Origin of the sequence: Brevibacterium otitidis (assembly GCF_042429315.1) — a bacterium.
GTDB lineage: Bacteria > Actinomycetota > Actinomycetes > Actinomycetales > Brevibacteriaceae > Brevibacterium > Brevibacterium otitidis.
Genome location: NZ_JBHMAU010000075.1, coordinates 54,120 through 103,673 on the forward strand (window position 1 = coordinate 54,120; position 49,554 = coordinate 103,673).

Here is a 49,554-nt window from a genome sequence, read left to right on the forward strand (position 1 = left end):
GTCGAAGGCCGGGCACTGCCTCAATGATCTGCTCTTCCACACCGGCACCGGCGCACTGCCGATCGACATCGCCGCAGTCGCCGGCAACCACACCCTCCTCGCGCCGATGGCCGAGCATGCCGGGGTGCCCTTCCACCACATTCCGGTCACCGCGGAGACCAAAGCCGAGGCGGAGGCGGCCCTGCTGGCCCTCGTCGAGGAGTACGACATCGAGCTCGTCGTCCTCGCCCGCTATATGCAGGTCCTCTCCCCTGCCCTGTGCGAGCGGATGGCCGGGCGCATCATCAACATCCACCATTCCTTCCTGCCGAGCTTCAAGGGTGCCCGCCCCTACCATCAGGCCCATGACCGCGGCGTCAAGATCATCGGCGCGACCGCCCACTATGTCACCGATGACCTCGATGAGGGCCCGATCATCGAACAGGACGTCGTGCGCGTCGAGCACCGCCACTCCCCTGCCCAGTTCATCCGCTTCGGCCAGGACGTCGAGGCCGCGGTGCTCTCCCGGGCCGTCGGCTGGCATGCCGAGGGGCGGGTGCTGCTCGACGGGAACCGCACCGTCGTCTTCGACTGACGCCACCACCTCGGGCGCGGCAGGGCGATGTTGCCGAACGGCAACATCGAGCGGGTACCGCCCGACCCTCGCATGCCCTTAGAATGGCGGTATGAGCTCCATCGACGATGCAGGCGGCCTGCGGAAGCCGCGGATCAGACGAGGACCGGTGAATCTCGCTCGGCAGGCGCTGCTGCGGCTCACGAACGTCGGGCTCACGACGGCCTATGCCGCCTACCGGGTGCATCCGGCGCTGTGGCGGCTGACAGCGCGCAACTATCGACCCGGGCTGGAGCGCTTCGCGAAGCTGAATGCGTGGATGATCTGCCAGCAGGCGAGCCTCGATGTGCCGGCCTATCAGGACCATCTCGTCGCACATGACTACGAGTTCCGGTGGTGGGACCTCGACAGCTATCCGCAGACCTCGAAAGCCGGCTATGTCAGCGCCTACTCCGAGGAGGACCGCTGCTGGAACGGCCGCATCGACATGGTCGGCACCGTCGTCGATGAGTCCTCCGGGTCCTCGGGCACGCCGTTCAACTGGATGCGCTCGAAGCGGGAGCTGGCGACCGTGCACAAGAACGTCGCCGGCTATGTCACGTTCCTGTTCGGCGCTGAGAACCTCTTCTGCATCAACGCCTTCTCGATGGGCGCCTGGGCGACCGGCACGAACACCGGCCTGGCGATGGCGAAGGTCGCGATGGTGAAGAACACCGGCCCGGACCTGGAGAAGATCCTCGACACGCTGCGCCATTTCGGCCCAAACCACACCTACCTCATCAGCGCCTATCCCCCGTTCCTCAAGCACCTCGTCGACCGGATGGATGCGGAGGACCCCGAGTACTGGGACCAGTTCGAGCTCAACGGCTTCGTCGGCGGGGAGGCGATGACCGAGGCGCTGCGCGACTATGTGCAGAAGCGCTTCGGCCGCGTCTACTCCGGCTATGGCGCCTCGGATCTGACGATCGGGATGGCCGGTGAGACCGATGTGTCCGTCGAGATCCGCCGGGAGCTCACCCGCAATGACGACTTCCGCGCCGCACTGCTGGGCTCCGCTGAGGACCGCACCCCGATGATCTTCCAGTACAACCCGCTGGAGACCTTCCTGGAGACCACCGCGGACGGTGAGCTCGTCGTCACCATCAACTCCGCTGCGGTCATGAGTCCGCGGCTGCGCTACAACATCGGCGATGAGGCCCGGCTGCTCGACTTCCGGGAGATGGTCGCCATCACCCGGCAGTTCCCGCAGCTGTCCGCGCGGCTCTCGCGCGCCTTCCGCCGGCAGGGGATGCGGCTGCCGTTCGTGCTGCTGTTCGGGCGGGCGGATTCGACGATCTCCTATATGGGCGCCAACATCTATCCGCTCGACGTGGAGAACGGCCTGTACCGCGATGAGCGCTTCGCCGGGCTCATCGAGTCCTTCCGCATCGAGCTGCGCGATCACGGCGAACTGGAGGTCCGTCCGGCGCTGCATGTGCAGCTGCGCGACACCGCCGAGGCGCAGGCGCTCACCGCAGATGAGCGCACGGAGATGACGCAGGCGCTCACGCAGGGGGTGCTCGCCCACCTCGCCGAGGTGTCCCGGGACTTCCGGCAGTCCCTGGAGGAGGACGCTTCGGCCGCGGAGATCCAGCTGGAGCTGCACGACCACGGCACCGGCCCGTTCGCCGGCGGCCCCCAGAAGATCAAGAACGTGTACCTCATGAGGACCGAGGAGGCCTGATCCATGCGCACGACCGACTTCTCCGCCACCCCGCCTCAGGGCCGGGCCGGCTCGGTGTTCCTCGGCTGCAATGAGTACCGCTCGCCGTGGGCGATGGTCGAGCAGCTGCGCCGCTGGCCCAAGCTCGCCCGCGCGCTCAAGCGCGCGCCGGGCTATCTGTGGCATCGCAGCTACTATGAGTTCCCCAAGCGGATCGGGCTCATCGTCGTCTTCGAGTCCCAGGACGATCTCATGCGCTTCGCCCGCACGCATGAGCACCACGAGATCATGCACTGGCTGGTGGGCCGCGGCGATGAGTCCCCGGCCCGCGGCGGCTTCATCCGCATCCTCACCGCCGAGGAGTGGGGCTACACGAACGGGATCTTCCGCGCCGAGGACGGCCGCACCGGGATGATCGACCGGTTCACCCAGCTCGCAGGTGAGACCGACGCCGAGGCGCCGCCCACCTCGGGCACGGGCCGCGCGTCAGGCGCTGGACGCTGATGCCGGTCACCGTCACCGAGGTCTCCACGCGCGCGCAGCTGCGAGCCTTCCTCGATCTGCCGCAGCGGCTCGCTGCGGCGAGCGGCACCGCAGACCACTGGGTGCCGCTGCTGCGCTCGGACCTGCGGGCGTGGCACACCGGCCGGTCGTGGTTCCCCGACGCGGTCACCCTCCTCATCGCCGTCGATGATGACGGGCAGGTCGTCGGGCGCACGAGCGCTCACCGGTACCCCGCCCTCGATGCGAAGCTCTCCGGGCGGCTGCGCCGCCGGCTCACCCCTGCCGAGGTGCATGCCGGGGTCGTCGATGACTGGCAGCACCGGCAGGTGCGCGCCCAGCTGTTCGGTGCCGCCGAGTTCGCCAGCGCGGAAGCCGCGCAGGCGCTGTTCGCTGCGCTGGAGGATCGTGCCCGGCAGGCCGGGTGCACGCATCTGTTCGGGCCGACGTCCCTGCTGCCGAATGAGACCGGAGGGGTGGTCGTCGGCGGATATGAGCATCCCGGGTTCTTCGACACCGCCTGGAACACACCGGCGACCACTGCGATCTATGAGGCAGCCGGGTTCCACCGCTGGGGCGGTGGGCGCACATGGTCGGTCGAGCTCGCCGCGGTGCCGGCGGCACGGGCGACAGCCCCGAGCGAGGCCGAATGCGCCGCCGCCGGGGTGCGGATCAGCACGCCTTCCCGGCTGGGGCTGCGGCGCGCACTCAGGCAGATCCGCCCGACCCTCAATGCGGCCTTCGGGGCGCTGCCGTACTACACACAGATCTCCGACGCTCAGTTCGCCTCCCAGACCGCGGGACTGGCGCTGCTCATGGAGCCCGGTCTCATCGTCACCGCCCATGGTCTCGATGCCGCGCCCGAGGATCCGGCGGCGGCCTTCATCCTCACGGTGCCCGACCCGGTGCACGTGCTGCGGGCCACCGGCGGCAGGCTCAATACCCGGGCGGCAGGGATGCTGCTGCGCGAGCAGCTCACCGGGCGCACCGCCTCGGGCGCGGGACGCGATGCGGTGCTCATCATCCAGGCTGCGCACCCGGATGCGCAGCGGCGCGGACTCGTGTCGCTGCTGGCACGGAAGATGTACTCTGAACTCGTCCGCAGAGGCTACCGGCGGCTGCGCGTCACCGTCGTCGGCGATGACAATCCGGGGTCGTCGTCGGTGCCGGCCAAGGCCGGCGGGCATTGGCTCCACGAACTCCGCTACTTCTTCCGCGAGGTGCATCCATGACCCGACCGCTGAATGCTGCGATGATCGAGGGGCTCTTCGACATCGCCTCCCGCGCCCCGAGCGCGCACAACACGCAGCCGTGGCTGCCGCGCCTGGTCGACATCAGTGAGGAGGGTGCGCGGATCCGAGTGCGCACCGATGCTGAACGCACCCTGCCGGTGACCGACCCTCACGGCGCGGATCTGGGGCTGTCCCTGGGCTGCTGGGTGGAGACCTGTGCGATCGCCGCTGCCGCCGAGGGCCTGCAGCTGCGCGAGCTGCGCATCACCGGCGGGCGGCAGGATGTGACGATCGAGTTCGTGCTCGCCCCGAAGAGCGCGGCGGGTGCCGGCTCTGGTGCGGACCCCTCCGATGGGACGGTCTCGGCGCAGTTCTCCGTCGCCGAGGTGTTGGCCCGGCAGGTGGATCGCGGACGCCTGCGCCGGGACACCGCTGCCGTCGAAGCAGCGGTGGCGGAGTACCGGCAGCTGCGCCCCTATGCCATCTACGACCGCACCGTCCAGGGGAAGACCCACAGCCTTGCCGCAGCCGTGCAGCCTGCCGGAGATGAGCAGCCCGCCGCAGACGCGCAACCTGCCGGGCAGGAGTCGCCGGTGCCGGGCATCGCGATCGCCCAGGTGCCCGAGGCGGTCTGGGTCAAGGCCGCACGCTATGCACAGTCCGCTCCCTTCGAACCGCGGGAGGCCTTCGATGAGACGCTGCGCTGGCTGCGGCTGGACGACCGGGATCCCCGCTATCAGGAAGACGGTCTGACGGCCGCGACCCTGCGGCTGCCGAAGGCCGCTGCACGGCTCGCGGCCCGGATGCTCGGCGGTGATGAGGCCCCGGATGCCGCACGCGACCGCCTGCGCGACATGCTCGTGACCGCCGGCGCATGGTCGACGATGCTGCCGACCTTCATCGCCGGGAAGGCTCCCGACCGGCTGGCCCTGGCGATCGAAGCCCGTCATCCGAGCGCTGTGAGCGCCCAGCAGTGGGTGCTGCTGGGCCGCGAGCTCATGCGACTGTGGCTCATCTTCGCCCGCCATGGGCTGCGGGTCGCAGTCGAATCGCAGCTCAAAGACGTGCAGCTGCCGACCGCGATGCTCGCCGATGTGCTGCGCCGCACCGCCCCACCCCGCCACGGCGACAAGCCGGTCTACCAACCCTTCGCGGCATTCTCGGTGGGGCATTCGACCGGCCCCGTGCCGCGCTCACCGCGCCTGCGCTGAATGCGCTGCAGGCCCGGAACCTCAGCGGTTCCGGGCCTGCGATGCTCAGCGTGATGCTGCAGCAGCGTCAGCGACTCACGTGTCGTCGTCGGCCTGCTCGGCAGCTTCCTGCGCTTCGTCGTCCTGCGCACCGGAGGTGACGTCGGCCTCGACCTCGGGGGTCTCGTCCTCAGCGGTCTCCTCAGCAGCATCCTCAGCCGCGGTGTCCGCAGCAGCAGCCTGGGCGGCCTGCTCGGCTTCCTTCACCGTGGCCTGCTTGGGCGAGTAGGCCTCCAGCACCAGCTCGATGACGGCCATCGGAGCGTTGTCGCCCTTGCGCGGACCGATCTTGGTGATGCGGGTGTAGCCGCCCGGACGCTCGGCGACAGCCGGAGCGATCGAGGTGAACAGCTCGTGGACGACGGACTTGTCGCCGATCTGCTGCATGACGCGGCGGCGCGCAGCGAGGTCACCGCGCTTGGCGAAGGTGATGAGGCGCTCGGCGACCGGCCGCAGACGCTTGGCCTTCGTCACCGTCGTGGTGATGGACTTGTTCTCGAAGAGCTGGGACGCCATGTTGTTCAGCATCGCCCGCTCGTGCGCCGGGGAGCCGCCGAGGCGGTTGCCCTTGGTAGGCGTAGGCATTGTTTATCTCCTTGAAATCTCTGTTCGGTCAGCCGCTCAGTACTGCTCGTCGTCGACGTAGCTCATCTCGTCGCCAGCATCGCCGTAGCCGTTGGCGCTGTCTTTAAGGCTGAGTCCGAGCTCGTTGAGCTTGGCCTTGACTTCGTCGATGGACTTCGAACCGAAGTTGCGGATGTCCATGAGGTCTGCTTCGCTGCGGGCGACCAGTTCACCGACCGTGTGGATGCCTTCGCGCTTGAGGCAGTTGTAGGACCGCACCGTGAGGTCGAGGTCCTCGATCGCCAGAGCGAGATCGGCAGCCAGGGCGGCGTCGACCGGCGAGGGGCCGATGTCGATGCCCTCAGCTTCGACATTGAGCTCGCGGGCCAGGCCGAAGAGCTCGACGAGGGTCTTGCCGGCCGAAGCGACGGCATCGCGCGGGGCGATCGACGGCTTCGTCTCGACATCGACGATGAGACGGTCGAAGTCGGTGCGCTGCTCGACGCGGGTGGCTTCGACCTTGTAGGTGACCTTGAGCACCGGCGAGTAGATCGAGTCGACCGGGATCCGGCCGATCTCAGCGTCGGCGTTCTTGTTCTGCGCGGCAGAGACGTAGCCGCGGCCGCGCTCGATGGTGAGCTCCAGATCGAGGCGGCCGTCTTCGTTGAGCGTGGCGATGTAGAGCTCCGGGTTGTGGATCTCCACACCAGCCGGTGCCGAGATGTCCTCAGCGGTGACCGTGCCCGGTCCCTGCTTGCGCAGGTAGGCCACGACCGGCTCGTCGAACTCCGAGGAGACGACGAGGGACTTGAGGTTGAGGATGAACTCAGTGACATCCTCCTTGACTCCCGGAACCGTGGTGAACTCGTGCAGCACGCCGTCGACCCGGATGCTCGTCACCGAGGCACCGGGGATGGACGAGAGCAGGGTCCGACGCAGCGAGTTGCCGAGGGTGTATCCGAAACCAGGCTCGAGCGGCTCGATGACGAAGCGCGATCGATTGGCTGATACAGCCTCTTCCGTGAGCGTGGGGCGCTGTGCAATGAGCACGTGGGCTTCCTTTCAGCGAGCATCCGCTATATGACGCTCGCATGCACTAGTTGAGTAAGTCAGTACTCGTAAACGCTTGCGGGTGGTGGACAGAGGTTCGGTCCCCGTGCCCGAGGCGGGTCTCACCTGCCAGCAGGCGACCCGCCTCGGGGGCGGGAACCGGAAAGGCTCAGCCGCGGCGGCGCTTCGGCGGGCGGCAGCCGTTGTGCGGCGTCGGGGTGACGTCCTGGATGGTGCCCAGCTCAAGGCCGGCGGCCTGGAGCGAGCGGATCGCGGTCTCGCGGCCCGAGCCCGGGCCCTTGACGAAGACGTCGACCTTCTTCAGGCCCATCTCCATTGCCCGGCGGGCGGCGGACTCAGCGGCCATCTGTGCGGCGTACGGGGTCGACTTGCGCGAGCCCTTGAAACCGACCTCACCGGCGGAAGCCCAGGAGATCACAGCTCCTGTGGGATCGGTGATCGAGACGATCGTGTTGTTGAAGGTGGACTTGATGTGCGCCTGGCCGTTGACGATGTTCTTCTTATCGCGACGACGCGGCTTGCGCATTGCTCCTGCGCGTGACTTGGGAGGCATAGATCAAAAACTCCTGATCGAGGGTGTTCGGTGAAAGCTGAAAGGGCCGGATTACTTCTTCTTACCGGCGACCGTGCGCTTCGGGCCCTTGCGGGTGCGCGCATTGGTCTTGGTGCGCTGGCCGCGCACCGGCAGGCCGCGACGGTGGCGCAGGCCTGCGTAGCAGCCGATCTCAACCTTGCGGCGGATGTCAGCGGCGACCTCGCGGCGCAGGTCGCCTTCCACCTTGAACGTTCCCTCGATGTAGTCGCGCAGCTGCACGAGCTCATCATCAGTGAGGTCCTTGACGCGGGTGTCGGGGCTGATCCCGGTCTCGGTCAGGGTCTGGCTCGCACGAGTGCGGCCCACACCATAGATGTATGTCAGGGCGACTTCCACGCGCTTCTCACGCGGGAGGTCGACTCCGGCAAGACGTGCCATAAGTTCTTACTCCGTGTATTCGTTGTCGAAGGTGCTTGCTCAGACCTGTCCCGAGGTATCCCGGGTCCCCGGCCTTCGAACCGGGGGTATCGTCCTGCGGCTGCTGCCGGCGCTGGGCCGGACAGCTGCAGGGGGCGAGGCCTGCTTGGGTGTGGTGCTCGCAGCTGCTCAGGGGCAGGCGCGAACGGGAGTCTGCTGGAAGTGTGCGATCAGCCCTGGCGCTGCTTGTGACGCGGATTGTCGCAGATCACCATGACCCGGCTGTGACGCCGGATGACCTTGCACTTCTCGCAGACCTTCTTGACGCTGGGGTGAACCTTCATCGTGAGTCCTTCTTGCTGACTGCGAAAACCCCAGGGAGATCCCCCGGGGGACGCAGTGCAGCGGTCGAAAAGATCTGTTACTTGTACCGGTACACGATGCGACCACGGGACAGGTCGTAGGGAGAGAGCTCCACCACGACGCGGTCCTCGGGAAGAATGCGGATGTAGTGCTGACGCATCTTTCCGGAGATGTGCGCCAGAACCTTGTGGCCGTTGGTCAGCTCCACCCGGAACGAGGCGTTCGGGAGTGCTTCGACAACGGTTCCTTCGATCTCAATGACCCCTTCTTTTTTGGCCATATCGTTCGTCAACCCCATTTTCCCGCAGCAGTGCTGCGTTCGTTCGTGTCTCAGACCCTCTTCGGCTACCCGGGTGGGGCCTGATTCGACCGGCAGTCCTGACCCGGAGTGTCCGGTTCCGCATGTTCGCCAGATGGGCTAAGCTACCCGGAGAAAGACGGAACTGGCATGTCCAGAGGTCACAGACCAATCCACCACTCTACACGAAACAGCGTGTGCATGCCACCCATTTCTGCGCATCCAGCTGCGTCGCTGCTCACGTCCGCCGATGCCGGAGCTCTCAATGCCGCACTGCGCGGCGAACCGGATTCCCGCTTCCATCTCCTCCCCCGGCTGCTGCGCCGCGCCGGCTTCTATCAGCACCGCGCCGCCCGCGCGATCGAGGCACTCCTGCCCGCCTCCGCGCCCGAGGTGTCCCGCACCCTGGCAGCACTGCCCGCCCTGGAGCCCCAGCCCCGCGGCCGACAGCTCCTCGACGTGCCGGTGCCAGCCGCGGCGCCGAGCGCCGGGGTCGAGGTGCGGCAGGGACACCTCGGCGACTGCTGGTTCATCGCCGCGCTGGCTGCCTGTGAGCACGCTCGGCCCGGTTTCATCTCCTCCCGCATCCGCTGGCTTCCGAACGGACTCGCGCAGGTGCAGCTGCACACGGGACTGCGGCCGCGCTGGGTGACGATCTCTGCGTTCGTCCCGGCCCGGCACCGTGCCGGTGACGCCCGCGGCCGGGCGAACTGGGCCAGCCTTGTCGAGAAGGCCGCTGCTGTGAGCTTCGGCCGCGGCAGCTACACCGGTCTGCAGCACGGCTTCGCCGGCAATGCCTTCTATCTGCTCACCGGCAGGCTGACGCCGGCCCGCCCGGTGCCCGGTCTGCAGCAGATCCGCGCGTGGCTGAATGCGGGCAGGCCGGTGGTGGCCTCGACTCTGACGCGGCGCCGCAGTGTGCGGCTCATCGCCCGTGAGGACGATCCCAGCCGGCACATCGCCGTCATGAACGGCCACGTCTATGTGGTCTGCGGCGTCGCCGTCGTCGATGAGGACGGGCGGCAGCGGCACGACGGGCAACCGCGCATAGACAGGCAGCCGAGTGCGGACGCTGTGCCGCCGGAGCGTCTGCGCATCCATGTGCGCAATCCGCTCGGCGGCCGCGATCCGCGACCGGGCACGCCGCATCCGCGGCGCACGGATCTGTTCCTGTCTGAAGCCCAGTTCCGGCGCATCTTCCTCAGCGTCAACGTTGGGCCGCCGCTGCGCTGAACAGCACCCGGCCACCGCCTCGGGGGCGGCAGGCGAGCACCACCTCGGGAACGGACCTTCGACCGGCACGCCGAAGGGGCGGCCTCCGCAGAGACCGCCCCTTCGTCAGGTGCGCTGCTCACCGTGAGCCCGTGGGCTCCGGTGACTGAGCACCGTGCTCAGCTGAGGACTCAGCCCTCAGTCGAGGTGCGACGCGACTTGTACAGCGCAGCTGCACCGCCGCCGATGAGGGCGAGGATGAGCAGCAGGTACGGCATGATCTCCGCACCGGTGCGCGGCAGCGGACCGCGGTCGTCGGCGTTGTCGTCCTTGCCGTTGTCCTTTCCGCCCTTGTCGTCGTCCTTGCCGCCTTCGTCGGTGTCGCCACCGCCGTTGGCATCGTCGTCGTCCTCGTTTTCCTTCGGATCGTCATCGCGCATGACTTCGAGGAAGTCGGTGGCGACGGCATCACCGGCGGCGTTGACGAAGGTGACCTCATAGGTGCCCGGCTTGGCATCCTCAGGCACGGTGAACTGACCGGAGGCGTTGCCGCCGTTGTCGGTCGTGCCCTTGGCGACGGTCTCTCCATCGAAGGCGACGGTGTAGTCGTCGACATCGTCCTGGTGCTCGGCGTTGTAGAGGACCTTCTCACCGGTGTGTGCCTTGTTCGTCGAGATCGCGAAGCCGGAGCCGCGGAAGGTCTCGACCTTGCACTGCGTCGTGAGGGTGACATCATTGCCGCGGTCGTCCTTGACGGTGTCGGGCTTGTCGAGCTTCTTGCCGTAGTCGCCGTCCTCAGGAACGTTGCCGTTGATGAGGAAGTCGTTTACGGTCTCGTCGACACAGGTGAGGTTCTCGTCACCCTTCATGTACGAGGTGTGCGAGGCGCCTGCAGCCGAAAGCAGGGTGCCGTCGATGACGCGGGCGAGCTTGACGCCGGCCGGGTACGGGGTGGCCGAGTCATGCGTGGTCGACACGACGAGGATGTTGGGCACCTTCGTCAGCTTCTCCGGCGCGGGCAGGGTGCCCTTGAACCGCCAGAAGTCGCAGTAGTCGTACTCACCCGGGGTCTTCGACGATGCCTGGAACGGCGCAGCCTCGTCGTAGCGCTCGGCGAACTCGCGCGCCTTCTCGATGTCCGGCATCTCGCCGTAGCTGTTGTTGTCAGCGCAGCGGATGTTCGTGAAGGCCTGCAGCATCGGAGCGTAGTGGCCCTTTTCGTCGCGGTCGTTGTAGGAGTCAGCCAGCTGCATGAGCATGCCGGCGGTCTTGCCTTCCTTCAGCTCAGCCAGACCGTAGGCCAGCTCCGGCCACATGGTCTCCGAGTACAGCGCCTGGAAGACACCGGTGCGGCCATCAGCGAAGGACACCATGCGGTTGTCGTTCGGCTGTCCGGTCGGCAGCGGCTTCTTCTCCAGGGTCTGCAGCAGCATGGCATTCGCCTTCGTCAGCTCATCGACGTCTTCGACGCCGTCGCCAAGTGCACAGCTGAAGGTCTCATCGGCGATCGGGGTGCCGCCGAACTTGTCCGGCCACAGTTCGCCCCAGGTCTTCTTCTGCGCGCCCTTGGCGGTGCAGTCCTTGGCGAACTGCTCGAAGGTGTTCTGGAATCCAGCGCCCTGCTTGATGGTCTTGTCCTCATCATCGGCAGGGTCGTCATCGGACTGCATGTAGTTCTTCGAGGCTTCATTGATCGCCTTCATCGCAGCCTGCTCGTCGATGCTGCCCGGATCCACGACACCGTCGAGGACGAGGCGGCCGACATTGGCCTGGAACTTCTGCGAGTACACGTAGCCGAGGCGGGTGCCGTAGGAGAAGCCGATGAAGTTGAGCTTCTCATCGCCGAACACCGAACGCATGACGTCCATATCGCCGACGGCATCCCAGGTGCCCAGGTGCTTCATGAGCTTCTCCTGGCCGTCCTCACCGAGGTTGAAGGCCTTGCCGGTGTTCTCGAAGCAGTCGTTGGCGAAGCGCTCGGTCTGGTCCTTGAGCATCTTCTCGACTTCTTCGCGGGTGTCCGCGCCGTGCGGGTTGGAGGCGCGGTCCTCGTCGATCTGCTCATCGGTCGAGCACTGCGAGAACGGCATCGAGGTGCCGGTGCCGCGCGGGTCGAAGCCGAGCATGTCGTACTCAGCGGCCAGGTCCGGTTCGAACAGCGCACCGGCCACCGACAGGGTCATGCCCGAGCCGCCCGGTCCGCCCGGGTTCCACAGCACGGTGCCGCGCGGCTTGGAGTTCTCCTTGAACTTTCCACCTTCGACAGTGCCGGCCTTGACCCGCATGACGGACACGGCGATGTTGCCGGCACTCGGATCCTCAGCGTCGATCGGCATGATGACGTAGCCGCACTCCGGGGTCCGGCCGATCCGATCGGTGTAGTCGGGCAGTCCGAGCTTCTCGCAGTTCTCTGCCGACATATCGACGGCCTGGCCGTAGTGCTCCTCCAGGCCCTTGGGTACGTTGCCGTGGCTCTTGCCGCCGGAAGCCGGTCCCGGGATCTCGTAGGTGCCGTCGCCATCGGCGTCGAAGAGCTCCTTGGCGAGCTCCGGGTAGTACTCATCGAGTCCGTCCGGACGGACGTTCGGATCCTCGGCACCCTCCTTCTCGGCACCCTCGGTCTCCTCGGCACCGTCGGCGCTGTCGCCGTCGACGGTGAAGGTCGTATCGGAGTTCATGAGATTGTCGTCGCCGCCGGTGACCGCATAGGTGCCCGGCGCGAGGTCCTCAACGGTGAGGGTCGCTTCTGCCGTCCCGTCTTCCCCGATCGTGACGTCAGTGTCGGTGCCGGGAACGATCTCATTGTTCTGGGCGTGCTTGAGCCGCAGGGTGAGGACGTCGCCGGCCTCTCCCTTGACGGTGACGGGAATCTCGAGGGTGGCAGCTGGCTCCAGCGTGGCGTCACCCTCATAGGTGATCGTCAGCTTGTCAACCAGATCGGTGGGGTTGGTCGTCGATTCGGGGGCCGTGCGAGGGGCAGTGTCTGCCGGCTGCGACGGTGCAGCCAGAGCAGCAGATCCGAATCCAAGGGTCATCGCCAGAGTCACTGTCGTAGCGACGCCGACCTGGCGCATTCTGCGCAGGGCCGGCGGATACTGTCTTGAATCAGTCATACCTGAGAGCCTATGACGAATGAGGCGCGTTTTGTGAGGTTCCTCTCATACTTTTTTGAGAACTTTTCATCGCCGCAGGTCAGCAGCTCAGACTACGACTAAAGTTGTAGTTGCCGAGCTGGGGCCTCTCGGCAGCTCGTCGCCGGTTGGCGGAGGCTGGGCCGGTGCCTCGGGCCGCCGCCGGCTCCCACACCTCGGCCCGGCTGATACCCTGCGCCGTTCCGGCGCCAGGGGCGCTAGGCTGGTGGCTGGCAAGGACGCCGACAAGGAGGACACCTGGTGAAGGACTACACGCCCGCCGAGCTCGTGGAGCGCGGATCAGTGAAATGGACGACGTTTCCCGGCACGCTCGGAGCGTTCATCGCCGAATCCGACTTCGGCACCGCCCCGTGTGTGCATGCAGCACTGGAGGAGCTCAGCGCCAAGGAGCTCTTCACCTACGCCCCGCCGGCGATGCATGCCGCAGCCCGGCAGGCCACCGCGGAGTTCCATGCCCGCCGCTACGGCTGGCAGATCGAGCCGGAGAACATCGACTTCGCCCCGGATGTGCTCTCCGCGCTGCTCGTCATGCTCGACCTGTTCTCGCCTCCGGAGGCTCCGGTCGTGCTGCTGACGCCGGCGTATATGCCGTTCTTCATCGCCCCGGCCACCCGGGATCGCACGATCCGCGAAGTGCCGCTCATCCGCACCGCCGACAGCTGGGAGATCGACGCCGAGGCGCTCGACGCCGCGCTCGAACCCGGTGCGGTGTTCATCCACTGCAATCCGCACAATCCGATCGGCAAGGTCTACACGCGCGCTGAGCACGAGCAGATCGCTGCGCTCGTGGAGAAGAACGGTGCACGCGTGTTCTCCGATGAGATCCACGCCCCGCTCGTCTTCGACGGCGCTGTCCACATCCCCTACGCCACGGTCAGCGAGGCCGCCGCCCGGCACACGCTCACCGCCACCTCGGGCTCGAAGGCCTTCAACACCCCGGGCCTCAAGTGCGCGCAGGTGCTGCTGACGAATCCGGCCGACCGCGAGGTGTACCGCGACCGGGCCCGGTTCGTCGCCGGGGCGGCCGCGAACCCGGGGCTCGTCGCTGCCACCGCCGCCTACCGTGAGGGCGATGCCTGGCTGGCGGAGTTCATCGAGGTCCTCGACGCCAACCGGAAGCTCATGGGCGAGCTCGTGGCCGAGCATCTGCCGCAGGCCGCCTACCTCATGCCGCAGGGCACGTACATCGCCTGGCTCGACCTGCGCGCCTACGACCTCGGCGAGGATGCCGCGGCCTATCTGCGCGAGCACGCCGAGGTGGCGCTCACCAACGGGCAGGACTGCGGCCAGGTGGGTGCCGGCAGCGTGCGGATCAATATGGCGACTCCGGCGGCGATCCTCACCGAGATCGTCGAGCGGATCGCCCGGGCCTGCGCCGCCCGCTGAGCGGGCCTCCGGTGCGCTCAGTCGAGGGGGACGGGCGTGACCCCATAGGGTGCGAGGCGCTCAGCGCCGCCGTCGGGCGCGGTCAGCACCCAGATGCCCGTGGCGTGCCGGGCGACGGCATGTTCCCAGTGCGAGGCGTGCGAGCCGTCGCGGGTGACGACCGTCCAGTCGTCGTCGAGCACCTCGGTGGCCGCTGAGCCAGCCGTGAGCATCGGTTCGATACACAGCACGAGACCGGGCTTGATCTTGGGACCGAGCTGCTTGGCCGCATAGTTGAGGACCTCGGGCTCCATGTGCATCTTGGTGCCGATGCCGTGGCCGGTGTACTCGGTGATGAGGCCGAAGCCGCGGGCGCGTTCGGTGCCCAGCGCAGCGCTGAGCGCGGCCGCGCTGCCGTTCTCATCGACGCTGGCTTCGATCGCCGCGCCGATCTCGCCAACGCGAGTGGCGGTGGCGAAGGCGGCGATCCCGGCCCACATCGATTCCTCGGTCACGCGCGAGAGCTCACGGTCCTCGGCGCTAGCGGACTCCTCACCGCCGACGAAGACGGTCAGCGCCGAATCGCCGTGGTAGCCGCCGACGATCGCACCGCCGTCGATCGAGACGATGTCGCCGTCTGCGAGCACCCGCTGGCCCGGGATGCCGTGGACGATCTCCTCGTTGACGGAGACGCACAGGGTGGCGGGGAAGCCGTGGTAGCCCTTGAAGTTCGACCGGGCACCGGCCTCGGCGATGACACGGGCGCCGGCGGCATCGACATCGGCAGTGGTCGCGCCGGGCACACATGCCGCACGGGCGGCCTCCAGGGCCGCCCGTGTGACGAGACCAGCTTTGCGCATGGTCGTGATCTGTGCCGGGGACTTGAGCTCCAGGCGCGGTCCGAACATCAGGCGCCGAGAGCCGCGATGATGCGTTCGGTGATCGCGTCGACTTTGCCGAGGCCGTCGACCTTGCGCAGCAGGCTGCGCTTGGCGTAGAGGTCGGTGAGCGGCTGGGTCTGCTCGGCGTAGACGTCGAGGCGGTGGCGGATGACGCTCTCATTGTCATCGCTGCGGCCCTGCAGCTGCGCGCGAGCCAGCAGGCGCTCGACGACCTCGTCGGTGTCAGCGGTCAGCTCGACGACGTGGTCGAGCTGCTCCCCCATCTCCTCGAGCATGCGGTCGAGTTCGGCGACCTGCGCCTCGGTGCGCGGGTATCCGTCGAGGAGGAAGCCGGCCTTCGCATCATCCTGAGCGAGGCGATCCTGGACCATTGAGTTGGTGACCTCGTCGGGCACATACTCGCCGGCGTCCATGTAGCGCTTGGCAGTCTTGCCGAGCTCAGTCTCCTCGGCGACATTGGCGCGGAAGATGTCACCGGTCGAGATCGCCGGGATGCCCAGCTTCTCACTCAGCTTCGCAGCCTGAGTGCCCTTGCCGGCGCCGGGCGGACCGATGAGGATGATGCGTTTGCTCATGTGCTTCCTTTCATGGGATCGTGCCCCCATTCTACGACCGGCGAAGCGGCCGCGGAGTGGGGGCAGGCACCCGGGCGTCCACCGCCTCGGGCGTGGCGGGGCGATACCGGCGCCGAGCGCCGGTGCGGGTCAGCGCAGGAGGCCCTCGTAGTGGCGCTGCTGCATCTGCGAGTCGATCTGCTTGACGGTCTCCAGGCCGACGCCGACGACGATGAGGATCGAGGTGCCGCCGAACGGGAAGTCCTGGTTGGCGCCGATGACCACGAGCGCGATGAGCGGGATCATCGCGATGACCGCGAGGTAGAGCGAGCCGGGGAAGGTGATGCGGGTGAGCACGAAGCTGAGGTAGCGCTCGGTGGGCTTGCCGGCGCGGATGCCGGGGATGAAGCCGCCGTACTTCTTCATATTGTCGGCGACCTCTTCGGGGTTGAAGGTGATCGCGACGTAGAAGTAGGCGAAGAAGATCGTCAGCAGGAAGTAGACCGCCATGTACAGCGGGTGGTCGCCGCTCTGCAGGTACTTGACGATCCACTGCACCCAGGCGGCCTCCGGGTCGCCGAACTGCGAGATGAGGGTCGGCAGGTAGAGGACCGAGGAGGCGAAGATCACCGGGATGACGCCGGCCTGGTTCACCTTGATCGGGATGTAGGTCGAGGTGCCGCCGAACATCCGGCGGCCGACCATGCGCTTGGCGTACTGCACCGGGATGCGGCGCTGGGACTGCTCGACGAACACGACGAGGGTGACGATCGCGAGGCCGACGACGAGGACGATGGCGAAGATGTCGATGCCCTGGGTGCGCAGGATGCCGCCGAAGGAGGCCGGGAAGCCAGCTGCCACGGCGGTGAAGATCATGAGCGACATGCCGTTGCCGACGCCGCGTTCGGTGATCTGCTCACCCATCCACATGATGAGGCCGGTGCCGGCGGTCAGCGTCAGCACGATGAGGCCCACACCCCACCAGCTGTCGTTGGCGATGAGGTTCTGGCAGGCTGCGACATCGCCGAACAGGGCGCCGGAGCGCACCGTCGTCACGAGCGTGGTGGCGTTGAGCAGGCCGAGGCCGATCGTCATGTAGCGGGTGTACTGCGTCAGCTTCGCCTGGCCGGAGGCGCCTTCCTTGTGGAGAGCCTCGAAGCGCGGGATCACGACGCGCAGCAGCTGGGTGATGATGCTCGCGGTGATGTACGGCATGATGCCGAGCGCGAAGATCGACAGCTGCAGCAGCGCGCCGCCGGAGAAGAGGTTGATGAGGCCGAATGCGCCCTGCGTCAGCTGAGGGGAGGCGACGCATTCCTGCACCTGCCCGTAGTCGATGCCGGGGGCTGGGATGAAGACGCCGATGCGGTAGAGCACAACGATGCCGAGAGTGAAGAGGAGTTTGTTCCTCAGATCGGGCGTTTTGAAAGCCCGCCCAATTGCGCCGAGCAAGCGTCCTCCTGGGGATCTTCACCTCGGGCAGGCGGGCAGCACTCCGGCTGCACACGGACCCGAGAAAACGTGTAAGTCAATTTAGTACCTGACCGACCTTATCAGGACTCCCCCGCCTGAGCGGAATCGAGAGACGAGATTTTCGGCCGGTTCTGCGGTGACCGCAGCGGTCACCGGGTGGTGGGCAGAGGGCTCACCGGCGCCCCGCCTCCGGCTGGAATGCCGCGCTGCCGGGCGCCGGCGGGCCCTGCCCGAGGTGTGGGGCAGATGAAGAGGGAGGCCCGCTTCCGCGGACCTCCCTCTGCGTCTCAGAGCTGCGCTCCGTTGCTGCTCAGCGCTGCGCTCCGAGCGGCGGTGCCTCTGACCGGCTGAGGGGTACTCCTCAGCGGGTGGTGGTCGTACCGCCGGCTGCTGCGATCTTCTCGGCTGCGGAGCCGGAGAACTTGTCAGCGGTGATGTTGATGGCCACGGAGATCTCTCCGGTGCCGAGCACCTTGACCGGCTGGTTGGCGCGCACAGCGCCCTTGGCCACGAGGTCGTCGACCGTCACATCTCCGCCCTCCGGGAAGAGGGACGAGAGCTTGTCGAGATTTACGACCTGGTAGTGAACCTTGTTCGGGTTCTTGAAGCCACGCAGCTTCGGCAGGCGCATATGCAGCGGGGTCTGTCCACCCTCGAAGCCGTGCGGAACCTGGTAGCGGGCCTTGGTGCCCTTGGTGCCGCGACCGGCGGTCTTGCCCTTCGATGCCTCACCGCGACCCACACGGGTCTTCGCGGTGTGGGCACCGGGAGCAGGACGCAGATGGTGGAGCTTGAGTGCCTTCTCATCTGCCATTTCAGTCCACCTCTTCACATGTGACCAGGTGGCGCACCACGTTGACCATGCCGCGGACGGCCGGGCTGTCTTCGCGAGTGACAGAATCGTTGATCCGCTTGAGACCGAGGGTCCGCAGCGTCTCACGCTGGTTCTGCTTGCCACCGATTGTCGATTTGATCTGGGTAATCTTCAGCTGTGCCATCAGGCCTTCGCCCCGCTTTCAGCTGCGGCCCGCAGCAGTGCGTGCGGGGCAACTTCGTCGACTGGGAGGCCGCGGCGGGCTGCCACTTCCTCAGGACGCTCGAGGCCCTTGAGGGCTGCGATGGCCGCGTGCACGATGTTGATCGCGTTGGCCGAGCCCAGGGACTTCGAGAGGATGTCGTGGATGCCAGCGCAGTCGAGGACCGCACGCACCGGACCGCCGGCGATCACACCGGTACCCGGTGCGGCCGGACGCAGGAGCACGACGCCGGCGGCGTCTTCGCCCTGCACGGGGTGCGGGATGGTCTTCTGGATGCGCGGGACGCGGAAGAAGTTCTTCTTCGCCTCCTCAACACCCTTGGCAATGGCAGCCGGAACTTCCTTCGCCTTGCCGTAGCCCATGCCGACCATGCCGTCACCATCGCCGACGACGACGAGAGCGGTGAACGAGAAACGACGTCCGCCCTTGACGACCTTCGACACACGGTTGATGGTCACGACGTGCTCGATGAACTGGTTCTTGTCGTCACGGTCTCCGCGACCGCCGCGACGTCCGCCACCCTCACCGCGTCCGCGGCCACGGCCGCGACCGCGCTGGTCGTCCTGCTTGGCGGCGTTGTCGGTGCTGGTGACCTGCTGGTCCTTGTTGTCTTCAGTGCTCACAGGGACAGTCCTCCTTCACGGGCACCTTCGGCGATCGCTGCCACGCGGCCGTGGTAGGCGTTGCCGCCACGGTCGAACACGACAGCCTCGATACCGGCTGCTTTCGCACGCTCGGCGACGAGTTCGCCGACCTTGCGAGCCTTTGCGGTCTTGTCGTCGCTCGATCCGCGCAGATCCGCTTCCATGGTCGAGGCCGAGGCGAGCGTCTTGCCGACGGTGTCGTCGACGACCTGGACGAACATGTGACGCGACGAACGGTTCACGACGAGGCGCGGACGTTCGGCGGTGCCGGAGATGTGCTTGCGCAGGCGAGCGTGGCGACGGGCACGAGCGGCAGCCTTGCCCTTGCCGTAGCTCTTCTTCATTCCGAAGGCCATGATTACTTACCAGCCTTTCCAACCTTGCGGCGAATCTGTTCGCCGGCGTAGCGCACGCCCTTGCCCTTGTAGGGTTCCGGCTTGCGCAGCTTGCGGATGTTCGCTGCGGTCTCTCCGACTAGCTGCTTGTCGATGCCGACAACGGTCACCTTGTTCGAGCCCTCGACCTTGAAGGTGATGCCCTCCGGCGGCTCGACGGTGATCGAGTGGCTGTAGCCCAGAGCGAACTCGAGGTTCTGGCCCTTGGCCTGCACACGGTAACCGGTGCCGACGATCTCGAGCTGCTTGGAGTAGCCCTCGGTGACGCCGATGATCTGGTTGTTCACCAGGGTGCGGGTCAGACCGTGCAGGGCACGAGACTCGCGCTCATCGTCGGGACGCTCGACGGTCAGCGTGCCGTCTTCGAGCTTCACCGTGATGGGCTCCGGGATGGTGACCGTCAGGTTTCCCTTGGGTCCCTTGACGTCGAGCTCAGGGCCGTTGATGTTGATCTCAACACCAGACGGGACGGAGATCGGCTGCTTGCCAATGCGTGACATTGCGTACTCCCCCTTCCCTTACCAGACGTAGGCGAGGACTTCTCCGCCCACGCCCTTCTTAGCGGCTTGCTTGTCAGTGAGCAGACCCGAGGAGGTCGACAGGATCGCGATGCCCAGACCACCGAGGACCTTCGGGAGGTTGGTGGACTTGGCGTAGACCCGCAGACCCGGCTTCGAGATGCGGCGCAGACCAGCGATCGAACGTTCGCGGTTCGGACCGAACTTCAGGTCGAGCATGAGCTTCTTGCCGACCTCGGCGTCTTCGACGCTCCAGTCTGCGATGAAGCCCTCTGCCTTGAGGATCTCGGCGATGCTGGACTTCAGCTTGCTGTACGGCATGCTGACGTCCTCGTGATACGCCGAGTTGGCGTTGCGCAGACGCGTAAGCATATCTGCGACGGGATCAGTCATTGTCATGTGGGCTTCTGCCCTTCCTCGTTGCGGTTTCCTGCCGGGTGGCCGGCCGGACCTGCAACGTAGTGCTTAGTTGGTCTTGAACGGGAAGCCGAGGTGGCGGAGCAGCGCACGGCCTTCGTCGTTGGTCTTGGCGGTCGTGACAACCGTGATGTCCATGCCGCGCACGCGGTCGATGGAGTCCTGGTTGATCTCGTGGAACATCGACTGCTCGGTCAGGCCGAACGTGTAATTGCCGTTGCCGTCGAACTGGCGGTCCGAGAGTCCGCGGAAGTCGCGGATGCGCGGCAGTGCCAGCGAGACGACGCGGTCGAGGAACTCCCACATACGGGCGCCGCGCATGGTGACGTGCGCGCCGATGGGCTGTCCTTCACGCAACTTGAACTGTGCGATCGACTTGCGGGCCTTCGTCACGACCGGCTTCTGGCCGGTGATGAGGGTCAGGTCGCGGACGGCGCCTTCGATGAGCTTCGAATCACGGGCGGCGTCGCCGATGCCCATGTTGACGACGACCTTGGTCAGGGTCGGAACCTGCATCGGGTTGGCGTAGCCGAACTCGTCCTGCAGCTTCGCCACGATCTCGTCGCGGTAGACCTGCTTGAGACGCGGCAGGGGACGGTTCTGCACGGTGGTGTCAGTCATCAGATGTCCTCCCCGGTCCGGCGCGAGACGCGGACCCGCACAGTGCGCTGGCGACCGTCGCGGTCAACGACCTCTTCGCGGTAGCCCACGCGAGTCGGCTTGTTGTCCTTCGGGTCGACGAGCATGACGTTGGAAATGTGGATCGGTGCTTCGTGGATCTCGATGCCGCCGGCGGTTGCGCCCGAGGCGGTCTGTCCGGCGCGCTTGTGCTTGGTCACACGGTTGACGCCTTCGACGAGCACGCGATTGCTCTCCGGGTACACGGCCAGGACCTTGCCCTGCTTGCCGCGGTCACCGCCGCGCTCCTGGCGGCCGCCCGAGATGACCTGGACGAGGTCGCCCTTCTTGATCTTGAGCTTGTTCGCCATACTCACAGCACCTCCGGAGCGAGCGAGATGATCTTCATGAACTTCTTGTCGCGCAGCTCGCGACCGACCGGTCCGAAGATGCGGGTTCCACGGGGCTCGCCGTCGGTCTTGAGGATGACAGCTGCGTTCTCGTCGAACGAAATGTACGAGCCGTCGTTGCGACGGCGTTCCTTGCGGGTGCGGACGATGACGGCCTTGACCACATCGCCCTTCTTGACGTTGCCACCGGGGATAGCGTCCTTGACGGTGGCGACGATCGTGTCGCCGATGCCGGCGTAGCGTCGACCTGATCCGCCGAGAATCCGGATGGCAAGGATCTCCTTGGCACCGGTGTTATCGGCGACTTTGAGTCGCGATTCCTGCTGGATCACTTGTTCTCTCCTGTCGTCGCGTCGGTTCTCACCGCTCTGATGAGCCTGACGGAACGTGTCATTTCTTCATGTCCGCCCCGCTCCGGTGGCCGCCGCGGAAGAGGCGGGACCGGATGGGCTGCGGGGCGTCAGCTGAGCTGGACACCCGCCGAGGCACCGGAGAATCCGGTGCCTCGACGAGCAAACCACACCATCTTACTTGGCGCGCTCGATGATTTCAACGAGACGCCAGCGCTTGGTGGCTGACAGCGGACGGGTCTCGGCAATCCGCACGAGGTCGCCGATGCCGGCGGTGTTGTCCTCGTCGTGTGCCTTGAGCTTGCTCGTCGTACGCATGATCTTGCCGTAGAGACGGTGCATCTTGCGGTCTTCGACCTCGACGACGATGGTCTTGTTCATCTTGTCCGAAACGACGTAGCCGCGTGCAGTCTTGCGGGATCCGCGCTCCGGAACGGCGTCAGCCGGTGTCGGCTGAGTCTTCTGCTCGGCCATTACTTATCCTCTTCCTTGGCAGCTGCCGGGTTGGAGCGGATCTCGAGTTCGCGCTCGCGAAGCACGGTGTAGATCCGTGCGATGTCGCGCCGGACGGCCTTGAGGCGTCCGTGGCTTTCGAGCTGACCAGTGGCGGACTGGAACCGGAGGTTGAACAGTTCGGCCTTGGCCTTCTTCAGCTCTTCGACAAGACGGTCATTGTCGAAGCCGTCGAGGGCGTCCATGTTGAGTTCCTTGGAACCGATCGCCATTGTCATTCACCACCTTCACGCGACACGATGCGGGCCTTGAGCGGAAGCTTGTGGATCGCCAGGCGCAGAGCCTCACGTGCCACCTCTTCCGAAACGCCGGCGATCTCAAACATGATGCGACCCGGCTTGACGTTGGCAACCCACCACTCCGGCGAGCCCTTACCGGAACCCATGCGGGTTTCGGCCGGCTTCTTGGTCAGCGGGCGGTCCGGGTAGATGTTGATCCAGACCTTGCCCCCGCGCTTGATGTAGCGGGTCATGGCGATACGCGCAGCCTCGATCTGGCGGTTGGTGATGTAGGCGGGCTCCAAAGCCTGGATGCCGTAGTCACCGAACGCGACGGTCGTGCCGCCGCTCGCCAGTCCCCGGCGCTTGGGGTGGTGCTGCTTGCGGTACTTCACTCGGCGAGGGATCAGCATAGATCAGCCCTCCGATCCGGCCTGTGCAGCCGGAGCTGCATCGGCAGTGTTGTCGTTCTTCTGCTGCTGGGCGTCACCGCGACGCTCGCCGCCGCGTCCGCGTCCGCCGCGTCCACCACGGCCTCCGCGTCCACCGCGACCTCCGCGCGGGCTCGGTTGCGCAGCTTCCTGTGCAGCGAGCTCCTTGTCGGTCATGTCGCCCTTGTAGATCCAGACCTTCACGCCGATGCGGCCGAAGGTGGTGTGCGCTTCGTACAGGCCGAAGTCGATGTTCGCGCGCAGGGTGTGCAGGGGCACACGGCCTTCGCGGTAGAACTCCGAGCGGCTCATCTCAGCGCCGCCGAGGCGGCCCGAGCACTGCACGCGGATGCCCTTGGCACCAGCGCGCTGAGCCGACTGGATCGCCTTGCGCATCGCACGGCGGAAAGCCACGCGGCTGGCGAGCTGCTCGGCAACACCCTGGGCGACGAGCTGCGCGTCGATCTCGGGGTTCTTGACCTCGAGGATGTTGAGCTGGATCTGCTTGCCGGTCAGCTTCTCGAGCTGGCCGCGGATGCGGTCGGCTTCCGCGCCGCGGCGCCCGATGACGATGCCCGGGCGAGCGGTGTGGATGTCGACGCGCACACGGTCGCGGGTGCGCTCGATGTTGACCTTGGAGATGCCGGCGCGCTCAAGCCCTTCGGAGAGCATCGCACGGATCTTGACGTCCTCACCGACGTAGTCCTTGTAGCGCTGACCCGGCTTGGTGGAGTCGGCGAACCACTTGGACTTGTGGTCGGTGGTGATTCCGAGACGGAATCCATTCGGATTGATCTTCTGACCCATCAGCGGTTTTCCTTCCGTCCGTCAGCGCCGGCAGCGTCATCACCGGATGCGAGCACCACGGTGATGTGGCTGGTGCGCTTGTTGATGCGACCGGCGCGCCCCTGGGCACGCGGGCGGAACCGCTTCATGGTCGGTCCTTCATCAACGAATGCTTCGGAGATGAACAGGTCGTCTTCGTTGAAGGCCTCACCGAGCTTGTCCGCCTTGACACGCGCATTGGCGATGCCGGAGGAGACCAGCTTGTAGATCGGTTCGGAGGCCGACTGCTCTGCAAACTTCAGCACCGCGAGGGCTTCGGTCGCCTGCTGACCACGAATGAGGTCAACGACGCGCCGAGCCTTCTGAGGCGTGACACGCAGGTAGCGTGCTTTCGCCGTGGCTTCCATCGTTTCCTTCTTTCTCTCTGCCGATCGTCAGGCAGCGCCTCAGCGGCGCTTGCCCTTCCGATCGTCCTTGTCGTGGCCGCGGAACGTCCGCGTCGGGGCGAATTCGCCGAGCTTGTGCCCGACCATGGATTCGGTGATGAACACCGGAACGTGCTTGCGTCCGTCGTGCACGGCGATCGTGTGGCCCAGGAAGTCCGGGATGATCATCGAGCGACGGGACCACGTCTTGATGACGTTCTTGGTGCCCTTTTCGTTCTGAGCATCAACCTTCTTGAAGAGGTGCTCGTCAACGAAGGGGCCCTTCTTAAGACTACGAGGCATGTTTCAGGCTCCCTATCAACGCTTCTTGCCGGTACGGCGGCGACGCACGATGAGCTTGTCGCTTTCCTTCTTGGGGCGGCGGGTGCGGCCTTCCGGCTGACCCCACGGACTGACCGGGTGACGGCCGCCGGAGGTCTTGCCCTCGCCACCGCCGTGCGGGTGGTCCACCGGGTTCATGACGACACCGCGGACGGTCGGGCGCTTGCCCTTCCACCGCATGCGGCCGGCCTTGCCCCAGCTGATGTTCGACTGCTCGGCGTTGCCGACCTCGCCGACCGTGGCACGGCAGCGGGCGTCGACGTTGCGGATCTCACCCGACGGCATACGCAGCTGGGCGTAGGGGCCGTACTTGGCGACGAGCTGAACCGATGCGCCGGCGGAGCGGGCGATCTTCGCGCCGCCGCCCGGGCGCAGCTCGACTGCGTGCACCACGGTGCCGACCGGGATGTTGCGCAGCGCGAGGTTGTTGCCGGGCTTGATGTCGGCAGTCGGTCCGGCTTCGATGCGATCGTTCTGCTTGAGCTTGTTCGGGGCGATGATGTAGCGCTTCTCCCCGTCGGCGTAGTGCAGCAGCGCGATGCGAGCCGTGCGGTTCGGATCGTATTCGATGTGCGCAACACGTGCCGGCACGCCGTCCTTGTCATGGCGACGGAAGTCGATGACACGGTACTGGCGCTTGTGGCCACCGCCCTGGTGACGGGTCGTGATGCGTCCCTGACTGTTGCGGCCGCCCTTCTTGGGCAGCGGACGCAGAAGCGACTTCTCCGGCGCAGACCGGGTCACTTCTACAAAGTCGGCGACCGAGGAGCCGCGGCGGCCCGGGGTCGTCGGCTTGTGCTTACGGATTCCCATGAGTCTCTATTCCTTCTTCAGGTCTGACCGCTCTCAGAGCGATCCGCCGAAAATGTCGATCGAACCTTCCTTGAGGGCGACGATGGCACGCTTGGTGTCATTGCGCTTACCCCAGCCGGTGCGGGTGCGGCGACGCTTGCCCTCGCGGTTGAGGGTGTTCACCGATGCCACCTTGACACCGAAGATCGATTCGATTGCGTACTTGATCTCAGTCTTGTTCGAACGCGGGTCCACCAGGAAGGTGTACTTGCCTTCGTCCATCAGCGCATAGGTCTTCTCAGACACGACAGGCGCGATGATGATGTCGCGTGGGTCCTTGAACGTGACGCTCATTTGGCTTCCTCCTCACCGGACTCAGCCGTGGTCTTCGCGGCGACGGACATGTCGAGGAAGCGCTGCAGAGCGGCTTCGGTGAAGACGATGTCGTCGGCCATGAGGACGTCGTAGGTGTTGAGCTGTTCAGCGGTGAGCACATGCACCTTGGGCAGGTTGCGCACGCTGAGCTCGGTGAGGTCGTCACCACGCTCGATCACCACGAGCTTGTTCGGCCGTGTCGAGATGTTCTCCAGGGCTGCGCGCGCCTGCTTCGTCGAGGGCTTGTCGCCGTCGATGAGAGCGCTGACCACGAAGATCTGGTCGAGGCGGGCGCGGTCGGACAGGGCGCCGCGCAGGGCAGCGGCCTTCATCTTCTTGGGGGTGCGCTGCGAGTAGTCACGCGGCACCGGGCCGTGAACGATGCCGCCGCCGGCGTACTGCGGTGCGCGGATCGAACCCTGGCGGGCGTTGCCGGTGCCCTTCTGGCGGTACGGCTTGCGGCCGCCGCCGCGCACTTCAGCGCGGGTCTTTGTCTTGTGCGTGCCCTGACGTGCAGCAGCCATCTGAGCCACCACAACCTGGTGGATGAGCGGCACATTGGTCTGGACACCGAAAACTGCCGAGGGCAGCTCCGCGGATCCGGACTTCTTGCCGGCGGCGTCGAGGACGTCGATGGTCTTGGTTTCAGTCATCTCTCTCAGGCCTCCTTCGCTGCGGAGCGAACGAGCACGACGGCTCCCTTGGGACCGGGGACGGCGCCCTTGATGAGGAGCAGGTTGTTGTCGGTGTCGACAGCGTGGATCGTCAGGTTCTGGGTGGTGCGGCGCACGTTGCCCATGCGACCGGCCATCCGCATGCCCTTGAAGACACGACCGGGAGTCGCGGCTCCGCCGATCGAGCCGGCCTTGCGGTGGTTGCGGTGCTGGCCGTGCGAGGCGCCGACGCCACCAAAGTTGTGGCGCTTCATGACACCGGCGGTGCCCTTGCCCTTGCTGGTGGCGGTCACGTCGACCTTGGCGCCGGCGTCGAACACGTCGATGCCCAGCTCCTGGCCGAGCTCGTAGTCGGCAGCGTCAGCGGTGCGCAGCTCCACGAGGTGGCGACGCGGTGCGACGCCGGCCTTCTCGAAGTGGCCCTTGGTCGGCTTGTCGACCTTGCGCGGATCGATCTCGCCGAAGCCGATCTGCACGGCGGAGTAGCCGTCGACGTCGTCGGTGCGGATCTGGGTGACGACATTGGCGTCAGCCTTGAGCACGGTGACCGGAACCAGATTGGCGTTCTCGTCCCACACCTGGGTCATGCCGAGCTTGGTGCCCATGAGGCCCTTGACGGCACGTGTGGTGGGGAGCGGCTGTGAACGGGTGTTTGCCATTACTCCCCCTTAGAGCTTGATCTCGATGTTGACGTCGTCGGCAAGGTCGAGGCGCATGAGCGAATCGACGGCCTTGGGCGTCGGGTCAACGATGTCGATGAGGCGCTTGTGTGTGCGCATCTCGAAGTGCTCGCGGCTGTCCTTGTACTTGTGCGGCGAACGGATGACGCAGTACACGTTCTTCTCCGTCGGCAGCGGCACCGGGCCCACAACCGTAGCTCCCGCGCGCGTCACAGTGTCCACGATCTTGCGTGCTGCACTGTCGATGACGGCGTGGTCGTACGACTTGAGCCGAATGCGGATCTTCTGTCCCGCCATGGCTTCGTCTCTTTCTGTTGGTCCTCCGGCCATCAACCATGGTCCTTGCGGATCGCATGATCTGCGCCGGCTTGCTGTGACCGACCCCCGAGGTCGGGCGTGTCGCGCTGGCCTTCCGGCCGAACGTACACGCATCATCAAATGGCTGCCCGGTATGAGCGAACCCGGATCATCCAGATTCTTCCGGTCGATTCTGGGCTGTTCGCGGCTCCAGGGCCGCAGTGCAGGGGTCGCCTGCCCAAAACGCAACTTGTCTATACTGTCACAGCCGCCGAGCCGGAGGCAAATCGGGCACCCTACCACACCGGCCGCACCGGCGTGAGCTTGCACACGAGGCGCGCCGCGCCTCGGCACCGGTCCCCCACCTCGGCACCGGTCCCCCACCTCGGCACCGGTCCCCCACCTCGGCACCGGTCCCCCGCCTCGGGAGCGGGAGCGCACAGCACAGCGCACCCGGCCCTGCGGGAACCGGGTGCGCTGGTGAGGAGAGATCAGCCGCTGACGATCGAGCCGTCTTCGGACTGCGCGCGCTCGAGTGCGCGCTTGCGCTGCTCTTCGACGCGCTCGCTGATCTGGCGGGCGCGCTCCTCATCGCGGGTGAGGTTCTGGCCGCTCTCCGGGTCGAAGATCATGATGTCGGCGGGGTCGAACCACAGCTCGATGTCATCGCCTTCGCGCACCTGGGAGGTCGGTTCGAGTGCGGCGACCACCTGCGGGCGCATGCCCTCGCCGTCGAGGTCACGGTCGAGCTCATCGAGCTTCTCCTGCACCTCGGGCTTGGGGTCGAAGGGCAGATAGGCGTAGATCTCGTTGCCGAGCCATTCGGTGACATCGACTTTGGCGGTGATGACGGTGCCGCGCTCGCGCTCCTCGGGATCCATGAGCGAGGCGTCGCGGAACGCCTCGGGCCGGATGCCGGCGATGAGGAGGTTCGGGGCGTCCTTGAGCTTCTGCGTGCGCTTCTCCGGCAGGTCGATGGGCCCGAACGGCGAGGTGAGCGTGCCGTCGACGTATTCGATGGGCAGGAAGTTCATCGACGGGGAGCCGATGAAGCCGGCGACGAACAGGTTGAGCGGCTCGCGGTAGAGCTCCTGCGGGCTGGCGTACTGCTGCAGGGCGCCGCGCTTGAGCACTGCGACCTTGTCGCCGAGCGTCATCGCCTCGGTCTGGTCGTGGGTGACGTAGACGGTGGTGACGCCGAGCTGGCGCTGCATGCGGGCGATTTCGGTGCGCATCTGCCCGCGCAGCTTGGCATCGAGGTTCGACAGCGGCTCATCGAACAGGAAGGCCTTGGCATCGCGCACGATCGCCCGGCCCATCGCCACGCGCTGGCGCTGACCGCCGGACAGGTTCGCTGGCTTGCGCTGCAGGTGCTCGCCGAGTTCGAGCATCTGCGCGGCGTTGTCGACGCGGCTTCTGATCTCGTCTTCTCCGTAGTGGTCCTTGTTGAGCCGCAGCGGGAAGGCGATGTTCTCGTACACGGTCAGGTGCGGGTAGAGGGCGTAGTTCTGGAACACCATCGACAGGTCGCGGTCGCGCGGCGGAATGTCGTTGACGCGCAGGCCGTCGATGAGCAGATCGCCTTCGGTGATGTCCTCCAGACCGACGATCATCCGCAGCAGCGTCGACTTGCCCGAGCCCGAAGGCCCGACGAGGATGACGAACTCGCCGTTGTCGATGCTGAGCGACACGTCGTTGACGGCCGGGAAGCCGTCGCCGTAGCGCTTGACGATGTTTTTGAGTTCGATTTCAGCCATCTTGATCTCCTGAATGGGGTGCCGAAGCTGTGCGTACCGGGGCTGTGCGTGCGGTGCGGGGGCGGCCCGCTGCCGAGGCGGTTGGCGTCATCCCTTCACCGCTCCCGAAGTCAGGCCGGAGACGATCTGGCGCTGGAACACGAGCACGATGACGATGACCGGGATGGTGACGACGATCGCAGCAGCGGCGATCGCGCCGGCCGGCTCCTCGAACTGGCTGGCGCCGGTGAAGAACGACAGCGCTGCCGGCACCGGGCGGGCGGCCGAGGTCGAGGTCAGCGAGATGCCGTAGAGGAAGTCGTTCCAGGCGATGAAGAACGCGATGATCGCGGTGGTGAAGACGCCCGGCGCGGCCAGCGGCACGATGACCTTGCGGAAGGCCTGGAAGGACTTCGCGCCGTCGACCTGCGCGGCCTGCTCGAGCTCCCACGGGATCTGCTGGAAGAACGAGGTGAGCGTCCAGATCGAGATCGGCAGGGTGAGCGACAGATACGGGATGATGAGGCCCAGCCAGGTGTCGTACAGGCCGATCGCCGACCACAGGTTGAACAGCGGGGTGACGAGCGAGATAACCGGGAACACCGTGACGGCCAGCGACATGTAAAGCACGAACCGCTTGCCGGGAAACTCCAGCCGGGCGATCGCGTAGGCGGCCAGCGTCGAGAGCACGACGGCGATGAGCGTGGCGATGAGGCACACGCCGATCGAGTTGCGCAGCGCCGGCAGGAACAGATCCCGCGCCGAACCGTTGATGATGAGGTCGTAGTTCTCCCAGCTGATCTCGGTGGGCCAGAACTGGCGGTTGGCGATGTCGGCTGGGCTCTTGAGCGACAGCGACAGCGTCCACACGACGGGGAACAGAGCCCACAGTCCGATGAGGATGAAGGCGGCGATCCACCCGAAGGCGGCCAGCGGCGACTTCTTGCCGGTATTCATGTCCTACTCCCTCTCTGCCCCGAGGTTGACGTTGAAGCCCTTGATGAACAGCAGGCAGATGAGGCCCACCGCGATGAACAGCAGCACGGAGACTGCTGAGCCGAGGCCGGTCTGCAGCTGCGAGATCGTCTGGTCATAGGCCAGCGATGACACGGTGGCGGTGCCGTTGGCGCCCTCGGTCATGACGAACACCGAGTCGAAGATCCGGAAGGCCTCCAGGGTGCGGAACATGAGCGCCACCATGATCGAGGCCTTCATATTCGGCAGGGTCACGCGCATGAGGCGCTGCCAGCGGCTGGCGCCGTCGACGGTCGCCGCTTCGAGCATGTCGCCGGGGATCTGCGCGAGGCCCGCGAGCATGAGCAGCGAGATGAACGGCGTGGTCTTCCAGATTTCGGCCAGGGCGATGACGGCGAAGGAGGACCAGAAGTTGCCGAACCAGTCGAAGCTCTCCAGCCCGAACCAGGTGCCGACGAAGCCGGTGCCGAGGTCGAAGGCGTACTTCCAGGAGAACGCGGCGACGACGGTGATGATGCCGTACGGGATGAGGATGATCGTGCGGATCGGCCCGCGCACCGCCTTCATCGCATTGAGCATGACGACGGCGAAGGCGAAGCCGAGCACGAGCTCGACGGCCACCGTGACGATCGTGATGAGCAGGGTGAAGCCGAGGGTCTGCCACCACAGCGGGTCGGTGAGCACCGTGATGTAGTTCGCGCCCCAGTTGAAGAACGCATTGTCCGGGTCGGTCAGCCGCTTGTTGAAGAACGACTGGTAGACCGCCTGCAGGATCGGGTAGCCGGTGACGAGCAGCAGCACGGCGCCGGCCGGCCACGCGAGCATGAACCCGAGGCGGGCCTCATCGCGAGCGCGCTGCGACTTGTGCGGCTTGGCCTTCTTCCCCGCTCCCGAGGTGCCGGTCGCCTGGGAGGCGTCCCGCGCCTCGGCGGCGGATACAGTGAGCAGATGGGTGTCGTCGTTGGTCACAGCAGCGCCTCTCCACGAAGGATCTCAAGGACGAGATCGGCTGAGGTCTTCGGTGTGCTCGCCGGGTCGACGCCGGCCGGCGGGTGCCAGGTGCGCTGGATGCCGCCGGTGATGCCGTTGTAGTACGGCGAGATGGGCCGGGACTTCGCGACTTCGAGCGAGTCGAGGATCGCATCGGAGTAGGGTGCCTCCTCCTGCACGGCCGGGTCGTCGAAGGCCGCGCGGGTGGCCGGCGGCAGGCCGTCAGTGATGTAGTACTCGGACTGCTTGGAGGTCTCGCGGATGCAGCTGATCGCTTCGAAGGCCTCGTCCGGGTGGTCGGAGAAGGCGCCGACGGCCAGCTTGCCGCCGCCCAGCGGCGCAGCCCCCGGGGTGCCCTCCTCGACCGAGGGGAACGGCGCCCAGCCGACGTCGTCGAAGACCTCCTGGTCGAGGCTGCCGTCTTCGACGGCGGCATGCATCGCCGGGTAGACGAACGGCCAGTTGACCATGAAGCCGCCCTTGTCGCTCTGGAAGCGCAGCATCGCGCCGTTTTCGTCGAGGTTGGAGAAGTTCGGTCCGCCCAGGCCCTGTTTGCCGATCTCGGAGACGATCTCGGCGGCCTTCTCCCCGGCCGGGCTGTCGAGCGCGAGCTCGGTGTCCTCGGGGTCGGCTTCCGGGTTCTTGAGGATCGATTCGCCCTGGGATTCGTAGAGTGCGTTGATCCACACGGTCAGCGACTCCGCGCGGATGCCCTGGGCGCCGATCTCCTTGTCCTGGGAGGCGGCGGCTTCGATGATCTGGTCCCAGGTGACCGGCTGCTCCATGTCGAGGCCGGCCGCCTCGGCGACGGACTTGCGGTACCACAGGATCTGGGTGTTGGCCTGCACCGGGGCGACGACGAGCTCGTCCTCCCACAGCGAGGACTCGACGGCGGCGTCGACGACATCGTCGGTGAATTCGTCGACGTACTCATCGGGCACCGGGGTGAGGAATCCGGCGTTGGCGAACTCCGGGACGTAGACGGTGTCGATGCTCATGAGGTCGATCGAGCTGTCCTGCGAGGCGAGACGGCGGATGAGCTGCTCGCGCTGTCCGGCGGCATCGCTCGGCAGCATCGAGGTCTGGATCGTGTAGGCGCCGCCGGAGGCCTCTGTGCACTCCTCGGCCATCTTCGCCTTGCCGCCGTTGTCGGGATCGATGTACCACGTCAGCGTCTTGGCGTCCTCCTGAGCGCCGCAGCCGCTGAGCGCCATGAGCGCTGCTGTCGCCATTGCAGCCCCGGCCAGGATCCGGGGCCTGCGGCGGCGGGATGGATCCGTCATCGGTGTTCCTCCGGCCTTCCGTCTCGCGGTTCTGTCGAACCTCGTCGTCGCCCTGCGAACCCTGTGCGGTGCTTCCGGGGATTCTGCAAGACACATCACATTGTTTTTCACCTTAGCGAAGAAATCGCGAGCGCGAGAGGACCACGCGGGGAAACGCGAAGTCAGACGCTATGTGAGACCAGCCGGCTTGCGCAGACCGGGGCCGCGCCCGAGGCGGTGGGCGCCTGTGAATGCACCGAGCCCCGGAAGCCGTGTGGCTTCCGGGGCTCGGTGTGCGTGATCGCGCCGATCACATCAGCTGATGAATGATCAGGCGATGATCTCGGTGACACGGCCGGCGCCGACGGTGCGGCCGCCCTCGCGGATGGCGAAGCGCAGGCCCTCTTCCATAGCGATCGGCTGGATGAGCTCAACGGTCATCTCAACGTTGTCGCCCGGCATGACCATCTCGGTGCCTTCCGGCAGCTCAATGACGCCGGTGACGTCGGTGGTGCGGAAGTAGAACTGCGGGCGGTAGTTGGAGTAGAACGGGTTGTGACGTCCGCCCTCTTCCTTCTGCAGGATGTAGACCTGACCCTTGAACTTCGTGTGCGGGGTGATCGAGCCGGGCTTGCAGATGACCTGGCCGCGCTCGACGTCCTCGCGCTTGGTGCCGCGGAGGAGGAGGCCGACGTTCTCACCGGCGCGAGCATCCGGCAGGGTCTTGCGGAACATCTCGATGGCGGTGACGGTGGTCTTCTGCGACTGCGGCCTGATGCCGACGATCTCGATCTCTTCGTTCGGCAGCAGCACGCCGCGCTCCACACGACCGGTCACAACGGTGCCGCGGCCGGTGATGGTGAAGACGTCCTCGACAGGCATGAGGAACGGCTTGTCGATGTCGCGCTCCGGTTCCGGAACGTTCTCGTCGACGGCGTCCATGAGGGCCTCGACGGTCTTGACCCACTCCGGGTCGCCTTCGAGGGCGCGGAGAGCCGAGACGCGGACGATCGGGGCGTCCTCGTCGAAGTCCTGCGAAGCGAGCAGCTCGCGGATCTCCATCTCGACGAGCTCGAGCATCTCGTCAGCGTCGTCGCCGTACTCAGCGAGGGCGGCGTCGGTCTTGTTGAGAGCGACGAGCAGGTACGGAACCGAGACCTGGCGGGCGAGCAGGACGTGCTCACGGGTCTGGGCCATGATGCCGTCGGTCGCAGCGATGACGAGGATCGCGCCGTCCATCTGAGCCGCACCGGTGATCATGTTCTTGATGTAGTCAGCGTGGCCCGGAGCGTCGACGTGTGCGTAGTGACGCTTCTCGGTCTCGTACTCAACGTGCGAGACATTGATGGTGATGCCGCGCTGCTTCTCTTCCGGCGCGTTGTCGACCTGGTCGAAGGCCTGAGCCTCGTTCAGGTCGGGGTACTTGTTTGCCAGAACGTTGGTGATAGCCGCGGTCAGAGTCGTCTTACCGTGGTCAACGTGACCAATGGTACCGATGTTGACGTGCGGCTTAGTCCTGTCGAAACTAGCCTTTGCCACTGGGTTCCTCCTCGTGGTTGGTTCGGGACATGCGGTTCATGCCCCGCGCCTTTCTGATGTGTTGACAGCTGCCGGCTGGCGCCAGCAGCAACGGGCGAGATTACTCTTCGCCGCGGGTCTTCTGGATGATCTCGTCGGCAACAGCCTTCGGGACCTCCGCGTAGCTATGGAACTGCATCGAGTACATAGCGCGGCCCTGGGTCTTCGACCGCAGGTCGCCGATGTAGCCGAACATCTCCGACAGCGGAACATGCGCACGGACAACCTTAACGCCTGTGGCATCTTCCATCGACTGGATCTGTCCGCGCCGCGCGTTCAGGTCGCCGATGACGTCACCCATGTACTCCTCAGGGGTGCGCACCTCGACTTCCATGAGCGGTTCGAGCAGAGCCGGGCTCGCCTTCTGGACGGCCTCCTTGAGGACCATCGAGCCGGCGATCTTGAACGCCATCTCCGAAGAGTCGACATCGTGGTACTGGCCGTCCACAAGGGTGGCCTTGATGCCGACCAGCGGGTAGCCGGCCAGCACGCCCATCTGCATGGCATCCTGGATGCCCTGGTCGACGCTCGGGATGTACTCGCGCGGCACGCGGCCGCCGGTGATGGCGTTCTCGAATTCGTAGATCTGGTCGCCGGTGACTTCCAGCGGCTCGATGGTGACCTGCACCTTGGCGAACTGGCCGGAGCCGCCAGTCTGCTTCTTGTGCGTGTAGTCGGCCTTCTCCACCTTGCGGCGGATGGTCTCGCGGTAGGCCACCTGCGGCTTGCCGATGTTGGCCTCGACCTTGAATTCGCGCTTCATGCGGTCGACGAACACGTCGAGGTGCAGCTCGCCCATGCCGCCGATCTCCGTCTGGCCCGTCTCCTCGTTGAGGTTGACGGTGAAGGTCGGGTCCTCCTTGACGAGCTTCTGGATCGCGGTCGAGAGCTTCTCCTGGTCGCCCTTGGTCTTCGGCTCGATGGAGACGAAGATGACCGGTTCCGGGAAGGACATCGACTCGAGCACGACCGGCTTCGCCGGGTCGCACAGGGTGTCACCGGTGGTGGTGTCCTTGAGGCCGATGACCGCGTAGATGTGTCCGGCGAATGCCTCCTCGACAGGATTCTCCTTGTTCGAGTGCATCTGGAACATCTTGCCGACGCGCTCCTTCTTGCCGCTGGTCGTGTTGAGCAGCTGCTCACCCGACTTGACGGTTCCGGAGTACACGCGGATGTAGGTCAGCGTACCGAAGAACGGGTGGCTGGCGACCTTGAAGGCCAGCGCAGCGAACGGTCCGTCCTTGCGCGGTTCGCGGGTGACGATCTCGTCCTCGTTGCCGGGGACGTAGCCTTCGACAGCCGGAACGTCGAGCGGGCTCGGCAGGTAGTCGACGACGGCGTTGAGCACGAGCTGGATGCCCTTGTTCTTGAACGCCGAACCGCACATGACCGGGAAGGCCTGCGAGCTGATGGTCAGCTCACGGATGCCGGACTTGAGCTCCGCGATGGTGAGTTCGCCCTCTTCGAGGTACTTCTCCATGAGCTCTTCATTGGCCTCGGCGACATCCTCGACGAGGGTGGCGCGCATCTCTTCGGCGCGGGCCTTGAGCTCCTCGGGGATCTCGATCTCGGTCATGTCCTGGCCCATCTTGCTCTCGTCGGGCCATTCCCAGGCCTTCATCTCAACGAGGTCGATGACAGCCTTGAAGTCGGACTCGGCACCGATCGGCATCTGGATGACGAGCGGCTTGGCGCCGAGACGCTCCTTGATGGTCTTGACGGTGAAGTCGAAGTCCGCACCGAGCTTGTCCATCTTGTTGACGAAGCACACACGCGGCACGTCGTACTTGTCAGCCTGACGCCACACGGTCTCGGACTGCGGCTCCACGCCCTCCTTGCCGTCGAACACGGCAACGGCGCCATCGAGCACGCGCAGCGAGCGCTCCACCTCGACGGTGAAGTCAACGTGACCGGGGGTGTCGATGATGTTGATCTGGTTGTCTTCCCAGTAGCAGGTGGTGGCAGCCGAGGTGATCGTGATGCCGCGCTCCTGCTCCTGCTCCATCCAGTCCATCGTCGAGGCACCGTCGTGGGTCTCGCCGAGCTTGTAGTTCACACCGGTGTAGAACAGGATGCGTTCGGTGGTTGTGGTCTTACCGGCATCGATGTGAGCCATGATGCCGATGTTGCGGACCTTCTTCAGGTCAGTCAGCACGTCGAGTGCCACGGTGTCTCTCTTCCGTCTCGTTGAGTTGGACAGCAGGCCGGACCGGCTGACGCCGGCCCGACCCTGTGTCGCTTACCAGCGGTAGTGGGCGAAGGCCTTGTTGGACTCGGCCATCTTGTGCATGTCCTCGCGGCGCTTCACAGCGGCGCCCAGACCATTGCTCGCATCCAGGATCTCGTTCTGGAGGCGCTCGGTCATGGTCTTCTCACGGCGCTGCCGGGCGAAGCCGACGAGCCACCGCAGAGCGAGGGTGGTCGCGCGCGTCGAACGCACCTCGACGGGCACCTGGTAGGTCGCACCGCCGACACGGCGCGAGCGGACCTCGAGCGCCGGGCGGATGTTGTCCAGGGCCTTCTTGAGCAGCGAAACCGCGTCGGTGTTGGCCTTCTCAGCGGCGGCTTCGAGGGAGCTGTAGACGATCCGCTCGGCAGTCGAACGCTTGCCGTCGAGCAGCACCTTGTTGATGAGCTGGGTGACCAGCGGCGAGTGGTAGACCGGGTCGATGCCGACCGGGCGCTTGGGTGCAGGTCCCTTACGTGGCATTACTTCTTCTCCCTCTTGGCTCCGTAGCGGCTGCGTGCCTGCTGGCGGCCCTTGACAGCCTGGGTGTCGAGCGAACCGCGGACGATCTTGTAGCGCACGCCGGGGAGGTCCTTCACACGGCCTCCGCGCACCAGCACGATCGAGTGCTCCTGCAGGTTGTGACCCTCACCCGGAATGTAGGCGGTCACCTCGATCTGGCTGGAGAGCTTGACACGAGCGACCTTGCGCAGTGCCGAGTTCGGCTTCTTGGGAGTGGTGGTGTACACACGGGTGCACACGCCGCGCCGCTGCGGGCTGCCCTTGAGGGCAGGCGTCGCGTTCTTCGCGGCCTTGTCGTGCCGGCCCTTGCGGACCAGCTGCTGGATTGTAGGCACTGAATATTCTCCATTGCTTCTCGATATACCTAAGTCCGATGGCGGTCACAGCTGTCGCTGCGCCGTCCGCACCCTCGGACATGTCCTGCTGGGAGCGGGTGAAGCTGCCTGCCCGTCCCCAGTCTCCGCATGGTCCCACCGCATCCGGCTCAGGCGGATGTGCCATGATGGCCGGGCACCCTACGCGGGCAGCCGAAGCAGCCAGTCAGGGAACCGATGGGGCCTTGCGGCCTGCATGTCACCGTACGCGGCTGCTCCTCGTCATCCGGTGCGGAGCGGATGACACAGCCTCGTGCGCGCATGCGGACACGATCTGATCACAATCAGTCACAGTACAGACTAAACCGTGCCGGCGCCGCCGGTCAAAACGACCTCAACGCCAGGTTCCGCGCGGGGATTCCACTTCCGGAGAGGCGGTGGGCTGCGCCACAGACACCTCAGCCACCGGCGTTACGCGCAGGTCACGCTCCGTTCGCCGGGCTTGGCTATGCTGGGCACATGTCCGACCTCGTACCCCGCGCCGGCGACAGCGACCGGCCCCGCAAGCTGCGCGCCAGTGATCAGGACCGCGACGCCGTCCTCGACGTCCTCTCCTCCGCCCACGCCTCCGGCCGGCTCGACCCCACAGAGCTCGATGAGCGGCAGGAGGCGACGATGGCAACGAAGTTCCTCGCTGAGCTCCCCGAGCTCATCGACGATCTTCCCGAAGGCGATGAGCTCGTCGCCCGGCTGCGCGCCGAGGCCGGAATCGATCCCGGGCCCTCTGCCTCGGGCACGGCGGTGGCGCACCGCCGCAAGCACATCCCGCCGGCCAAGCCCGGCACCGGCAAACCCGTCTACGACGTCGCGGTGCTCGGTGGCTCAGCGAAGACGATCGTCGCCGGCACCTCGAAGGTCGAGACGTATGCCCTCATGGGCGGCAGCGAGATCTACTTGCACGAGGTGATGGGCCCCGGTGTCGAACTCAAGCTCACAAACGTCGCGGTCATGGCCGGGCATGACATCTACGTGCCGGGTGGCGTCAGGATCATCGACAACACGGTCAACTTCCTCGCCGGCAACGACATCGCCCGCAACGCCCAGGGCGACGGCTCCAACGGCACCCTCATCCTCGACGGCTTCAACCTCATGGCCGGCCACGACGTCAAGCTCGACCCGAACTGGACTCCCGAAAACCGCTGAGCACACCCGGGAACTGATCTCTCCCCGAACCTGACACCGACCCGAGAGGACCCGCAGTGAATATCGGCATCCTGACCTCCGGCGGCGACTGCCCCGGCCTCAACGCAGTCATCCGCGGCGCGGTGCGCAAAGGCGTCCGCGAGTACGGCTACAGCTTCAGTGCGATCCGCGACGGCTGGCGCGGACTGCTCGAAGACGAGATCGAACCGCTGACGACGAGCGATGTGCGCGGCATCAGCGGCCGCGGCGGCACGATCCTCGGCACCTCCCGCACCCACCCCTACTCCGGCGGCGGGCCGGAGCGCATGAGCGAGGTGATGAAGGCCCGCGGCATCGATGCGGTCATCGCGATCGGCGGCGAGGGCACCCTGGCCGGGGCCTCGCGGCTGGCCGACGATGAGGGGCTGCCGGTCGTCGGCGTGCCCAAGACCATCGACAACGACCTCGACAACACCGACTACACCTTCGGCTTCGACACCGCCCAGGCGATCGCCACCGAGGCGATCGACCGGCTGCGCACGACGGCCGAGAGCCACCACCGCTGCATGGTGCTCGAGGTGATGGGCCGCAATGCCGGCTGGATCGCCCTGCAGGCCGGGATGGCCGGCGGCGCGCATGCGGTGCTGATCCCCGAGTTCCCGGTTGGCTATGAGCAGATCTGCGACTGGGTGCGCTCGGCCTGGGACCGCGGGCGCGCTCCGCTCATCGTCGTCGCCGAGGGCTTCGTGCCCGAGGATCTCGATGCGCAGGTCTCCGAGGCCGGCCTCGACAAGCACGGCCGGGTGCGGCTGGGCGGCATCGGCAACCACCTCGCTCCGATCATCGAGGAGCGCACCGGCCTGGAGACCCGCGCGGTGACGCTCGGCCATCTGCAGCGCGGCGGTTCGCCGACTGCATACGACCGGGTGCTCGCCACCCGGCTGGGCATGTCCGCCGTTGAGCTGTGCCATGACGGGGCGTGGGGTCAGATGTCGAGTCTGACCGGCGCCGATATCATCCGCGTGCCGATGTCGGAGGCCGTCGACAAGCTCAAGTACGTCCCGCAGCACCGCTGGGACGAGATCCAGGTGCTGCTGGGCTGATCTCCTCCGCCAGGGGGGTGCCGGACAGCTGTGCGGCGAGCCAGCCGCACAGCTGTCCGGCATCCGCACCCTGTCGCAGCCGGTGCAGCAGCTCCGCCGCTTCGATCCGGACGCACGCATAGTCTGCTGCCGCCAGCTCGGCTGCTGCTGGCAGCGTCGTGACCGGCAGAGGTCCGGCCGGCAGGGGTGTGGCCGGGAGCGTCGTAACCGGCAGTTCGGACCGCACCTCACTGCCGGGCAGCGGCTCCTCCCCTCCCCTGTCGACGTCGATGATGACGCGCAGGCGCGGGAACAGGAAGGACACCGCAGACTCCCCATCCGGCCCCGACCCACCGGGCACGACTGCGCCCGGCAGGGCGACATTCTGCCGGAAGCCGCCCAGCCCCAGCGCGCGCAGCAGCACCAGCAGCACGGACTCCGCTGCACTGCCGGACTCCCCGGTGGCGGTCGCGAGCACCATCCGCACCCGGGAGAAGCGGTTGCGGCGCTGCTGCGTCTCCGCGGCTGCATGCAGTTCGTTCTGCACGCGCTGCCGGTCATGGGCGCTGCGCAGCAGATGATCGGCTGCCAGCACGCCAGCGATAATCCCGAGGTCCCGGCTCAGATCGACGACGGTGCGCGCCGGAGTCGTGACTGTGAGCGCACCGAATGACAGGCGATCCGGCGGCAGCACGGGATTGCGCCACCGGTGCAGCTGCTCCGTGTCGCCGCCCTTGCGCGGGTGGGAGACATGCAGTTGCGCTGCGCTGCCGGGGGCGCCGGCGTCGGTGTCGATGACGGGCATGCCGTGCAGCCGGGCGGCGGTGACATGGGAGATGACGTCCGAGGGTGCGAGACCCGGCAGCGGGTCGGGCAGCACTGCGGTGCCGCTGCGGGTGACGGCGCTGAGCTGCCCGGCTGGTGGTGAGAGTGCAGTCGTATCCATGTGGATACCCTCGCTGCGGGGCTGCCGACATACCACCGCTCACCGGCTGACTGTGGATAACCCCAGCCTTGTCCACATCTGTGTTCACAGCTGTGCAGCAGGTTACCGGATCACGGCTACGGTGGCGTCGCACAGCCCTCTCTGCCTGCTCGTACATGGGCAGAGCGAAGGTTACCGAGCGGAAACCCGGCGCTGCGGCAGCTGGGCGGGAACACCTCGGGAACGGCTGGTTCAGGCCCGTGATGACGGGGCGCAGGGCCATTGTCCACAGCTGAATGCACAGCCGCGGGCGCCTGTGGGAAACCCGGGCGCAGACGACAGGGCGGGGACAGCATGTGCGGTCCCCGCCCTGCGGCTGTCAGACCGGCGCTTCACCGCCGGTCAGGTGCTCAGCTGAACGCGCCGAAGTCGTAGTCCTCCAGCGGAATGGCTGCTCCCTCTCCTGCCAGCGACGGGTAGAAGTCGTTGTAGGAGTTGGTGAACATATCCTGGCGGGCCTCTTCGGTCGGCTCGACGATCATGTCGCGGTACTTGTGCATACCGGTGCCGGCCGGGATGAGCTTACCGAGGATGACGTTCTCCTTCAGGCCGAGCAGCGGGTCGGTCTTGCCTTCCATCGCTGCTTCGGTGAGGACGCGGGTGGTCTCCTGGAAGGAGGCCGCCGACAGCCACGACTCGGTCGCCAGCGAGGCCTTCGTGATGCCCATGAGCTCGTCACGAGCCGAGGCCGGCGTGCCGCCTTCGGCGACGACACGACGGTTCTCCTCCTGGTAGCGGCCGCGGTCGACGAGCTCGCCGGGCAGCAGGTTCGTGTCCCCGGACTCGATGACGGTGACGCGCCGCAGCATCTGGCGGACGATGACCTCGATGTGCTTGTCGTGGATGCCCACGCCCTGCGAGCGGTAGACCTTCTGCACCTCGTCGACGAGGAAACGCTCAGCTTCCCGGCGACCGCGGATGCGCAGCACCTGCTTCGGGTCGATGGCGCCCTCGACGAGCTTCGCACCGGCTTCGACGCGCTGTCCGTCTTCGACGAGCAGCTGTGCACGGCGGCCGACCGGGTGCTCGATCTCATCCGAGCCGTCATCCGGGGTGATGACGACATAGCGCGTCTTGCGGCTGTCGTCGATCCTCACCTTGCCGGTCGCCTCGGCGATCGGGGCGAATCCCTTCGGCGTGCGGGCCTCGAAGAGCTCGGTGACACGCGGCAGACCCTGCGTGATGTCGCCTCCGCCGCCGGCGGCCACGCCGCCGGTGTGGAAGGTGCGCATCGTCAGCTGCGTGCCGGGCTCGCCGATCGACTGGGCTGCGACGGTGCCGATCGCCTCGCCGATGTCGACGAGCTTGCCGGTGGCCATCGAGCGGCCGTAGTGCATCGCCGAGATCTGCACGTCCGAATCGGCGGTGAGCACCGAGTGGACCTTGATCTCCTCGATGCCGGCAGCCACGAGGGTGTCGATGACATCGGGGCCGACGTCGGTCTTGGCCGGGACGATGACATTGCCGTCGGCATCGGTGATGTCGGCGACGTTCAGGCGGCCGTAGACGCTCGTCTCGGCGTACTCGTGCGGCTCCAGCTCGCCGTTGAGACCGCGCTGCGCGACCGGCAGCGTGATGCCCTTGGGCGAATCGGTCGACTCCGAGCGGATGATGACGTCCTGCGACACGTCGACGAGGCGACGGGTGAGGTAGCCGGAGTCTGCCGTGCGCAGAGCCGTATCGGCCAGGCCCTTGCGGGCGCCGTGGCTGGCGATGAAGTACTCGAGGACGGACAGGCCCTCGCGGTAGTTCGACTTGATCGGACGCGGGATGATCTCACCCTTGGGGTTCGTCACCAGACCGCGCATACCGGCCAGCTGACGGACCTGCGTCCAGTTGCCCGAGGCGCCGGAGTTGACGAGGCGGACGACGGAGTTCTCGTCCGGGAAGTTCTTCTGCATCGCCTCAGCGACCTGGTCCGAGGTGTCCGACCAGATCTTGACGAGCTCGCTGCGGCGCTCATCGTCGGTGAGCGCACCGAACTCGTACTGATCCTGCACGCGGGAGGCCTGCTCCTCGGCCTCTTCGAGCAGTCCGGCCTTCGCCTCCGGGGAGACGATGTCGGACATCGCGACGGTCAGGCCCGAGTGGGTGGCCCAGTAGAAGCCCTCCGACTTGAACTGGTCGAGGGTGTGCGCTACCTCGACCTTCGGGTACAGGTCGGCGAGCCGGTTGACGATCTTCGACAGCGCCTTCTTGTCCACGGTCGTGTTGACGAACTGGTAGTCCGCCGGCAGCGTCTCGTTGAACAGGGCACGGCCCAGCGTCGTCTCGATGATCGCCGGCTGACCCGGCTCCCAGCCTTCCGGCATCGTCATCGTGCGCGAGGGCACGATGTCCTCGACGCGCAGCTGGATCTTGGCGCCCAGGTCGAGCTCATCGCGGTCGAAGGCCATGATCGCTTCGGCGACGGATGCGAACTCGCGTCCTTCGCCCACCGCACCGGAGCGCTCGCTCGTGAGGTGGTAGAGGCCGATGATCATATCCTGCGAAGGCATCGTGACGGGCTTGCCGTCCGAGGGCTTGAGGATGTTGTTCGCCGACAGCATGAGGATGCGGGCCTCAGCCTGCGCTTCAGCCGACAGCGGCAGGTGCACGGCCATCTGGTCACCGTCGAAGTCAGCGTTGAACGCCGAGCAGACGAGCGGGTGGATCTGGATGGCCTTGCCCTCGACGAGCAGCGGCTCGAAGGCCTGGATGCCGAGGCGGTGCAGGGTCGGTGCGCGGTTGAGCAGCACCGGGTGCTCGCTGATGACCTCTTCGAGGACATCCCACACCTGGGCGTGCTGGCGCTCGACCATGCGCTTGGCGGACTTGATGTTCTGCGCGTGGTTGAGGTCGACGAGCCGCTTCATGACGAAGGGCTTGAAGAGCTCCAGCGCCATCGTCTTGGGCAGACCGCACTCATGCAGGTTGAGGGTCGGGCCGACCACGATGACCGAACGGCCGGAGTAGTCGACGCGCTTGCCGAGCAGGTTCTGGCGGAACCGGCCCTGCTTGCCCTTGAGCATGTCGGACAGCGACTTGAGCGGACGGTTGCCCGGTCCGGTGACCGGACGGCCGCGGCGGCCGTTGTCGAACAGCGAGTCGACGGCTTCCTGCAGCATCCGCTTCTCGTTGTTGACGATGATCTCAGGCGCACCCAGGTCGAGGAGGCGCTTGAGGCGGTTGTTGCGGTTGATGACGCGACGGTACAGGTCGTTGAGGTCCGAGGTGGCGAAGCGGCCACCGTCGAGCTGGACCATCGGACGCAGCTCCGGCGGGATCACCGGGATCGCGTCGAGCACCATGCCCTCGGGGCTGTTGTCGGTCGACAGGAACGCATTCACGACCTTGAGGCGCTTGAGCGCACGGGTCTTGCGCTGGCCCTTGCCGGTCTTGATGAGTTCGCGCAGCTTCTCGGATTCGCCTTCGAGGTCGAAGTCCTGCAGGCGCTTTTGGATCGCCTCAGCGCCCATCGCACCGCTGAAGTAGATGCCGAAGCGGGCGACCATCTCGCGGTAGAGGCTCTCATCGCCTTCGAGGTCGGAGACCTTGAGGCTCTTGAAGCGCTCCCACACCTGGTCGATGCGGTCGATTTCGCGGTCGGTGTTCTTGCGGAGGTTATTCATCTCCTTCTCGGCCTGGGTGCGCAGCTTGTTCTTGGCTGCTGCGGTCGCACCCTCGGACTCGAGTTCGGCGAGATCCTCTTCGAGCTTCTTCGACCGGCGGTCGAGATCGGCGTCGCGGCGGTCGGCGAGGCGCTTCTTCTCCACGTCGATCTGGTTCTGCAGAGTCGGCAGATCCCGGTGCCGGGACTCCTCATCGACCGAGGTGATCATGTAGGCGGCAAAGTAGATGACCTTCTCCAGGTCCTTCGGCGCCAGGTCGAGCAGGTAGCCCAGACGCGAGGGCACACCCTTGAAGTACCAGATGTGCGTGACCGGTGCGGCCAGCTCGATGTGGCCCATCCGCTCACGGCGCACCTTGGCACGGGTGACCTCGACACCGCAGCGCTCACAGATGATGCCCTTGAAGCGCACCCGCTTGTACTTGCCGCAGTAGCACTCCCAGTCGCGGGTCGGCCCGAAGATCTTCTCGCAGAACAGGCCGTCCTTCTCCGGCTTCAGGGTGCGGTAGTTGATCGTCTCGGGCTTCTTGACCTCGCCGTGTGACCAGCGGCGGATGTCATCAGCGGTGGCCAGGCCGATGCGCAGCTCATCAAAGAAATTGACGTCAGGCACGTAAATCCTCTTTCTCTTGACAGCTGACTGACAGCTGTCCACATTCTCGAATACTCAGGCTTGTGCCTGCCGGCCCGGACGGGGCCGGCAGGGGCGATCAGACTTCTTCGACGGTCTGTGCTTCGTGACGCGACAGGTTGATGCCGAGCTCCTCGGCTGCACGGAACACCTCATCATCGGAGTCGCGCATCTCGACCTGCATGCCGTCCGAGGACAGCACTTCGACGTCGAGGCACAGCGACTGCATCTCCTTGATGAGCACCTTGAACGATTCCGGGATGCCCGGGCTCGGCAGGTTGTCGCCCTTGACGATCGCCTCATAGACCTTGACGCGGCCTGGGATGTCATCGGACTTGATGGTCAGCAGCTCCTGCAGGGTGTAGGCGGCGCCGTAGGCTTCGAGCGCCCACACCTCCATCTCACCGAAGCGCTGGCCGCCGAACTGCGCCTTACCGCCCAGCGGCTGCTGGGTGATCATCGAGTACGGTCCGGTCGAACGGGCGTGGATCTTGTCGTCGACGAGGTGGTGCAGCTTGAGCAGGTACATGTAGCCGACCGAGATCGGATACGGGAACGGCTCGCCGGAGCGGCCGTCGAACAGCCGCGCCTTGCCCGAGGCGTCGACGAGGCGGTCGCCGTCGCGGTTCGGGTGGGTGGACTCCAGCAGTCCGCGCAGCTCCTCCTCGTGGGCACCGTCGAACACCGGGGTGGCGACGTTGGTGCCGGCCTCCACCTCGGCGGCGAAGCCGTGCTCGAGCAGCTCAGTGGCCCATTCCGGGTTGCCTTCGATCTTCCAGCCCTGCTTGGCGATCCAGCCGAGGTGGACTTCGAAGACCTGGCCGATGTTCATACGGCGCGGCACACCGTGCGGGTTGAGGATGACGTCGACAGGCGTGCCGTCTTCGAGGAACGGCATGTCCTCGACCGGCAGGATCGTCGAGATGACGCCCTTGTTGCCGTGGCGGCCGGCCATCTTGTCACCGATAGTGATCTTGCGGCGCTGGGCGACGTAGACGCGCACGAGCTGGTTGACGCCCGGCGAGAGCTCATCGTCCTCTTCGCGGTCGAAGACCTTGACGCCGATGACGGTGCCGGACTCGCCGTGCGGCACCTTGAGCGAGGTGTCGCGGACTTCGCGGGACTTCTCACCGAAGATCGCGCGCAGCAGGCGCTCCTCCGGGGTCAGCTCGGTCTCACCCTTCGGGGTGACCTTGCCGACGAGGATGTCGCCGTCGGTGACCTCAGCGCCGATGCGGATGATGCCGCGGTCGTCGAGGTCGGCCAGCGCGTCCGGGGAGATGTTCGGGATGTCCCGGGTGATCTCCTCGGCACCGAGCTTGGTGTCGCGGGCGTCGACTTCGTGCTCTTCGATGTGGATCGAGGAGAGCACATCGTCCTGCACCATGCGCTGGGACAGGATGATGGCGTCCTCGAAGTTGTAGCCCTCCCAGGACATGAACGCCACGAGCAGGTTCTTGCCCAGCGCCATCTCGCCGTTCTCAGTCGACGGACCGTCGGCGAGCACCGAGCCGGCCTCGACGCGGTCACCTTCGTCGACGAGGATGCGCTGGTTGTAGGAGGTGCCGTGGTTGGAGCGGCGGAACTTCTCGGCCTTGTACGTCATGGTGGTGCCGTCGTCGTTCATGACGGTGACGTAGTCGGCGCACACATCGGTGACGACACCGGACTGCTCCGCGAGGATGACATCGCCGGCGTCGACAGCGGAGCGGTACTCCATGCCGGTGCCCACCAGCGGCGATTCGCTGCGCACCAGCGGCACAGCCTGACGCTGCATGTTCGCACCCATGAGGGCGCGGTTGGCGTCATCGTGTTCGAGGAACGGGATGAGCGCGGTGGCCACCGAGACCATCTGCCGCGCCGAGACGTCCATGTAGTCGACCTCGTCGACCGGGAGCAGCTCGGCTTCGCCGCTGCCGCCGGCCGGGCGGCAGAGGACGAACTCCTCAGCGAACTTGTTGTCGTCGGTCAGCGGCGCATTGGCCTGGGCGATGTCGAACTCGAGCTCGTCATCAGCGGTGAGGTACTCGATCCTGTCGGTCACGACACCGTCGACGACCTTGCGGTACGGAGTCTCGATGAAGCCGAACGGGTTGATGCGGCCATAGGAGGCCAGCGAGCCGATGAGGCCGATGTTCGGGCCCTCCGGCGTCTCGATCGGGCACATGCGGCCGTAGTGCGAGGGGTGGACGTCGCGGACTTCCATGCCTGCACGGTCACGGGACAGACCGCCGGGGCCCAGCGCCGAGAGGCGGCGCTTGTGGGTCAGACCGGCCAGCGGGTTGTTCTGGTCCATGAACTGCGACAGCTGCGAGGTGCCGAAGAACTCTTTGATCGCAGCGACGACCGGACGGATGTTGATGAGCGACTGCGGGGTGATCGCCTCGACGTCCTGGGTCGTCATGCGCTCGCGCACCACACGCTCCATGCGCGACAGACCGGTGCGCACCTGGCTTTCGATGAGCTCGCCGACCGCGCGGATGCGGCGGTTGCCGAAGTGGTCGATGTCGTCGAGCGCGACGCGGATCTCCGCTTCGGCGCCGTCGCGGCGACCGGTCATCGTGTCCTTGCCGGCGTGCAGCGAGACGATGTAGCGGATCGTCTGGGCGATGTCGTCGACGCTGAGCACCGAATCCGACAGCGGAGCGTCGATGCCGAGCTTGCGGTTGATCTTGTAGCGGCCGACCTTGGCCAGGTCGTAGCGCTTGACGTTGAAGTAGAGGTTCTTCAGCAGGTTCTCTGCCGCCTCGATCGTCGCCGGCTCCGCTGGGCGCAGCTTCTTGTAGATGTCGAGCAGCGCCTCGTCACGGGATTCGACCGTGTCCTTAGCCAGGGTCTCGCGGATCGACTCGAACTCGCCGAACTCCTCGAGGATCTTCGAGCTGGTCCAGCCGAGGGCCTTGAGCAGCACGGTGACCGACTGCTTGCGCTTGCGGTCCAGGCGCACACCCACCTGATCGCGCTTGTCGATCTCGAACTCCAGCCAGGCACCGCGGGACGGGATGATCTTGGCGGTGTAGATGTCCTTGTCCGAGGTCTTGTCAGCGGCTGCCTCGAAGTAGGCGCCCGGCGAGCGCACGAGCTGGGAGACCACGACGCGCTCGGTGCCGTTGATGACGAAGGTGCCCTTGTCGGTCATGAGCGGGAAGTCACCCATGAAGACCGTCTGCGACTTGATCTCGCCGGTGTTGTTGTTCATGAACTCGGCGGTGACGAACAGCGGCGCCGAGTAGGTCATGTCGCGCTCCTTGCACTCATCGATGGAGTACTTGGGCGGTTCGAAGCGGTGTTCGCGGAATGACAGGCTCATCGCGCCGGAGAAGTCCTCGATCGGGGAGATCTCCTCGAAGATGTCCTCCAGGCCCGAGGTGGTGGCAACGGAATCGTCGCCGGTCTCGATGGCCTCGGCGACGCGGTCCTGCCACGTCTCGTTGCCGATCAGCCAGTCGAAGCTGTCGGTCTGCAGGCCGAGCAGATTCGGCAGCGGCAGCGGCTCATGGATCTTGGCGAAAGATACGCGCGTGGGCGGATTAGCGGTCCTGGTGTGTTCGTTGGCGGCGGCCAATGGGATCCTTCCGAGTGGTTCACCTGGTCAATTCGCTCTGCCTGCCTGAAGGGAAAGAAGGGGACACACCGCCGCACACGACCGGTTGCGCCACACCGTGGCTGGTAGAGTCCCGGGTGGTTGAGGGCTGGCTGTGATCCCGATTTCCATCAGACGCTGTGCGTGAGCCCACCGCTATATGAAGGCACCACGAAGACAAAGCAACGCAAAGAACGATCATAGCCCGCAGGGAAACACACCGCAACTCGAATGTGGTATATTGCGGAGCTTTCGCCCCGGGCCCCGCCAGAGCCCGCCGGAATCACGCCGGAGCCCTGCCCCGCAGCGCCGATGATACTCTGCGGGCATGTCTCCCCCGGATCAGGTTCCGGCCCCGGCGATCTTCGTTCACACCTCGGAGCCGGCGGCGCTCAACTCCTATCTCATCATCGGCACCGAACGCGCTGTCGTCATCGACACCGGCGCCGGACCCACCCAGGCCGCGGGCATCCACTCCGCCTTCGCCACAGTCGTGGCCGCGCAGGCTCCCGGACTGCCGTTCACCGTCATCAACACCCACGATCACTGGGATCACTTCTTCGGCAATGCGCACTTCGCCGCCTGCGGCGTGCAGGAGTTCTACGGCTCGCCGGCATTCGTACGCGATCAGGCCGGCTCGGCATGGCTGCAGTTCCACGCGGTGCCGCTGGAGGCCGAACCGGATCTGCCTGCGGACCCCAGCAGCCTCGCCGTCGAGGCGGCGGCGCTGCCCGATGGCGCAGTCCTCGACATCGGCGGCTGGCAGCTGCACGCCTTCGAGATGCCCGGCCACACCGACACGGACCTGGTGCTCGCCTGCGCGGATGTCGTCTTCACCGGCGATCTCGTCGAGGAGGGTGCACCGCCGCAGGCCGGCGATGACGCCACGCCGAGCCGCTGGGCTGCTGGTCTGCGCGAGCTTGCCGCGCTACCGGGTGCGCGGGTCTTCGCCCCGGGCCACGGCCAACCGGTCGATGCCGCCTTCGTCCGTTCCCAAGCCGAAGATCTCCAAACACTGGCCGCCGATGCGGAGCATGAGCTGCGCACGCTGCGCGCGGAGGCCTTCGCCTTCCTTCCGGATGCCGAGCTGCCGGCCGGAGTCCGCCGCCTGCGCTGACCCTCGGCCCTGCTGACATCAGGGCCGTGGCGGGCCGCTGACCTCCCGGCTCATCGTCACCCGGGGCTCGCGCGCCTCGGCTTCGGCATTCGGATTGAGCTGTGCCGAGTCGAACTCCTCGATGAGCGGCTGGGTGACGGCAGTGTAGAGGTCATAGTAGGTGTCGTCGCTGCCGCAGTTGTTCGCGGCCAGCTCCTTCATCCTCTTATCGCCGCGCCACAGCTCCACCACGATCTCGCGGGCACCGTCGCAGCCCCGCTCGGGGATGAAGTTCGTCCGCTCCTGCGCCGCCTCGGCTGCGGCCGCAACGGCAGGCCACACCTCGGCGGCAAGTTCGATGCGCTCATAGCTGTGGAAGGTCTCCTGCGCATGCACCCGCAGCGCAGCCCGCTCCGGAACCGCTTCGAGGACCCAGCTGCGGTTGGCCGCTCCTGTGCGCGGATCGGTGAACCGGGCGATGATCCCGGCATCGCGCGCGCCGACCTCCACCGGCCCGAGCAGCGCGCATCCGCTCAACCCGCTCAGCAGCGCAAGCGACGCAGCAGCACCCGCGAGACGGCGGCGGCGATGTGAGCGGACCATGCTCTGATCCTAGATGATTGATTCCAAGGGGTGACTGGCGGCGTGCCTGCCGCAAGCACAGGTCGAGGGTGTCCAGGATCGAGGTTGAATCTCTCAATCTCGAACCCTAAGG

General features: G+C 66.2%; 52 protein-coding genes (1 of these 52 cut by a window edge). 10 read left to right on the plus strand and 42 right to left on the minus strand.

Going from position 1 to position 49,554, the window contains the following annotated elements; all coding sequences use genetic code 11:
• The 5 genes from purU to ACFFN1_RS13270 all read left to right on the plus strand — a co-directional run.
• Positions 1–574, plus strand: partial view of a formyltetrahydrofolate deformylase gene (gene purU, locus ACFFN1_RS13250; protein WP_376841292.1) — the 3' portion only. 368 nt of this gene lie to the left of the window's left edge; 574 of the gene's 942 nt are visible here — the last part of the coding sequence; its start codon lies off the left edge, out of view; the stop codon is at positions 572–574.
• Between the two features lie 91 nt (positions 575–665).
• Positions 666–2,276 carry a phenylacetate--CoA ligase family protein gene (locus tag ACFFN1_RS13255; RefSeq protein ID WP_376841293.1) on the plus strand — a complete coding sequence of 537 codons (1,611 nt, stop codon included), beginning with the start codon at positions 666–668 and terminating at the stop codon, positions 2,274–2,276.
• Between the two features lie 3 nt (positions 2,277–2,279).
• A complete protein-coding gene (locus tag ACFFN1_RS13260) occupies positions 2,280–2,759 on the plus strand; it encodes an antibiotic biosynthesis monooxygenase family protein (RefSeq protein WP_376841294.1) in 480 nt (159 codons plus the stop codon).
• Positions 2,759–3,988, plus strand: coding sequence for a hypothetical protein (locus ACFFN1_RS13265; RefSeq protein ID WP_376841295.1), 1,230 nt, complete (start codon positions 2,759–2,761; stop codon positions 3,986–3,988). Before ACFFN1_RS13260 ends, ACFFN1_RS13265 begins: the two co-directional genes overlap by 1 nt.
• Entirely contained in the window at positions 3,985–5,199 is a 1,215-nt protein-coding gene (locus tag ACFFN1_RS13270) for a hypothetical protein (RefSeq protein WP_376841296.1), read from the plus strand. Before ACFFN1_RS13265 ends, ACFFN1_RS13270 begins: the two co-directional genes overlap by 4 nt.
• A 75-nt stretch (positions 5,200–5,274) precedes the next feature.
• Here ACFFN1_RS13270 and rplQ read toward each other — a convergent pair whose 3' ends face one another.
• From rplQ to infA, 6 genes are all read right to left on the minus strand, one after another.
• A complete protein-coding gene (gene rplQ, locus ACFFN1_RS13275) occupies positions 5,275–5,823 on the minus strand; it encodes a 50S ribosomal protein L17 (RefSeq protein ID WP_376841297.1) in 549 nt (182 codons plus the stop codon).
• A 36-nt stretch (positions 5,824–5,859) separates the two neighbouring features.
• Positions 5,860–6,852 (minus strand): DNA-directed RNA polymerase subunit alpha, encoded by a 993-nt coding sequence (locus ACFFN1_RS13280; protein WP_376841298.1) that lies wholly within the window; start codon positions 6,850–6,852, stop codon positions 5,860–5,862.
• A 169-nt stretch (positions 6,853–7,021) separates the two neighbouring features.
• The gene (gene rpsK / locus ACFFN1_RS13285; RefSeq protein ID WP_376841299.1) at positions 7,022–7,426 is read right to left on the minus strand and encodes a 30S ribosomal protein S11; all 405 of its coding nucleotides are present in this window, start codon (positions 7,424–7,426) and stop codon (positions 7,022–7,024) included.
• 51 nt (positions 7,427–7,477) lie between these two features.
• Positions 7,478–7,846 carry a 30S ribosomal protein S13 gene (gene rpsM, locus ACFFN1_RS13290; RefSeq protein ID WP_376841301.1) on the minus strand — a complete coding sequence of 123 codons (369 nt, stop codon included), beginning with the start codon at positions 7,844–7,846 and terminating at the stop codon, positions 7,478–7,480.
• Between the two features lie 209 nt (positions 7,847–8,055).
• The gene (gene rpmJ / locus ACFFN1_RS13295; protein ID WP_102161533.1) at positions 8,056–8,169 is read right to left on the minus strand and encodes a 50S ribosomal protein L36; all 114 of its coding nucleotides are present in this window, start codon (positions 8,167–8,169) and stop codon (positions 8,056–8,058) included.
• 77 nt (positions 8,170–8,246) lie between these two features.
• Positions 8,247–8,468: a translation initiation factor IF-1 gene (gene infA, locus ACFFN1_RS13300; RefSeq protein ID WP_019159374.1), complete on the minus strand. Its 222-nt coding sequence runs from the start codon at positions 8,466–8,468 to the stop codon at positions 8,247–8,249.
• 219 nt (positions 8,469–8,687) lie between these two features.
• Between infA and ACFFN1_RS13305 the strand changes: the two genes are divergently transcribed.
• The gene (locus ACFFN1_RS13305) at positions 8,688–9,719 is read left to right on the plus strand and encodes a C2 family cysteine protease (RefSeq protein WP_376841302.1); all 1,032 of its coding nucleotides are present in this window, start codon (positions 8,688–8,690) and stop codon (positions 9,717–9,719) included.
• Between the two features lie 170 nt (positions 9,720–9,889).
• On the opposite strand, the gene ACFFN1_RS13310 is transcribed toward ACFFN1_RS13305, so the two are convergent.
• Positions 9,890–12,811: an alpha/beta fold hydrolase gene (locus ACFFN1_RS13310; RefSeq protein WP_376841303.1), complete on the minus strand. Its 2,922-nt coding sequence runs from the start codon at positions 12,809–12,811 to the stop codon at positions 9,890–9,892.
• A 279-nt stretch (positions 12,812–13,090) separates the two neighbouring features.
• Here ACFFN1_RS13310 and ACFFN1_RS13315 point away from each other — a divergent pair, with 279 nt between their 5' ends.
• Positions 13,091–14,236: a MalY/PatB family protein gene (locus tag ACFFN1_RS13315; RefSeq protein ID WP_376841305.1), complete on the plus strand. Its 1,146-nt coding sequence runs from the start codon at positions 13,091–13,093 to the stop codon at positions 14,234–14,236.
• 17 nt (positions 14,237–14,253) lie between these two features.
• Here ACFFN1_RS13315 and ACFFN1_RS13320 read toward each other — a convergent pair whose 3' ends face one another.
• The 31 genes from ACFFN1_RS13320 to rpsL form a co-directional block, all read right to left on the minus strand.
• Positions 14,254–15,123 carry a type I methionyl aminopeptidase gene (locus tag ACFFN1_RS13320; protein ID WP_376841307.1) on the minus strand — a complete coding sequence of 290 codons (870 nt, stop codon included), beginning with the start codon at positions 15,121–15,123 and terminating at the stop codon, positions 14,254–14,256.
• A complete protein-coding gene (locus tag ACFFN1_RS13325) occupies positions 15,123–15,692 on the minus strand; it encodes an adenylate kinase (protein WP_376841308.1) in 570 nt (189 codons plus the stop codon). Before ACFFN1_RS13325 ends, ACFFN1_RS13320 begins: the two co-directional genes overlap by 1 nt.
• Positions 15,693–15,821: 129 nt before the next feature.
• Positions 15,822–17,123 carry a preprotein translocase subunit SecY gene (secY, locus tag ACFFN1_RS13330; protein ID WP_376841310.1) on the minus strand — a complete coding sequence of 434 codons (1,302 nt, stop codon included), beginning with the start codon at positions 17,121–17,123 and terminating at the stop codon, positions 15,822–15,824.
• Positions 17,124–17,505: 382 nt separating this feature from the next.
• Positions 17,506–17,958, minus strand: coding sequence for a 50S ribosomal protein L15 (rplO, locus tag ACFFN1_RS13335; RefSeq protein WP_376841311.1), 453 nt, complete (start codon positions 17,956–17,958; stop codon positions 17,506–17,508).
• A 1-nt stretch (position 17,959) separates the two neighbouring features.
• Positions 17,960–18,142, minus strand: coding sequence for a 50S ribosomal protein L30 (gene rpmD / locus ACFFN1_RS13340; protein ID WP_376841312.1), 183 nt, complete (start codon positions 18,140–18,142; stop codon positions 17,960–17,962).
• Entirely contained in the window at positions 18,142–18,804 is a 663-nt protein-coding gene (gene rpsE / locus ACFFN1_RS13345) for a 30S ribosomal protein S5 (protein WP_376841314.1), read from the minus strand. Before rpsE ends, rpmD begins: the two co-directional genes overlap by 1 nt.
• On the minus strand, positions 18,801–19,181 hold the full coding sequence (gene rplR / locus ACFFN1_RS13350; protein WP_376841316.1) for a 50S ribosomal protein L18: 381 nt from the start codon (positions 19,179–19,181) through the stop codon (positions 18,801–18,803). The genes rpsE and rplR overlap by 4 nt, the downstream gene beginning before the upstream one ends.
• 2 nt (positions 19,182–19,183) lie before the next feature.
• Entirely contained in the window at positions 19,184–19,720 is a 537-nt protein-coding gene (rplF, locus tag ACFFN1_RS13355; protein WP_376841318.1) for a 50S ribosomal protein L6, read from the minus strand.
• 18 nt (positions 19,721–19,738) lie between these two features.
• On the minus strand, positions 19,739–20,137 hold the full coding sequence (gene rpsH, locus ACFFN1_RS13360; RefSeq protein WP_102161510.1) for a 30S ribosomal protein S8: 399 nt from the start codon (positions 20,135–20,137) through the stop codon (positions 19,739–19,741).
• Positions 20,138–20,203: 66 nt separating this feature from the next.
• Positions 20,204–20,776, minus strand: a complete 573-nt coding sequence (rplE, locus tag ACFFN1_RS13365) for a 50S ribosomal protein L5 (protein WP_376841320.1) — start codon at positions 20,774–20,776, stop codon at positions 20,204–20,206.
• Positions 20,776–21,144: a 50S ribosomal protein L24 gene (gene rplX, locus ACFFN1_RS13370; protein ID WP_376841321.1), complete on the minus strand. Its 369-nt coding sequence runs from the start codon at positions 21,142–21,144 to the stop codon at positions 20,776–20,778. Before rplX ends, rplE begins: the two co-directional genes overlap by 1 nt.
• Positions 21,145–21,146: 2 nt before the next feature.
• Positions 21,147–21,515 carry a 50S ribosomal protein L14 gene (rplN, locus tag ACFFN1_RS13375; RefSeq protein ID WP_102161506.1) on the minus strand — a complete coding sequence of 123 codons (369 nt, stop codon included), beginning with the start codon at positions 21,513–21,515 and terminating at the stop codon, positions 21,147–21,149.
• Between the two features lie 195 nt (positions 21,516–21,710).
• A complete protein-coding gene (gene rpsQ / locus ACFFN1_RS13380) occupies positions 21,711–22,007 on the minus strand; it encodes a 30S ribosomal protein S17 (RefSeq protein ID WP_376841322.1) in 297 nt (98 codons plus the stop codon).
• Entirely contained in the window at positions 22,007–22,258 is a 252-nt protein-coding gene (rpmC, locus tag ACFFN1_RS13385; protein WP_102161503.1) for a 50S ribosomal protein L29, read from the minus strand. Before rpmC ends, rpsQ begins: the two co-directional genes overlap by 1 nt.
• 2 nt (positions 22,259–22,260) lie before the next feature.
• Positions 22,261–22,677: a 50S ribosomal protein L16 gene (rplP, locus tag ACFFN1_RS13390; RefSeq protein ID WP_376841323.1), complete on the minus strand. Its 417-nt coding sequence runs from the start codon at positions 22,675–22,677 to the stop codon at positions 22,261–22,263.
• Between the two features lie 3 nt (positions 22,678–22,680).
• Positions 22,681–23,502 carry a 30S ribosomal protein S3 gene (gene rpsC, locus ACFFN1_RS13395; protein WP_376841324.1) on the minus strand — a complete coding sequence of 274 codons (822 nt, stop codon included), beginning with the start codon at positions 23,500–23,502 and terminating at the stop codon, positions 22,681–22,683.
• Positions 23,502–23,888, minus strand: a complete 387-nt coding sequence (gene rplV / locus ACFFN1_RS13400; protein WP_376841325.1) for a 50S ribosomal protein L22 — start codon at positions 23,886–23,888, stop codon at positions 23,502–23,504. Before rplV ends, rpsC begins: the two co-directional genes overlap by 1 nt.
• A gap of 39 nt (positions 23,889–23,927) precedes the next feature.
• Positions 23,928–24,209, minus strand: a complete 282-nt coding sequence (gene rpsS / locus ACFFN1_RS13405) for a 30S ribosomal protein S19 (protein ID WP_102161493.1) — start codon at positions 24,207–24,209, stop codon at positions 23,928–23,930.
• 15 nt (positions 24,210–24,224) lie between these two features.
• Positions 24,225–25,061 carry a 50S ribosomal protein L2 gene (rplB, locus tag ACFFN1_RS13410; RefSeq protein WP_376841327.1) on the minus strand — a complete coding sequence of 279 codons (837 nt, stop codon included), beginning with the start codon at positions 25,059–25,061 and terminating at the stop codon, positions 24,225–24,227.
• A gap of 33 nt (positions 25,062–25,094) precedes the next feature.
• Positions 25,095–25,394: a 50S ribosomal protein L23 gene (gene rplW, locus ACFFN1_RS13415; RefSeq protein WP_102161489.1), complete on the minus strand. Its 300-nt coding sequence runs from the start codon at positions 25,392–25,394 to the stop codon at positions 25,095–25,097.
• Positions 25,391–26,068 (minus strand): 50S ribosomal protein L4, encoded by a 678-nt coding sequence (gene rplD / locus ACFFN1_RS13420; RefSeq protein ID WP_376841328.1) that lies wholly within the window; start codon positions 26,066–26,068, stop codon positions 25,391–25,393. The genes rplW and rplD overlap by 4 nt, the downstream gene beginning before the upstream one ends.
• A 5-nt stretch (positions 26,069–26,073) precedes the next feature.
• On the minus strand, positions 26,074–26,748 hold the full coding sequence (rplC, locus tag ACFFN1_RS13425) for a 50S ribosomal protein L3 (protein ID WP_376841329.1): 675 nt from the start codon (positions 26,746–26,748) through the stop codon (positions 26,074–26,076).
• A gap of 9 nt (positions 26,749–26,757) precedes the next feature.
• Positions 26,758–27,066: a 30S ribosomal protein S10 gene (rpsJ, locus tag ACFFN1_RS13430; protein WP_009379191.1), complete on the minus strand. Its 309-nt coding sequence runs from the start codon at positions 27,064–27,066 to the stop codon at positions 26,758–26,760.
• A gap of 491 nt (positions 27,067–27,557) precedes the next feature.
• Positions 27,558–28,823: an ABC transporter ATP-binding protein gene (locus ACFFN1_RS13435; protein WP_376841330.1), complete on the minus strand. Its 1,266-nt coding sequence runs from the start codon at positions 28,821–28,823 to the stop codon at positions 27,558–27,560.
• Between the two features lie 87 nt (positions 28,824–28,910).
• On the minus strand, positions 28,911–29,759 hold the full coding sequence (locus tag ACFFN1_RS13440) for a carbohydrate ABC transporter permease (RefSeq protein WP_376841331.1): 849 nt from the start codon (positions 29,757–29,759) through the stop codon (positions 28,911–28,913).
• A 3-nt stretch (positions 29,760–29,762) separates the two neighbouring features.
• Positions 29,763–30,746 (minus strand): carbohydrate ABC transporter permease, encoded by a 984-nt coding sequence (locus ACFFN1_RS13445; protein WP_376841333.1) that lies wholly within the window; start codon positions 30,744–30,746, stop codon positions 29,763–29,765.
• Positions 30,743–32,050: an extracellular solute-binding protein gene (locus tag ACFFN1_RS13450; protein ID WP_376841334.1), complete on the minus strand. Its 1,308-nt coding sequence runs from the start codon at positions 32,048–32,050 to the stop codon at positions 30,743–30,745. The genes ACFFN1_RS13445 and ACFFN1_RS13450 overlap by 4 nt, the downstream gene beginning before the upstream one ends.
• A gap of 309 nt (positions 32,051–32,359) precedes the next feature.
• A complete protein-coding gene (gene tuf / locus ACFFN1_RS13455; RefSeq protein ID WP_376841336.1) occupies positions 32,360–33,568 on the minus strand; it encodes an elongation factor Tu in 1,209 nt (402 codons plus the stop codon).
• 100 nt (positions 33,569–33,668) lie between these two features.
• On the minus strand, positions 33,669–35,774 hold the full coding sequence (fusA, locus tag ACFFN1_RS13460; RefSeq protein WP_376841338.1) for an elongation factor G: 2,106 nt from the start codon (positions 35,772–35,774) through the stop codon (positions 33,669–33,671).
• 72 nt (positions 35,775–35,846) lie between these two features.
• On the minus strand, positions 35,847–36,317 hold the full coding sequence (rpsG, locus tag ACFFN1_RS13465; protein ID WP_376841340.1) for a 30S ribosomal protein S7: 471 nt from the start codon (positions 36,315–36,317) through the stop codon (positions 35,847–35,849).
• Complete coding sequence (gene rpsL / locus ACFFN1_RS13470) at positions 36,317–36,691, minus strand: 30S ribosomal protein S12 (protein WP_376841342.1); 375 nt, start codon at positions 36,689–36,691, stop codon at positions 36,317–36,319. The genes rpsG and rpsL overlap by 1 nt, the downstream gene beginning before the upstream one ends.
• A gap of 498 nt (positions 36,692–37,189) precedes the next feature.
• Between rpsL and ACFFN1_RS13475 the strand changes: the two genes are divergently transcribed.
• Positions 37,190–37,873, plus strand: coding sequence for a DUF1707 SHOCT-like domain-containing protein (locus ACFFN1_RS13475; protein WP_376841343.1), 684 nt, complete (start codon positions 37,190–37,192; stop codon positions 37,871–37,873).
• Positions 37,874–37,929: 56 nt separating this feature from the next.
• The gene (locus ACFFN1_RS13480; RefSeq protein ID WP_376841344.1) at positions 37,930–38,955 is read left to right on the plus strand and encodes a 6-phosphofructokinase; all 1,026 of its coding nucleotides are present in this window, start codon (positions 37,930–37,932) and stop codon (positions 38,953–38,955) included.
• Here ACFFN1_RS13480 and ACFFN1_RS13485 read toward each other — a convergent pair.
• The 3 genes from ACFFN1_RS13485 to rpoB all read right to left on the minus strand — a co-directional run bounded on the left by ACFFN1_RS13485 (position 38,903) and on the right by rpoB (position 47,725).
• Positions 38,903–39,880 (minus strand): hypothetical protein, encoded by a 978-nt coding sequence (locus ACFFN1_RS13485; protein WP_376841345.1) that lies wholly within the window; start codon positions 39,878–39,880, stop codon positions 38,903–38,905. The two genes, ACFFN1_RS13480 and ACFFN1_RS13485, sit on opposite strands and share 53 nt — an antisense overlap.
• A gap of 389 nt (positions 39,881–40,269) precedes the next feature.
• Positions 40,270–44,142, minus strand: a complete 3,873-nt coding sequence (locus ACFFN1_RS13490; protein ID WP_376841346.1) for a DNA-directed RNA polymerase subunit beta' — start codon at positions 44,140–44,142, stop codon at positions 40,270–40,272.
• A gap of 97 nt (positions 44,143–44,239) precedes the next feature.
• Complete coding sequence (gene rpoB, locus ACFFN1_RS13495; RefSeq protein WP_376841347.1) at positions 44,240–47,725, minus strand: DNA-directed RNA polymerase subunit beta; 3,486 nt, start codon at positions 47,723–47,725, stop codon at positions 44,240–44,242.
• 346 nt (positions 47,726–48,071) lie between these two features.
• On the opposite strand from rpoB, the gene ACFFN1_RS13500 reads away from it, so the two are divergent.
• Positions 48,072–48,860 (plus strand): MBL fold metallo-hydrolase, encoded by a 789-nt coding sequence (locus tag ACFFN1_RS13500; protein WP_376841348.1) that lies wholly within the window; start codon positions 48,072–48,074, stop codon positions 48,858–48,860.
• An 18-nt stretch (positions 48,861–48,878) separates the two neighbouring features.
• Here the strand turns inward: ACFFN1_RS13500 and ACFFN1_RS13505 are convergent, their stop codons facing one another.
• On the minus strand, positions 48,879–49,442 hold the full coding sequence (locus ACFFN1_RS13505) for a hypothetical protein (RefSeq protein ID WP_376841349.1): 564 nt from the start codon (positions 49,440–49,442) through the stop codon (positions 48,879–48,881).
• Positions 49,443–49,554 lie beyond the last annotated feature (112 nt).

Bases quoted from the DNA above. Each gene is read 5' to 3' on its own strand.
- ACFFN1_RS13320 (WP_376841307.1), bottom strand. From the start codon at position 15,123: ATGTTCGGACCGCGCCTGGAGCTCAAGTCCCCGGCACAGATCACGACC.
- rpsG (WP_376841340.1), bottom strand. From the start codon at position 36,317: ATGCCACGTAAGGGACCTGCACCCAAGCGCCCGGTCGGCATCGACCCG.
- infA (WP_019159374.1), bottom strand. From the start codon at position 8,468: ATGGCCAAAAAAGAAGGGGTCATTGAGATCGAAGGAACCGTTGTCGAA.
- rpsH (WP_102161510.1), bottom strand. From the start codon at position 20,137: ATGACAATGACTGATCCCGTCGCAGATATGCTTACGCGTCTGCGCAAC.
- rplQ (WP_376841297.1), bottom strand. From the start codon at position 5,823: ATGCCTACGCCTACCAAGGGCAACCGCCTCGGCGGCTCCCCGGCGCAC.
- ACFFN1_RS13255 (WP_376841293.1), top strand. From the start codon at position 666: ATGAGCTCCATCGACGATGCAGGCGGCCTGCGGAAGCCGCGGATCAGA.
- rpmD (WP_376841312.1), bottom strand. From the start codon at position 18,142: ATGGCACAGCTGAAGATTACCCAGATCAAATCGACAATCGGTGGCAAG.
- rplE (WP_376841320.1), bottom strand. From the start codon at position 20,776: ATGACTGACACCACCGTGCAGAACCGTCCCCTGCCGCGTCTCAAGCAG.
- rplB (WP_376841327.1), bottom strand. From the start codon at position 25,061: ATGGGAATCCGTAAGCACAAGCCGACGACCCCGGGCCGCCGCGGCTCC.
- rpsM (WP_376841301.1), bottom strand. From the start codon at position 7,846: ATGGCACGTCTTGCCGGAGTCGACCTCCCGCGTGAGAAGCGCGTGGAA.
- rplW (WP_102161489.1), bottom strand. From the start codon at position 25,394: ATGAGCGTCACGTTCAAGGACCCACGCGACATCATCATCGCGCCTGTC.
- rpsJ (WP_009379191.1), bottom strand. From the start codon at position 27,066: ATGGCGGGACAGAAGATCCGCATTCGGCTCAAGTCGTACGACCACGCC.
- ACFFN1_RS13265 (WP_376841295.1), top strand. From the start codon at position 2,759: ATGCCGGTCACCGTCACCGAGGTCTCCACGCGCGCGCAGCTGCGAGCC.
- ACFFN1_RS13440 (WP_376841331.1), bottom strand. From the start codon at position 29,759: ATGAATACCGGCAAGAAGTCGCCGCTGGCCGCCTTCGGGTGGATCGCC.
- rplP (WP_376841323.1), bottom strand. From the start codon at position 22,677: ATGCTGATCCCTCGCCGAGTGAAGTACCGCAAGCAGCACCACCCCAAG.
- rpsC (WP_376841324.1), bottom strand. From the start codon at position 23,502: ATGGGTCAGAAGATCAATCCGAATGGATTCCGTCTCGGAATCACCACC.
- rplV (WP_376841325.1), bottom strand. From the start codon at position 23,888: ATGGAAGCCACGGCGAAAGCACGCTACCTGCGTGTCACGCCTCAGAAG.
- ACFFN1_RS13435 (WP_376841330.1), bottom strand. From the start codon at position 28,823: ATGGCTGAAATCGAACTCAAAAACATCGTCAAGCGCTACGGCGACGGC.
- ACFFN1_RS13260 (WP_376841294.1), top strand. From the start codon at position 2,280: ATGCGCACGACCGACTTCTCCGCCACCCCGCCTCAGGGCCGGGCCGGC.
- rplD (WP_376841328.1), bottom strand. From the start codon at position 26,068: ATGACTGAAACCAAGACCATCGACGTCCTCGACGCCGCCGGCAAGAAG.
- ACFFN1_RS13505 (WP_376841349.1), bottom strand. From the start codon at position 49,442: ATGGTCCGCTCACATCGCCGCCGCCGTCTCGCGGGTGCTGCTGCGTCG.
- rplR (WP_376841316.1), bottom strand. From the start codon at position 19,181: ATGGCCTTCGGAATGAAGAAGAGCTACGGCAAGGGCAAGGCTGCCGCT.
- ACFFN1_RS13500 (WP_376841348.1), top strand. From the start codon at position 48,072: ATGTCTCCCCCGGATCAGGTTCCGGCCCCGGCGATCTTCGTTCACACC.
- ACFFN1_RS13305 (WP_376841302.1), top strand. From the start codon at position 8,688: ATGCCACCCATTTCTGCGCATCCAGCTGCGTCGCTGCTCACGTCCGCC.
- rplC (WP_376841329.1), bottom strand. From the start codon at position 26,748: ATGGCAAACACCCGTTCACAGCCGCTCCCCACCACACGTGCCGTCAAG.
- rplO (WP_376841311.1), bottom strand. From the start codon at position 17,958: ATGGCAGATGAGAAGGCACTCAAGCTCCACCATCTGCGTCCTGCTCCC.
- ACFFN1_RS13450 (WP_376841334.1), bottom strand. From the start codon at position 32,050: ATGACGGATCCATCCCGCCGCCGCAGGCCCCGGATCCTGGCCGGGGCT.
- rpsQ (WP_376841322.1), bottom strand. From the start codon at position 22,007: ATGGCCGAGCAGAAGACTCAGCCGACACCGGCTGACGCCGTTCCGGAG.
- rplX (WP_376841321.1), bottom strand. From the start codon at position 21,144: ATGGCGAACAAGCTCAAGATCAAGAAGGGCGACCTCGTCCAGGTCATC.
- rpsS (WP_102161493.1), bottom strand. From the start codon at position 24,209: ATGCCTCGTAGTCTTAAGAAGGGCCCCTTCGTTGACGAGCACCTCTTC.
- rplF (WP_376841318.1), bottom strand. From the start codon at position 19,720: ATGTCACGCATTGGCAAGCAGCCGATCTCCGTCCCGTCTGGTGTTGAG.
- rpmJ (WP_102161533.1), bottom strand. From the start codon at position 8,169: ATGAAGGTTCACCCCAGCGTCAAGAAGGTCTGCGAGAAGTGCAAGGTC.
- ACFFN1_RS13270 (WP_376841296.1), top strand. From the start codon at position 3,985: ATGACCCGACCGCTGAATGCTGCGATGATCGAGGGGCTCTTCGACATC.
- ACFFN1_RS13325 (WP_376841308.1), bottom strand. From the start codon at position 15,692: ATGAGCAAACGCATCATCCTCATCGGTCCGCCCGGCGCCGGCAAGGGC.
- ACFFN1_RS13310 (WP_376841303.1), bottom strand. From the start codon at position 12,811: ATGACTGATTCAAGACAGTATCCGCCGGCCCTGCGCAGAATGCGCCAG.
- rpmC (WP_102161503.1), bottom strand. From the start codon at position 22,258: ATGGCGATCGGTTCCAAGGAACTCAACATGGACGCCCTCGACGGCTTC.
- rpsK (WP_376841299.1), bottom strand. From the start codon at position 7,426: ATGCCTCCCAAGTCACGCGCAGGAGCAATGCGCAAGCCGCGTCGTCGC.
- ACFFN1_RS13475 (WP_376841343.1), top strand. From the start codon at position 37,190: ATGTCCGACCTCGTACCCCGCGCCGGCGACAGCGACCGGCCCCGCAAG.
- ACFFN1_RS13485 (WP_376841345.1), bottom strand. From the start codon at position 39,880: ATGGATACGACTGCACTCTCACCACCAGCCGGGCAGCTCAGCGCCGTC.